This window comes from Devosia sp. MC1541 (assembly GCF_012847305.1).
Taxonomy (GTDB): domain Bacteria; phylum Pseudomonadota; class Alphaproteobacteria; order Rhizobiales; family Devosiaceae; genus Devosia.
Map to the genome: position 1 here is coordinate 1 of NZ_JABBDZ010000015.1, position 56,574 is coordinate 56,574.

Annotated in this window: 55 protein-coding genes; 36 read left to right on the forward strand and 19 right to left on the reverse strand. The window is 58.0% G+C overall.

From position 1 onward, the window contains the following. Positions 1-111: 111 nt before the first annotated feature. From HKD40_RS14055 to mnhG, 7 genes are all read left to right on the forward strand, one after another. Positions 112-813, forward strand: a complete 702-nt coding sequence (locus HKD40_RS14055) for an EAL domain-containing protein (protein WP_282567899.1) — start codon at positions 112-114, stop codon at positions 811-813. Between the two features lie 186 nt (positions 814-999). Continuing rightward, a complete protein-coding gene (locus HKD40_RS14060) occupies positions 1,000-3,906 on the forward strand; it encodes a monovalent cation/H+ antiporter subunit A (RefSeq protein WP_169196417.1) in 2,907 nt (968 codons plus the stop codon). Next, positions 3,897-4,235 (forward strand): Na+/H+ antiporter subunit C, encoded by a 339-nt coding sequence (locus HKD40_RS14065; RefSeq protein WP_169196418.1) that lies wholly within the window; start codon positions 3,897-3,899, stop codon positions 4,233-4,235. Before HKD40_RS14060 ends, HKD40_RS14065 begins: the two co-directional genes overlap by 10 nt. A gap of 2 nt (positions 4,236-4,237) precedes the next feature. Further along, positions 4,238-5,821 (forward strand): monovalent cation/H+ antiporter subunit D, encoded by a 1,584-nt coding sequence (locus HKD40_RS14070; protein ID WP_169196419.1) that lies wholly within the window; start codon positions 4,238-4,240, stop codon positions 5,819-5,821. Next, positions 5,818-6,303, forward strand: coding sequence for a Na+/H+ antiporter subunit E (locus HKD40_RS14075; RefSeq protein ID WP_169196420.1), 486 nt, complete (start codon positions 5,818-5,820; stop codon positions 6,301-6,303). The genes HKD40_RS14070 and HKD40_RS14075 overlap by 4 nt, the downstream gene beginning before the upstream one ends. Beyond that, a complete protein-coding gene (locus HKD40_RS14080) occupies positions 6,300-6,581 on the forward strand; it encodes a K+/H+ antiporter subunit F (RefSeq protein ID WP_169196421.1) in 282 nt (93 codons plus the stop codon). The genes HKD40_RS14075 and HKD40_RS14080 overlap by 4 nt, the downstream gene beginning before the upstream one ends. Further along, positions 6,578-6,949, forward strand: coding sequence for a monovalent cation/H(+) antiporter subunit G (gene mnhG / locus HKD40_RS14085; protein WP_169196422.1), 372 nt, complete (start codon positions 6,578-6,580; stop codon positions 6,947-6,949). The genes HKD40_RS14080 and mnhG overlap by 4 nt, the downstream gene beginning before the upstream one ends. On the opposite strand, the gene HKD40_RS14090 is transcribed toward mnhG, so the two are convergent. Beyond that, entirely contained in the window at positions 6,946-7,254 is a 309-nt protein-coding gene (locus HKD40_RS14090) for a TM2 domain-containing protein (RefSeq protein WP_169196423.1), read from the reverse strand. The genes mnhG and HKD40_RS14090 overlap by 4 nt on opposite strands. A 108-nt stretch (positions 7,255-7,362) precedes the next feature. Here HKD40_RS14090 and HKD40_RS14095 point away from each other — a divergent pair, with 108 nt between their 5' ends. From HKD40_RS14095 to HKD40_RS14140, 10 genes are all read left to right on the forward strand, one after another. After that, entirely contained in the window at positions 7,363-8,118 is a 756-nt protein-coding gene (locus tag HKD40_RS14095) for an IclR family transcriptional regulator (RefSeq protein WP_169196424.1), read from the forward strand. Positions 8,119-8,335: 217 nt separating this feature from the next. Continuing rightward, a complete protein-coding gene (locus tag HKD40_RS14100; protein ID WP_169196425.1) occupies positions 8,336-9,346 on the forward strand; it encodes a substrate-binding domain-containing protein in 1,011 nt (336 codons plus the stop codon). Positions 9,347-9,413: 67 nt separating this feature from the next. After that, on the forward strand, positions 9,414-10,793 hold the full coding sequence (gene pstC, locus HKD40_RS14105) for a phosphate ABC transporter permease subunit PstC (RefSeq protein ID WP_169196426.1): 1,380 nt from the start codon (positions 9,414-9,416) through the stop codon (positions 10,791-10,793). Then, on the forward strand, positions 10,790-12,145 hold the full coding sequence (pstA, locus tag HKD40_RS14110; protein WP_169196427.1) for a phosphate ABC transporter permease PstA: 1,356 nt from the start codon (positions 10,790-10,792) through the stop codon (positions 12,143-12,145). Before pstC ends, pstA begins: the two co-directional genes overlap by 4 nt. A gap of 79 nt (positions 12,146-12,224) precedes the next feature. Continuing rightward, a complete protein-coding gene (gene pstB, locus HKD40_RS14115) occupies positions 12,225-12,992 on the forward strand; it encodes a phosphate ABC transporter ATP-binding protein PstB (RefSeq protein ID WP_216860349.1) in 768 nt (255 codons plus the stop codon). 20 nt (positions 12,993-13,012) lie between these two features. Beyond that, on the forward strand, positions 13,013-13,726 hold the full coding sequence (gene phoU / locus HKD40_RS14120; RefSeq protein WP_169196429.1) for a phosphate signaling complex protein PhoU: 714 nt from the start codon (positions 13,013-13,015) through the stop codon (positions 13,724-13,726). Positions 13,727-13,825: 99 nt separating this feature from the next. Further along, a complete protein-coding gene (gene phoB / locus HKD40_RS14125; protein ID WP_169196430.1) occupies positions 13,826-14,527 on the forward strand; it encodes a phosphate regulon transcriptional regulator PhoB in 702 nt (233 codons plus the stop codon). A 268-nt stretch (positions 14,528-14,795) separates the two neighbouring features. After that, positions 14,796-16,823: an autotransporter outer membrane beta-barrel domain-containing protein gene (locus tag HKD40_RS14130; protein ID WP_169196431.1), complete on the forward strand. Its 2,028-nt coding sequence runs from the start codon at positions 14,796-14,798 to the stop codon at positions 16,821-16,823. Positions 16,824-16,954: 131 nt separating this feature from the next. Further along, entirely contained in the window at positions 16,955-17,452 is a 498-nt protein-coding gene (locus tag HKD40_RS14135; RefSeq protein ID WP_169196432.1) for a DMT family transporter, read from the forward strand. Further along, complete coding sequence (locus tag HKD40_RS14140) at positions 17,449-17,886, forward strand: DMT family transporter (protein ID WP_169196433.1); 438 nt, start codon at positions 17,449-17,451, stop codon at positions 17,884-17,886. Before HKD40_RS14135 ends, HKD40_RS14140 begins: the two co-directional genes overlap by 4 nt. A gap of 37 nt (positions 17,887-17,923) precedes the next feature. On the opposite strand, the gene HKD40_RS14145 is transcribed toward HKD40_RS14140, so the two are convergent. After that, a complete protein-coding gene (locus HKD40_RS14145) occupies positions 17,924-19,363 on the reverse strand; it encodes an aldehyde dehydrogenase family protein (RefSeq protein WP_169196434.1) in 1,440 nt (479 codons plus the stop codon). A 22-nt stretch (positions 19,364-19,385) separates the two neighbouring features. After that, on the reverse strand, positions 19,386-20,531 hold the full coding sequence (locus HKD40_RS14150) for a fumarylacetoacetate hydrolase family protein (protein WP_248306081.1): 1,146 nt from the start codon (positions 20,529-20,531) through the stop codon (positions 19,386-19,388). 313 nt (positions 20,532-20,844) lie between these two features. Here HKD40_RS14150 and HKD40_RS14155 point away from each other — a divergent pair, with 313 nt between their 5' ends. Further along, on the forward strand, positions 20,845-21,555 hold the full coding sequence (locus HKD40_RS14155) for an SIMPL domain-containing protein (protein ID WP_169196435.1): 711 nt from the start codon (positions 20,845-20,847) through the stop codon (positions 21,553-21,555). Between the two features lie 277 nt (positions 21,556-21,832). On the opposite strand, the gene HKD40_RS14160 is transcribed toward HKD40_RS14155, so the two are convergent. Together HKD40_RS14160 and HKD40_RS14165 are read right to left on the reverse strand one after the other, a co-directional pair. Then, the gene (locus HKD40_RS14160; protein WP_169196436.1) at positions 21,833-22,663 is read right to left on the reverse strand and encodes a sulfite exporter TauE/SafE family protein; all 831 of its coding nucleotides are present in this window, start codon (positions 22,661-22,663) and stop codon (positions 21,833-21,835) included. Positions 22,664-22,666: 3 nt separating this feature from the next. After that, entirely contained in the window at positions 22,667-23,086 is a 420-nt protein-coding gene (locus HKD40_RS14165; protein WP_169196437.1) for a secondary thiamine-phosphate synthase enzyme YjbQ, read from the reverse strand. A gap of 255 nt (positions 23,087-23,341) precedes the next feature. Here HKD40_RS14165 and HKD40_RS14170 point away from each other — a divergent pair, with 255 nt between their 5' ends. The 7 genes from HKD40_RS14170 (at position 23,342) to HKD40_RS14200 (ending at position 31,003) form a co-directional block, all read left to right on the forward strand. Beyond that, a complete protein-coding gene (locus HKD40_RS14170; protein ID WP_169196438.1) occupies positions 23,342-25,780 on the forward strand; it encodes an OmpA family protein in 2,439 nt (812 codons plus the stop codon). Between the two features lie 113 nt (positions 25,781-25,893). Further along, the gene (locus HKD40_RS14175) at positions 25,894-26,409 is read left to right on the forward strand and encodes a TIGR00645 family protein (RefSeq protein ID WP_169196439.1); all 516 of its coding nucleotides are present in this window, start codon (positions 25,894-25,896) and stop codon (positions 26,407-26,409) included. A gap of 132 nt (positions 26,410-26,541) precedes the next feature. After that, positions 26,542-26,895, forward strand: a complete 354-nt coding sequence (locus HKD40_RS14180; RefSeq protein ID WP_169196440.1) for a hypothetical protein — start codon at positions 26,542-26,544, stop codon at positions 26,893-26,895. Positions 26,896-27,028: 133 nt separating this feature from the next. After that, complete coding sequence (locus HKD40_RS14185) at positions 27,029-27,709, forward strand: tellurite resistance TerB family protein (RefSeq protein WP_169196441.1); 681 nt, start codon at positions 27,029-27,031, stop codon at positions 27,707-27,709. Positions 27,710-27,845: 136 nt separating this feature from the next. Further along, a complete protein-coding gene (locus HKD40_RS14190; RefSeq protein WP_169196442.1) occupies positions 27,846-28,883 on the forward strand; it encodes an LLM class flavin-dependent oxidoreductase in 1,038 nt (345 codons plus the stop codon). Positions 28,884-28,950: 67 nt separating this feature from the next. Further along, positions 28,951-29,304: a hypothetical protein gene (locus tag HKD40_RS14195; RefSeq protein ID WP_169196443.1), complete on the forward strand. Its 354-nt coding sequence runs from the start codon at positions 28,951-28,953 to the stop codon at positions 29,302-29,304. Positions 29,305-29,314: 10 nt separating this feature from the next. Next, on the forward strand, positions 29,315-31,003 hold the full coding sequence (locus tag HKD40_RS14200; protein WP_169196444.1) for a methyl-accepting chemotaxis protein: 1,689 nt from the start codon (positions 29,315-29,317) through the stop codon (positions 31,001-31,003). A 71-nt stretch (positions 31,004-31,074) separates the two neighbouring features. Here the strand turns inward: HKD40_RS14200 and HKD40_RS14205 are convergent, their stop codons facing one another. From HKD40_RS14205 to HKD40_RS14230, 6 genes are all read right to left on the reverse strand, one after another. Then, positions 31,075-31,296 carry a hypothetical protein gene (locus tag HKD40_RS14205; protein WP_169196445.1) on the reverse strand — a complete coding sequence of 74 codons (222 nt, stop codon included), beginning with the start codon at positions 31,294-31,296 and terminating at the stop codon, positions 31,075-31,077. Between the two features lie 72 nt (positions 31,297-31,368). Beyond that, complete coding sequence (locus tag HKD40_RS14210; protein ID WP_169196446.1) at positions 31,369-31,659, reverse strand: HlyU family transcriptional regulator; 291 nt, start codon at positions 31,657-31,659, stop codon at positions 31,369-31,371. Positions 31,660-31,675: 16 nt separating this feature from the next. Next, entirely contained in the window at positions 31,676-31,942 is a 267-nt protein-coding gene (locus HKD40_RS14215; protein WP_169196447.1) for a DUF2442 domain-containing protein, read from the reverse strand. A 31-nt stretch (positions 31,943-31,973) separates the two neighbouring features. Further along, a complete protein-coding gene (rpoD, locus tag HKD40_RS14220; protein WP_169196448.1) occupies positions 31,974-34,028 on the reverse strand; it encodes an RNA polymerase sigma factor RpoD in 2,055 nt (684 codons plus the stop codon). A 192-nt stretch (positions 34,029-34,220) separates the two neighbouring features. Beyond that, positions 34,221-36,167, reverse strand: a complete 1,947-nt coding sequence (dnaG, locus tag HKD40_RS14225) for a DNA primase (protein WP_169196449.1) — start codon at positions 36,165-36,167, stop codon at positions 34,221-34,223. 191 nt (positions 36,168-36,358) lie between these two features. Then, entirely contained in the window at positions 36,359-36,919 is a 561-nt protein-coding gene (locus tag HKD40_RS14230) for a DUF308 domain-containing protein (RefSeq protein ID WP_169196450.1), read from the reverse strand. A 189-nt stretch (positions 36,920-37,108) separates the two neighbouring features. Between HKD40_RS14230 and HKD40_RS14235 the strand changes: the two genes are divergently transcribed. Both HKD40_RS14235 and HKD40_RS14240 read left to right on the forward strand, forming a co-directional pair. Next, positions 37,109-38,308: an MFS transporter gene (locus HKD40_RS14235; protein WP_169196451.1), complete on the forward strand. Its 1,200-nt coding sequence runs from the start codon at positions 37,109-37,111 to the stop codon at positions 38,306-38,308. Between the two features lie 92 nt (positions 38,309-38,400). Next, entirely contained in the window at positions 38,401-39,546 is a 1,146-nt protein-coding gene (locus HKD40_RS14240) for a GGDEF domain-containing protein (RefSeq protein WP_169196452.1), read from the forward strand. Here the strand turns inward: HKD40_RS14240 and HKD40_RS14245 are convergent, their stop codons facing one another. After that, positions 39,547-39,999, reverse strand: coding sequence for a GatB/YqeY domain-containing protein (locus HKD40_RS14245; RefSeq protein ID WP_169196453.1), 453 nt, complete (start codon positions 39,997-39,999; stop codon positions 39,547-39,549). Between the two features lie 190 nt (positions 40,000-40,189). On the opposite strand from HKD40_RS14245, the gene carA reads away from it, so the two are divergent. Beyond that, positions 40,190-41,401: a glutamine-hydrolyzing carbamoyl-phosphate synthase small subunit gene (gene carA, locus HKD40_RS14250; RefSeq protein WP_169196454.1), complete on the forward strand. Its 1,212-nt coding sequence runs from the start codon at positions 40,190-40,192 to the stop codon at positions 41,399-41,401. A 128-nt stretch (positions 41,402-41,529) separates the two neighbouring features. Here the strand turns inward: carA and HKD40_RS14255 are convergent, their stop codons facing one another. From HKD40_RS14255 to HKD40_RS14265, 3 genes are all read right to left on the reverse strand, one after another. After that, positions 41,530-43,056: a glycosyltransferase gene (locus tag HKD40_RS14255; RefSeq protein ID WP_169196455.1), complete on the reverse strand. Its 1,527-nt coding sequence runs from the start codon at positions 43,054-43,056 to the stop codon at positions 41,530-41,532. A gap of 50 nt (positions 43,057-43,106) precedes the next feature. After that, the gene (locus HKD40_RS14260; protein WP_169196456.1) at positions 43,107-44,045 is read right to left on the reverse strand and encodes a neutral zinc metallopeptidase; all 939 of its coding nucleotides are present in this window, start codon (positions 44,043-44,045) and stop codon (positions 43,107-43,109) included. Between the two features lie 93 nt (positions 44,046-44,138). After that, positions 44,139-45,623, reverse strand: coding sequence for a mannitol dehydrogenase family protein (locus HKD40_RS14265; RefSeq protein ID WP_169196457.1), 1,485 nt, complete (start codon positions 45,621-45,623; stop codon positions 44,139-44,141). Positions 45,624-45,754: 131 nt separating this feature from the next. On the opposite strand from HKD40_RS14265, the gene HKD40_RS14270 reads away from it, so the two are divergent. The 5 genes from HKD40_RS14270 to HKD40_RS14290 all read left to right on the forward strand — a co-directional run bounded on the left by HKD40_RS14270 (position 45,755) and on the right by HKD40_RS14290 (position 50,910). After that, positions 45,755-46,663: a sugar kinase gene (locus tag HKD40_RS14270; RefSeq protein WP_349236815.1), complete on the forward strand. Its 909-nt coding sequence runs from the start codon at positions 45,755-45,757 to the stop codon at positions 46,661-46,663. Positions 46,664-46,737: 74 nt separating this feature from the next. Continuing rightward, the gene (locus HKD40_RS14275; RefSeq protein WP_169196459.1) at positions 46,738-47,070 is read left to right on the forward strand and encodes a type II toxin-antitoxin system PrlF family antitoxin; all 333 of its coding nucleotides are present in this window, start codon (positions 46,738-46,740) and stop codon (positions 47,068-47,070) included. Position 47,071: 1 nt separating this feature from the next. Next, positions 47,072-47,536, forward strand: coding sequence for a type II toxin-antitoxin system YhaV family toxin (locus HKD40_RS14280; RefSeq protein ID WP_169196460.1), 465 nt, complete (start codon positions 47,072-47,074; stop codon positions 47,534-47,536). A gap of 62 nt (positions 47,537-47,598) precedes the next feature. Then, the gene (locus HKD40_RS14285; protein ID WP_169196461.1) at positions 47,599-48,579 is read left to right on the forward strand and encodes a ribonuclease; all 981 of its coding nucleotides are present in this window, start codon (positions 47,599-47,601) and stop codon (positions 48,577-48,579) included. A 345-nt stretch (positions 48,580-48,924) separates the two neighbouring features. After that, positions 48,925-50,910 carry a bifunctional 2',3'-cyclic-nucleotide 2'-phosphodiesterase/3'-nucleotidase gene (locus HKD40_RS14290; protein ID WP_169196462.1) on the forward strand — a complete coding sequence of 662 codons (1,986 nt, stop codon included), beginning with the start codon at positions 48,925-48,927 and terminating at the stop codon, positions 50,908-50,910. Positions 50,911-50,942: 32 nt separating this feature from the next. On the opposite strand, the gene HKD40_RS14295 is transcribed toward HKD40_RS14290, so the two are convergent. Continuing rightward, positions 50,943-51,392 (reverse strand): MarR family transcriptional regulator, encoded by a 450-nt coding sequence (locus HKD40_RS14295; RefSeq protein WP_169196463.1) that lies wholly within the window; start codon positions 51,390-51,392, stop codon positions 50,943-50,945. A 101-nt stretch (positions 51,393-51,493) separates the two neighbouring features. Here HKD40_RS14295 and HKD40_RS14300 point away from each other — a divergent pair, with 101 nt between their 5' ends. Continuing rightward, positions 51,494-51,925, forward strand: coding sequence for an organic hydroperoxide resistance protein (locus HKD40_RS14300; protein ID WP_169196464.1), 432 nt, complete (start codon positions 51,494-51,496; stop codon positions 51,923-51,925). Positions 51,926-51,962: 37 nt separating this feature from the next. Here the strand turns inward: HKD40_RS14300 and HKD40_RS14305 are convergent, their stop codons facing one another. The 3 genes from HKD40_RS14305 to yghU form a co-directional block, all read right to left on the reverse strand. Beyond that, positions 51,963-52,883 carry a flagellar motor protein MotB gene (locus HKD40_RS14305; protein ID WP_169196465.1) on the reverse strand — a complete coding sequence of 307 codons (921 nt, stop codon included), beginning with the start codon at positions 52,881-52,883 and terminating at the stop codon, positions 51,963-51,965. Between the two features lie 24 nt (positions 52,884-52,907). Continuing rightward, the gene (gene motA / locus HKD40_RS14310) at positions 52,908-53,771 is read right to left on the reverse strand and encodes a flagellar motor stator protein MotA (protein WP_169196466.1); all 864 of its coding nucleotides are present in this window, start codon (positions 53,769-53,771) and stop codon (positions 52,908-52,910) included. Between the two features lie 246 nt (positions 53,772-54,017). Beyond that, a complete protein-coding gene (yghU, locus tag HKD40_RS14315; protein ID WP_169196467.1) occupies positions 54,018-54,890 on the reverse strand; it encodes a glutathione-dependent disulfide-bond oxidoreductase in 873 nt (290 codons plus the stop codon). A 99-nt stretch (positions 54,891-54,989) separates the two neighbouring features. Here yghU and HKD40_RS14320 point away from each other — a divergent pair, with 99 nt between their 5' ends. Together HKD40_RS14320 and HKD40_RS14325 are read left to right on the forward strand one after the other, a co-directional pair. Next, positions 54,990-56,105, forward strand: a complete 1,116-nt coding sequence (locus HKD40_RS14320; RefSeq protein ID WP_169196468.1) for a class I SAM-dependent RNA methyltransferase — start codon at positions 54,990-54,992, stop codon at positions 56,103-56,105. Positions 56,106-56,183: 78 nt separating this feature from the next. Further along, entirely contained in the window at positions 56,184-56,381 is a 198-nt protein-coding gene (locus tag HKD40_RS14325; RefSeq protein WP_169196469.1) for a CsbD family protein, read from the forward strand. Positions 56,382-56,574: the final 193 nt, after the last annotated feature.

The window sequence follows — 56,574 nt, forward strand, 5'->3', positions numbered from 1 at the left end:
CAAGGCTTCGAGGTGATCGTTCAGGCTGAAAAGCGAATGCGGGTCCATGATGACGCTCCATGATCGGGCGACATCAATGAATCATGACTGCATCAAAGCCGCCAAGGGTTTTTGCGGACGTCCAGCTACGAAACCTTGGCGCGCTGGACGCATCCGGAGTTTGGCCCCATTCCCCCCGAGACCTTTATTGCGCTCGCCGAAGCGAACCAGACCATCTTCAGCATTGGCGACTGGGTGCTCAATCAAGCATGCGCCCAAGCGGCGACTTGGGAGGAAGACACCAGCGTGTCTGTTAATATATCCCCTGTCCAGTTCCGCGACCCTACGCTCGCTTCCAGAATATCGTCCACCCTCGAGCAAACTGGACTACCACCGTCGCGCCGTATTTTAGAAATCACCGAAACAGCATTTCTATCTGCGTCAGACACAACACTATCGACATTGAAACACTTCAAAGACTTGGGCGTTAAATTTTCAATTGACGATTTTGGCACGGGCTACTCATCACTTCAGAGCCTGCTGCGCTTTGAATTTGACAAGGTAAAGATCGACCAATCCTTCATCCGCGAACTTCCACACTCAACCCGTGCTCGCGCCGTTGTTGAGATGGTCACACAAATCACCAAGAAGATGAACATTACCAGCACGGCTGAAGGGGTCGAAACTGAAGAGCAACTTGCCTGCCTAGCTGAGCTTCTTTGCCCAGAAGTCCAAGGGTTCCTGATAAGCTCACCGTGTCCATTAAATGAGCTTCCGGCGGAACTTCAGCCCAGAATAGCCGGACCAACCGCCGACGCTTTACTGCGCGCATAAAACTCGCCCACTGTTCGCGGGCTGCCTGTCGAAAATTGTTCACAAAATTAATCAAATTGACCAGCTACGCTATTGCAATAGCGCCCCAAATTGCTGCCAAATAGGGCTGCACAGCGCTGCCAAGGGTAAAAGATTCTACTCATAGGTTAGCGGCCCCCTTACACTGGAGACCAACCGCGTGAACCGATGCCCGGCATAACTATCGCTTTCTTGTGTGTCGTGCCCTTCATCGCCAGTGCACTGGTGCTGAACTTTCCTGCTGCTGCTCGAAATGCCGTTGCCTGGGTGGCCGGTGCTGTTTGCGCTGCGGGTCTTGCGGCAACGATCAGCTTTTTCCCACAAATCGCAACTGGTGGGGCTGTTCAACACACGATCGAGTGGATGCCTTCGGCAGGACTCAACCTCACGTTCCGCATGGATGGCCTTGCTTGGCTCTTCAGCATTCTGATCACCTTTATCGGCGTTCTGGTTGTTCTTTACGCGCGCTACTACATGTCGCCGCGCGATCCCGTTCCGCGTTTTTACGCCCTTCTGCTCGCCTTCATGGGCGCCATGCTCGGCGTGGTGCTATCCGGTAATGTGATCCAACTCGCCATTTTCTGGGAAATGACCAGCTTGGTCTCGTTCCTGCTGATTGGCTATTGGTATCACCGTGGTGACGCCCGCGACGGCGCGCGCATGGCGCTCATTATTACCGGCACGGGTGGACTCGCCCTGTTTGTGGCGCTGCTGCTGATCGGTCACATTGTTGGTAGCTACGAGCTCAACGACATTCTCGCCTCTGGCGATCTGATCGTTTCGCACGAGCTCTATCCGGTCACGCTGATCCTCTTCCTGCTCGGCGCTTTCACCAAAAGCGCGCAGTTCCCCTTCCACTTCTGGCTGCCGAACGCGATGACCGCGCCGACCCCTGTGTCGGCCTATCTGCACTCCGCAACCATGGTGAAGGCGGGCGTATTCATGCTCGCCCGCTTCTGGCCGGTTCTGTCGCAATCTGACCTCTGGTTCTGGATTGTTACCTATTCCGGCCTCGCAACGCTTCTGCTCGGCTCTTACGTCGCGCTCTACCAGCGCGATCTGAAGGGCCTTTTGGCCTATTCGACCATCAGCCATCTGGGCCTGATCACCACACTTCTCGGCATGGGCACACCGCTCGCTGCGGTCGCTGCGATCTTCCACATTGCCAACCATGCGACCTTTAAGGCGTCGCTGTTCATGGCGGTGGGCATCATCGACCACGAAACCGGCACCCGAGACATCCGCAAACTGTCGGGCCTGCGCAAGGCCATGCCATTTACCGCGCTGTTCTCGATCATTGCCTGCGCGGCCATGGCCGGCGTTCCGCTGTTGAACGGTTTCCTCTCCAAGGAAATGTTCTTCACCGAAACCGCAGAGTTCAACGAGAACCCCTTCGTCAACATCTCGCTGCCACTCATCGCAACGATTGCGGGCGCCTTCTCGGTCGCCTACTCGCTGAAATTCGTCCACGGCGTCTTCTTCGGCCCGGAAAGCACCGAGCTCGAAAAGACCCCGCACGAGCCCCCAGCGCTTATGCGTCGCCCGATCGAGCTCTTGGTTATCATCTGTCTCGCCGTCGGCATTGTGCCCGGCTTGACTATCGGACCTTACCTCGCTGCCGCTGTAGCCTCAGTACTTGGCCAAGATGTGCCTTACTACAGCCTGTCGATCTGGCACGGCTTCAACCTGCCACTGATCATGAGCTTGATTGCCCTCGCGGGCGGCGTGCTCATCTACATGCTTTACAACCGCCAGCTGCGCGACACCGATCAGGCGCCACTGTTCCGCGGCATCATCGGCCAGCGTATTTTTGAGCGTCTCCTGCTGACGGCGACCAATCGTTGGGCCAAGAACACCGTCCAAAAGCTCGGCACCACCCGTCTGCAAACACAGCTGCTTATCGTGGTGCTCGCCTCCCTCTTCGCGGGCTTTGGCGCCGGTTGGGCACGCATGGGCAATCTGCCGCTGCCGGAGAGCTTCGATCCGATTTTGGCCATTGTCTGGCTCTTGGGCGGTTTCAGTGCTCTGGCCGCAGCACAGCAAGCCAAATTCCATCGCCTTGCCGCGCTCATTCTCATGGGCGGAGCGGGTCTTGCGACCTGCCTAACCTTTGCGTGGTTCTCCGCGCCAGATTTGGCGCTGACCCAACTTCTGGCCGAAATTGCCACGACCGTGCTGATCCTTCTTGGCCTGCGTTGGCTGCCAAAACGCAGTCCCGTTGCCGAAGACACCACTTGGGCCGTTCGCATTCGCCGTCACCGCGACTTCGCCATTGCCACCGCAGTTGGCCTCGGCGTTGGCCTGGCCGCCTATGCCATCATGACCCGCCCCGCCGTCGATGGCATCTCGCGCTACTTCGTCGAGAACGCCTACGCCAAGGGTGGTGGCACCAATATCGTCAACGTGATGCTGGTCGACTTCCGCGGTTTTGATACCTTGGGCGAAATCACTGTTCTCGGCGTTGTCGCGCTCACGGTCTTCGCCCTGCTGCGCCGCTTCCGTCCAGCCAGTGACTCTGTCTCTCGCCCTGAACAGCAGGTCGCGCAAGCCACCTTTGCCGAAACCGAAGAAGACGACCGCAAGGCGCTCAACGAGTTCATGCTCGTCCCAGCCCAAATCATGCGCTGGCTCTTCCCGGTCATTGTAACCATTGCGCTCTACATGCTGTTGCGTGGCCATGATCTACCAGGTGGTGGCTTTATTGCCGGCATCATCATGTCGCTGGCCTTCATTCTCCAGTACATGTCGAATGGCATTCGCTGGGTTGAAAGCCGCCTCCGTATCCGTCCGATCCTCTGGATTGGTTGGGGCCTAATGGCAGCCTTGGTCACGGGTTTGGCGTCTATGGCCCTCGGTTATCCGTTCCTCACGACGGCTTTCGCCTATCTCGACATACCGCTCATCGGCAAAGTGCCGCTAGCGAGCGCTCTCATTTTCGATATTGGCGTGTTCACACTCGTGGTCGGCGCAACTGTGCTCTTGCTCATTGCTCTCGCCCACCAGTCCATCCGTGGACCAAAGCCTGCCTCAGCGCCGCGCCGTAAGCCAACCAAGGGAGCTGATCAATGGAACTGACCCTTGCCATCGCCATTGGCGTTCTCACCGCGTCCGGCACCTATCTCGTCCTGCGTCCTCGCACCTTCCAGGTGATCATTGGTCTGTCGCTCATTTCCTATGGCGTGAACCTATTCATTCTCTCGATGGGCCGCCTGCGTACGGATGCCCCACCGATCATCACAGACAAAGCAAACATCGACCCATCTCAATATGCTGACCCGGTTCCGCAAGCGCTGGTTCTGACCGCAATCGTCATCGGCTTTGCGATGACTGCTCTTTTCCTCGTCGTCATGCTGGCCACCCGTGGCCTGTCGGGCAATGACCACGTCGACGGAAAGGGGAGCTAAGGATGGATCTCGCTCACGTCGCTATTCTACCGATCCTCATTCCGATGATCGCCGTCATCACCAATCTGCTGATTGGTGATGGTCGCAGCGATCGTTTCGTCGGATTGAACATCGCTTTCGCCGCAATGAGCGTACTGGTTGCAGTACTGCTCGTCGCTTCGATCATTCTAGCTGGCGATGCGGCAGTGGCCGTTTACCCGCTTGGCAATTGGCCCGTACCGTTCGGCATTGTGCTGGTTGCGGACCGACTGGCCGCAATCATGGTGCTGCTCACAGCGGTCCTCGCCTTTGCTGCCTTGGTGTTTGCATCGGCCCATTGGTATCGCAATGGCACGAACTTCTTCCCACTCTTCCACGCCCTGACCATCGGTCTTTATGGCGCGTTCCTGACTGGGGACTTGTTCAACCTTTTCGTCTTCTTCGAAATCCTGCTGGCCGCGTCCTATGGTCTGGTTTTACATGGTGGTGGTCGCAATCGCGTCCGCCCTGCCCTGCACTATATCGCCGTCAATCTGGTCGCCTCATCGCTCTTCCTCATCGGCGTAGCCTTGATCTATGGCACCACCGGCACCTTAAACATGGCCGATATCGCTCGCGTATCGGCGCAGTTGGGTGAAGAGAACCGCGGTCTTTTTGAAGCAGGCGCTGCTATTCTCGGCGTTGCTTTCCTCGTCAAGGCTGGCGCCTGGCCCCTGCACTTCTGGCTCCCGACCGCCTATTCGGCAGCAGTTCCGCCGGTCGCAGCCCTCTTTGCGATCATGACAAAGGTCGGCTTCTATGCCCTCTTGCGTCTCTGGACCCTCGTCTTTGGCGAAGGCAATGATTTCGGCCAGAACACGCTATTCGTGCTCGGCCTTCTCACCATTGCCTATGGCAGCTTGGGCGTACTGCAGTCCAAGGCTCTCGATCGCCTCGCCAGCTACTTGATCATCGTTTCTGCAGGCACGCTGCTGCTCAGCGTTGCCTATAACGACCCCGGCGTCACAGCTGGCGCGCTGTTCTACGTGATCGTCGCAACTCTCGCAGCGGGTGCCCTGTTCCTCCTCAAAGACATCATCGACCAAGGCTTGCCCGCGGAAGCGCAAGTTCTCGCCGTTTCGCTCGAATTCTACGGCGACGAAGAAGATGAAGAGATCGACGAAGATCAGGAAGTTAGCCCCACCATTCCCGCCGGAACGGCGCTGATCAGCTGCTGCTTCGCCATTATCGCCCTGTTGATGGCGGGCCTGCCGCCTTTTGCTGGCTTCTTGTCGAAGTTCATCATGCTGTCCTCAGCGTTCGACGCAAGCAATGCTCCAACTGCGGCGACCTGGTGGTACACTGCGGCAATGATCATTTCAGGGCTCTTGGTGCTCATCGCCATGGTGCGTAACGGCATCAACATCTTCTGGACCTCCATGCCTGAAGAAGGCATCCAGGTGCGGGTGGCCGAAATTCAGCCCATCATCGGCTTGATTGGCATCTGCGTGCTAATGACCTTGTTTGCCGGGCCCATCCTCGACATCCTCAACGACACGGCCGCCCTCTTGCATTCGCCTCAGGCCTATATCGACGCTGTCTTCACCAGCATGAGGAACACACAATGAGCAGGCTGTTCCCCTATCCTGTCCTCTCGCTCATGCTGCTGTTGTTGTGGCTCACGCTGCAGCAATCTGCCGGGCTCGGCCACATCATAATGGGCATCGCCATAGCGATTGCCGTGCCCCACTTCGCACTCCCCGTTCTGCCGGATCGTGTCCGCATCAAACGGGTCTTGCCCTTGGTCAAAATGACCTTTGTTGCAGGGCTCGACATTATCCGGTCGAATTTGGCCGTGTTCACTATTCTCATTCAGAGACGACCAAAGCCCACGGCCGAGTTCATCGAGATGGAACTCCAACTCACCAATGAGTTTGCCCTGGCCATCTTGGCCTGCATCGTCACCGCCACGCCGGGCAGTGCTTGGCTGCAATACGACAAAGAACGTAATGTCGTATTGCTCCACGTGTTCGATCTGATTGATGCCGATGAATGGATCAACACCGTCCGCAATCGCTACGAGAAACCGCTGTTGGAGGTATTCCAATGAGCCACGATATTCTGATGTGGAGCATTACCAGCGCACAGGTCATGCTTGCGGCCGCGATGCTCGCGACCCTCTATCGTATGTTCATGGGCCCGCGCGCCCAAGATCGCATCCTGGCGCTCGACGCTCTATACGTCGTCGCCATGCTCCAGCTGATCGCTTTGGGCATTCGCACGGCGAACCAAATTTACTTTGAACTGGCCATGCTGATCGGACTTTTGGGCTTTGTCGGCACCGTCGCCTTGGCAAAGTTCCTCATGCGTGGCGAGGTGGTGGAATGATCCCAGATCTTCCCCTCTGGCTCGCAATCATCGTTTCGGCATGCGTGGTTATTGGCTCTTTGCTTACTCTTGCAGGGTGCCTTGGCCTGGTACGGCTCAATGATTTTTATCTGCGCATTCATGCCCCCACGATGGGCACAAGCATGGGTGGCGGACTGATCCTCTTGGGCTCGGCAATCTATTTTACCGTCATCCAAGTGCGTCCTGTCTTCCATGAGATCGCGATTTTTGTCTTCATGACACTCACGACCCCGGTGACGCTGATGCTGCTCGCACGTGCGTCCTTGTTCCGGGATCGCTATGAAAAGGCATTGACGGAGGCCAATAAGGCCGAAGACGTCAAGATCGAGAACCAGCCTACAAACTAGTAGCGGCGTCCAAGAACGCGGTTCGCAACCTCATTATTTCGGCGTGAAATCATGCCGGGAATAAGCAAGGCATCAATGAGCCACCACGCGCCCATGATGAACCACAAAAATGCGAACAGTCCGAAGCTGACAAAAGTCAGCAGCGCAAAAAGCGCAGACATCGCCAGCATGATAAAGCCGCTTACCACACGCCCGAGGTAAAAGCGGTGTACACCGATATAGCCGAGGAAAAACCACAGCACATAGGCGATGATCGGGGACTTCTTTTCGATGTCATACTGCGCGTAAGCACGATCTTGCGTCATTTCTTCTCCTAGAAAATTGCGCCTTATGTGGTGGTGGACCCACCAAAATACAAGCGTATCAACGGAACCGCGCTTGACCTTGTTCCGAGACAAAGCGACAAAGCTCCCATGCGCGATGGCGATATCATTCACGGCCTGATTAGAGGCCTATCGGTTATCGAATGTTTCGATGAGGAACATTCACGGATGTCGATCACCGAAGTTTCTGCACGAACGGGCCTTGAGCGCGCCACGGCACGCCGATGCCTGCTCACGCTCGTGCATCAAGGCTATGCCACTTATGATGGTAAATTCTTCCAGCTCACGCCGCGCGTCCTAAAGCTGGGGCATTCCTACCTCGCCACCACGCCCCTACCCCGCCTGATCCAGCCATTTCTGGAAGAGCTATCGCGCGATACGCATGAGTCCACCTCGGCCGCCGTCTTGGATGGCACCGACATTCTCTATGTTGCACGCGTCTCCACCCGCCGTGTGATGTCCATCAACCTTGCCCAAGGCGCGCGCCTACCGGCATACTGCACCTCCATGGGACGCATATTGCTGGCCGCCCTGCCACAAGACCAAGCGCGCGACATTCTCGAACGCTCTGAGCTAATCGCCTACACAGAGCGCACCAAGGCAGATATGCCCTCAATTCTGACAGAGCTGGCCGTTGTCGCTGCTCAGGGCTTTGCGGTCATTGATCAAGAGCTCGAACTCGGTCTCTGCTCCATCGCTGTGCCGCTCTATAACACGTCCGGTAAGGTCGTCGCTGCGGTCAACATCGGCGCCCAGACAGCACGCGCTCCGACCTCGAAAATGATCGCGCATTTTCTACCGCTCATCCGCAAAATTCAGTCCGAGCTGCGCCCCCTCCTGCGCTAATCGTCTCAGATTCTCCGTGTCACACTCCGTCACATAAGCTGTCACACAGCGTATCATCTTTCATTTTGTCATTCTAAACCAGCATCTTAGTGCGTCACATACCTGTCACCGAACTGCAATAAATCTGTCGCCGTGCAGCAATATGGTCCTCCACGTTCAGGGCGGCCAGACAGATGGCTGGCCAAGACCTAAAACGAATTTCGAGAGGGAATTCCCTATGAAGATCGCACTCTACGCTAGCACCGCTGTTGTCGCTCTCGCCGCTTTTGGCACTGTCGCCACTCAGGCTCGCGACACCATCCAGATTGCTGGCTCCTCGACCGTTCTCCCATTCTCTTCCATCGTCGCTGAAGAGTTTGGCGCGACCTTCCCTGAATTCAACACACCAGTGGTCGGCTCGGGCGGCACCGGTGGTGGCCTCCGTCAGTTCTGCGAAGGCGTTGGTGAAAACACCATCGACATCGCCAATGCATCGCGTCCAATCCGTGACAGCGAGCGCGAAGCTTGCAACGCCGCTGGCGTGACCGACATCCGCGAAATCCAGTTCGGCTTTGACGGCATTGTTTTCGCATCGGCCGCGTCGGGCGCTGATTTCGCCCTGAAGCCAGAACACGTCTACAAGGCCATCGCGGCTAAGGTTCCTGTTGATGGTGCCCTTGTCGACAACCCATACACCACTTGGGACCAAGTCGACCCATCCCTGCCGAACCAGCCAATCGCCCTCGCGATCCCTGGCTCGAACCACGGCACGCGCGAGGTCTTCCAGGAGAAGGTTGTCGCTCTAGGTGCTGAAGCCGTCGGCCTGCCAGACGGCCTTTCGGAAGAAGAAGCCGAAGCCGCTGTCACCACCTTCCGTCAGGACGTCGTTGTCGAAATCGCCGGCGACTACACCGAAACTCTGGCTCGCCTGACCGCAGACAAGAACACCATCGGCGTGTTCGGCCTTTCGTTCTACGACCAGAACAAGGACACCCTCAAGGTCGCGACCATTGATGGCGTTGTTCCTTCGCTCGAAACCGTTGCTGCCGGCGAATACCCAGTTTCCCGTCCACTCTACTTCTACGTCAAGGGTCAGCACATCGGCACGATCCCGGGCCTAGCTGAATTCACTGAATACTTCATCTCTGAAGGTATGTCGGGTCAGGGTGGCACTCTCGAATCCGCGGGTCTGATCCCGCAGCCGGCAGAAGTCACTGCCGAAGTACTGGCTACCTTCCTGGGCCAGTAATTCTCCCAAACAGCGGGCCGCATCTGATGCGGCCCGCATCTCTTAGGGCCAGTAAGGACCCCACAAAGTGAACACAGCGATCGTTGCCGGATTACTCATCGTCCTGCTTGGTCTTGCTTACCAGCTCGGCTGGTCCAAGAGCCGCGCTCTCGCAACGCCAAACGGCGTTCGCGTCCATTCTCGTTCCCAATATCACGGCTCCCTCGCCGCGATTTGGACTCTGGTGCCTGCCGTTCTAGTGCTGGCCATCTGGGCCTTTTTCTCCCCCGGCGTCACCCATTGGTTCACGGTCTCGCAGATCCCAACGGATGTTCTCACGGGGCTCGACCAAATGGGCCTCAACGCCCAACTCAAGCGCATTCAGGATCTTGCCTCTGGCTTCGGTGTCACTGGCGAGCTTTTGCCGTTTGAACAAGCCGCAGGCGAAAATCTGGGACGTTTCCAGCTTCTCTCTTTCCTGATCATGCTGGCGTCGGCAGCCGGTCTGGGCATCCTCGGCCTAAACCTTGCCCGCCGCCGCATCAGCCCGCGCCTTCGCGCCCGAAACGAGGTTGAACGCGCCATTTCCTGGCTGCTGATCGCCTTCTCGGCGGTCGCAATCCTCACCACCGTAGGCATTGTTGCCTCGCTGGTCAGTGAAGCGCTGCGTTTCTTCACCTTCGTCAATCCGCTCGATTTCTTCTTCGGCACCGTCTGGGCGCCAAAGTTCTCCTCCACCGGGTCGGGTGATGCCGGGTCTTATGGCCTACTCCCTCTCCTGGGCGGTACGCTGATGATTTCAGCCATTGCCATGCTGGTTGCGGTACCGATCGGTCTGATGACCGCCATCTACCTCAACCAATACGCCCATAAAAAAGTCCGCGCAGTCATCAAGCCAGTGATCGAAATCCTCGCGGGTATTCCAACCATTGTTTATGGCTTCTTCGCACTCGTCACAGTCGGCCCCTTCCTACGCGACTTCGGCGCATCCATCGGCATCTCGATCAGCGCCACCAGCGCTCTGACTGCCGGCATCGTCATGGGCGTGATGATCATCCCGTTCATCTCCTCCCTGTCCGACGACATTCTCAATCAGGTTCCGCGTACGCTCCGTGACGGTGCCTACGGCCTCGGCGCCACCCAATCCGAAGCCATCCGTAATGTGCTTCTGCCAGCAGCTCTTCCGGGCATTGTCGGCGCATTCCTCTTGGCCGTGTCCCGCGCCATTGGCGAAACCATGATTGTGGTTCTCGCTGCCGGTAACGCTCCGATCCTGCGCGGCAATCCGCTAGAGCCTGTCTCCACCATCACCGTGTCGATTGTAAATCAGCTGACCGGCGACACCGACTTCACCGGCCCACAATCGCTGGTTGCCTTCGCCTTGGGCCTGACGCTCTTCGTCATGACTCTGTGCCTGAACATTGTCGCCCTCTACATTGTCCGCCGCTTCCGGGAGCAGTACGAATGACCAACACTGTCCTCGACACTGCCGCCGAACGCCGTAAACGCGTCCGCGATGGACTGGCGCGCCGTCACCGCACCGAAAAGCTCTTCCGGGGCTTTGGCATCGTCGCCATTGCGCTGGCTCTCGGCTTCGTCGCCATTCTGTTCACCGACGTTCTTCGGAAGGGCGTTCCAGCGTTCATGCAGTCAAACCTGCATCTGGAAATCACCTACGACCCTGAACTGATCAAGATCGAACCAGCGCCTGTCCGCATCGCCGGTCAGTCCGACGCTGAGTTCAACGCCGCCAATATGGCCTGGCAGCGTAAGCTCGCCATGCTCAACTGGAACAACGTCATTGAAGCCTCCCTGCGCAAAGCAGCGCCGGAAGGGTATGAGATCGACACCCGCCAGCTTCTGACCATTGCAGAGACCGCCGCCCGTCACGAAGTCCGTGAGCGTCTCGTCGCCGACCCATCCCTGATGGGCCAAACCGTGCAGATGGAGCTTCTCGCTTCGGCCAATGCCGATAACTGGATCAAGGGCAATATCGACCGCAGCTTGGGCGACGGTCAGCAACAGCTCTCGGCCCCTGCGCGTGCGCTCATCGACATTTTCGAAGAAGACGGCACCATCACGCAGGGCTTTGCCTGGACGCTTCTCTCCAGCGTTGATAGTCGCTCCGCTCCGGCGTCGGCTGGCCTCTTGGGCGCCTTCATGGGCTCGCTCTGGATGATGCTGATTGTGGTTGTTCTCGCCGTGCCAATTGGCGTCGGCAGCGCGATCTATCTGGAAGAGTTCGCTCCCAAGTCGCGCCTTACCGACTTGATCGAAGTGAACATCAACAACCTTGCGGCTGTTCCCTCGATCGTCTTCGGTCTTCTGGGCGCTGCAGTGTTCATCAACTGGTTCCGCCTCCCCATCTCTGCGCCCTTGGCCGGAGGTCTCGTCCTCACCTTGATGACGCTTCCGACCATCATCATTGCCACCCGCGCAGCATTGAAGGGCGTTTCCCCGGCCCTGCGCCAGGCCGCGCTCGGCATGGGTGCCTCCAAGACGCAGATGGTGTTCCACCACGTGCTGCCCGTGACCTTCCCGTCGATCCTGACCGCCACCATCATCGGCGTCGCCCAGGCGCTAGGCGAAACCGCGCCGCTCCTCTTGATCGGCATGAACGCATTCGTCGCGTCGGTCCCTGGTACCCCGCTCGATCAGGCAACCGCCCTCCCCGTTCAGATCTACCTCTGGCAGGGCAACGAAAACCGCAACTTCTTTGAAGCCCGCACCTCCGCCGCTATCATGGTCCTGCTGGCCTTCATGATCTCCCTCAACGCGATCGCGATCTTCCTCAGATCCCGCCTCGAAAAGCGCGCATAAGGATCACAAAATGGATATTCTTGCCTCCAAGGCCAAGACACCCCACACTGCCCTCGGCGCAAATACGGATCTGTCTGAAATGATCGCGCATCCCATTCGTCTGACTGCCCGCGATGTCACCGTGCACTATGGTGCCAAGCAAGCCTTGCACGGCATTTCCATTGACATCCCAGATCGCTCTGTCACCGCTTTCATCGGTCCATCGGGCTGCGGTAAGTCGACCTTCCTGCGCTGCATCAATCGCATGAACGACACCATTGAAGGCGCCAAGGTTGGCGGTAAAATCGAACTCGACGGTCAGGACATTTACGCGCCAGACCTTGACGTGGTTGAACTGCGCGCCCGCGTTGGCATGGTGTTCCAAAAGCCGAACCCGTTTCCGAAGTCGATTTACGACAACGTCGCCTACGGCCCACGCATTCACGGACTTGCCCGCAATAAGACCGATCTCGACGCTATCGTCACCTCCTCGCTGCAAAAGGCAGGTCTCTGGAACGAAGTGAAGGATCGCTTGCAGGAACCAGGCACCGGCCTGTCCGGCGGTCAGCAGCAACGTCTGTGCATTGCCCGCGCCATCGCCGTTGGCCCAGAAGTCATTCTCATGGACGAGCCCTGCTCGGCCCTCGACCCGATTGCAACCGCCATCATCGAAGAGCTCATTGACGAGCTGCGGACCAATTACACCATCGTCATCGTCACCCACTCGATGCAGCAGGCAGCCCGCGTCTCGCAAAAGACTGCCTTCTTCCACTTGGGTAATCTGATTGAACAGGGCGACACGGAAGACATCTTCACCAACCCTGTCCACAAGCAGACCCAAGACTACATCATGGGCCGTATCGGTTAATCTAAGGGGAGAGCACAGCCATGCCACACAATACCGGCACAGAGCACATCGTTACCTCGTATAACGAAGAACTTCTCGCCCTCGCGCAGGCCATCGCCGAAATGGGTGGTCAGGTGGAAACGGCTGTCGAAAACGGCACGCGCGCCCTGCTCAAGCTCGACCGCGAACTGGCTGACGTGACCATCATCGCCGACCAGCGCATTGACGACATGCAACGCAAAATCGACGAAATGGCCGTGTCCATGATCGCCCGTCGTCAGCCAATGGCGTCCGACCTGCGTTCGATCATCACCGCCATCCACGTGGCGTCGGATCTTGAGCGCGTTGGCGATATGGCCAAGCAATTGGCCCGCCGCTCGCTCAAGCTCGAAACGATCAACCTGCAGGCCTCGTTCTACAGCGGCGTCCGTAACATGACCGCTCTCGTGCTCGGTCAGCTCAAGGAGGCGCTCGACGCCTACGCCAATCGTGATGCGGAAGCTGCCGTTGACGTTTGCAATCGTGATGATGATGTCGACGCCATGCACACTTCCCTGTTCCGCGAACTCCTCACCTATATGATGGAAGATCCGCGCAACATCACTTCTTGCACCCAGCTTTTGTTCTGCGCCAAGAGCCTTGAACGTGTAGGCGACCACGCAACCAATATCGCTGAACGCGCTTACTATCTTTCGACTGGTAAGCAGCTCACCAGCGACGTCCAAGAACTCCAACGTCAGCAGATCAAAGCCTAAGCGCCAATTTCGTCACGTCGCCCAATCGGCGTGACGAACTCTTCGAAAATCCCCTATATTGAGTAACGGTCCCTACGGGCCGATTGACGGAGCACGCCCATGCCCGCGACGATCCTTGTTGTCGAAGACGAAGCCGACATCTCCCTGCTCCTGCAATACAATCTGCAGGCTGAAGGCTTTGATGTCGTCACAGCGGAAACCGGCGATGAAGCGCACCACGCCATCGCAGAACGCGTCCCTGACCTGATCTTGCTCGATTGGATGTTACCCGAAGTTTCCGGCATCGAAATCTGCCGTCGCCTGCGTGCGCGTGAAGAAACCGCCCGCGTTCCAATTATTATGCTCACGGCCCGCGGCGAAGAAGAAGAGCGCGTACGCGGTCTCACCACCGGCGCAGACGATTACATCGTCAAGCCATTCTCTGTCCCCGAACTCGTCGCCCGTATTCAAGCGCTGCTGCGCCGGGCGAGCCCAAGCCTTGTGACGAACGCGCTTAAGGTTGGTGAGCTTGAGCTAGACCGCACCACTCACCGCGTCAGCCGTGGGTCCCGAGACATTCACCTTGGGCCGACAGAATATCGCCTGCTCGAATACCTCATGACCCATCCGGGCCGCGTCTACACCCGCGAGCAGCTTCTCGACGGCGTTTGGGGCAATGACGTCTATGTCGACGAACGCACTGTGGACGTCCATATCGGCCGCCTCCGCCGCGCCATCAACCGTGGCAAGGAAGCCGACCCCATCCGCACGGTCCGCGGCGCCGGCTACTCCTTCGACGAACGCTTCTCGCAACTGGCTTAGATCGCGTGCCCTTAGGCACAACAAGGTCTGACACTCGGCACTGTTTTCTGGTCACCGCAAGTCGCCGCTGATCAGAAAAAAGCCAAAAAATCTCTCTGCGCGGGGCGCATCGAAACTGTTTTGCGTGTTCTACGAGGCCCAATAACGCAATCCACCAAATCAGACGCTTGACGTGTAAAGTCCTTTCATATCATAGAATTAACCATAATATTCTTCGTGTCTCCTGATTTGTTGAGCAGCGCCAAAAGCTGCAGATTGCCGCGCCACTATGTTGTCAAAGCCAATTGCCGTTGTACCGGCGATCGTCGCCCTACTTGCTGCTACCAATATCACCGCAGCGCAGGCCCGAGATATCACCATCAGTGAAGGTCAAACCGGAGGTGCTCAGAGCCTTTCCGGGATCGGGGACACGCTCTTTATCGCAAGTGGTGGCACCTTGGACTCCACAAGCAACGTGATTTCCATCACCGGCTTGGATACGGTGATCACGAACTACGGTACGATCGAAAATCGCGGAAGCGCCACCTACGCGCTGGAAACGCTGGCAGCTAACACGCGAGTGGTCAATCACGGCGGCATCTTCTCCTACGAAGACTGCTCCTATGGCGTCTACGCCACTGGTGATTATTTCACACTCACCAACACCGGAACGATTGAGACCAAGGGCAGCTGGGCGGGCACAGGTATCCAGGTCGAAAACAGCGCCAATAATGTGCTCAATGTGACGTTGGACAATAGTGGCAGCATCATCACCCACGGCACACAATCCCACGGTATTAGCCTTTACGGCACCAGTTCACGCATCACCAATACGGGCAACATTAGGACAGCGGACCACGGCAGCGCCGGTATCTATGTCTACTCCCCCACGACCCAAAGTGATATTGTCATCACCAACTCCGGGACCATCCATGCAAAGGGTGGAGAGTACCAAACCTCTTCTGGCGGCTACGTCCAGAGCCATGGCATCCAAACCAATGCCGCCAATGTTCACATCATCAACAGCGGCACCGTAATCAGCGAACAGTTCGACGCTTTCGCAATGGGCTTTGCCAATAGCAAACTTACGCTCTTGCCCGGCTCTGTGGTTTCTGGTGGCATTCGCTTCTCGCAGGCTGCAACGGGCTCTCTCGAAATCGGCAACGGCCTTGAAGGCGTTATCAAGATCACTGGAGAGTTGCGCGACGATCAGATCGAAACGCATGGCCAGGCCTATACCCGCGCTGTCACAACCGAAGCCACTGAGCACCGCCGCAATGGCGATGCCGCGACGAGCACCTACACAACCTTCACCGTTGTTTCCACCGCCTCCATCGAAGCGGCCAACACCGCGACTGTTCAAACTGCTAGCACTGTAATATCCAATATCGCCAACCATACTGGCGATCGCCGTCAAAGCCTGCCGCGCAGCACCTCGGCTCTGGGCTATGCTCCGTCCCCGGCGACACCAGACTTCCCTGATTTTGCCCCTAGCGACGATTTTGGCGCATGGGCCAGCGCTTATGGCGAACTCACTGCCCCAGCTTCGGGCAAGATCGGCTCCAAGTCCTTGCAAGGTGGTGCACTGGTTGGCTCAGACGTAAAACTCTCTGATGATAGCCTCGCGGGGCTTTTCGTTGGCCTCGGTCGTGGCCACGTCGAGACGGTTTCCAAGTCCGAACTCGATGTCACGTCTCTGCTCGGCGGCGGCTATGCCTCGCTGGCTGTTGGGTCCGTGTTCATCGACATCAACGCGACGCTTGGCGTTTCCGCCAATGACAGCGCGCGCCGCTTCGTCAACAACACGGTCGCAGCAGGGTATGAAACAGCCTATGCCAACTATGTTAGCATGTTCGCCAGTCCGTCGATCAAACTCGGCATGGACCAGGATCTCGGCTTCGCTCGCCTAACTCCGAGCGTCACCTTGACCTATGCTGGCATTCATCAGGCTGGTTATTCGGAATCAGGCTCCTCTGCCAATGTCACCATGGGTTCCAGCTTCTCGCACCTGCTCAATGCCCGTGCAGAACTTGAACTCGGCACTATCGACCTCGGCGAAGCGGGCAGTGGCTGGAGTGGCAGCGCCAAGATTGGTGCCGATGGCACATTGACCTATGGCGGCACGACCGATGCTCAAGTGCTCGGCACGACACTAAGCCTTGCGGGCAACTCGACCAATGCCGCGCGCGGCTTCATCGGTGCCAATGCCCAATACCAGTCCGGCACCTACAGTTTTACCGCCGGCACAGAACTCGGCCTCAACACCCAAGGCATGGTCTCGGCCAGCCTACGCGGCGGTGTCGGAATGCGTTTCTAAAGCCAGCAGTTGTCTCCAACTCAAATCGCTCGCCACTGGCGGGCGATATTGGTTTCGACGTGGTTCACGTTCTCGCTGTACGTTCCTCACAGCTCAGCTAGTCTCCTAGCAACCATTTGAGTCGGAACTTCATGACGTCCTTTTCAACGCAGCGGGTCAACCCGCTCTACCTGCTCGCTGCGTTCGCCAGTGGGTGCTTACTCACCCTCGCAGTTTTCTTTAACGGTGAGGCCGGTCGCTATGGCGGCGGCATCTTTTCATCGTGGCAGGCTCATGGTGTCGGCACGGTCGTTGCAATGCTGCTGCTCGCCATCATATGGCGCAAGGAACGCGCCAAAGCCGCCGCTGCCAAGGCCATTTATGGCAAGGCCCCCCTCTGGGCCTATCTCGGGGGCGTGTTTGGTGGTTTGACCGTTATTCTAACGTCCTACTCAGTCAATTCGCCCATCGCCTTGGGCGGCACTTTGGCGATTGGCCTCGTGGGTCAGTTCGCGCTTTCGCTTGCCGCTGATCACTGGGGGCTGCTGGGCTTGCCGAAGCGCAAGCTCGACCTGCGCGACGGCGCCGCCGTACTACTGATTTCCGCTGGTAGCATGATCATCATTCTCTTCGGCGTCGGTGCAGCATGATCGGCCCCATTATCTCTGCCTTCGTGATCGGCCTGCTGATCATCCTCAGCCGTCAGGTCAATGGGCGCGTCTCCGTCTCCACTACCCCACTCATTTCGTCCTTTTGGAACCATATCGTCGGCTTCGTGTTCATGACCATCCTCGGTCTTGCCGTGGGTGGGCTCATTCCAGAAAACATCGGCGATATTCCGCTCTGGGTATATTCGGGCGGCGCAATCGGCGTGATCTTTGTCGCCGCAGGCTCTTTCCTCATCACCAAGATTGGCGCGACCAATACAACCCTATTACTCATTGCTGGTCAGATGATTTCGAGTGTCGTTCTCGACATGCTGCGCGGCGTACCCCTGACCATGTGGGCGAGCGTCCTGGGCATTGTGCTAATCCTTGCAGGCATGGCGCTGACCCAACGTCCCGCTAAAGACCAAGCCGAATAAAAAAACGGGGCCCGAAGGCCCCGTTCGCATTTCCTATTTAGCCGGCAGCTGTGTAAGCCGTCTTCACCACGGTGAAGAATTCTGCCGCATAACGGCCCTGCTCGCGGGGGCCGTAGCTCGATCCCTTGCGACCACCAAACGGCACGTGGAAGTCCACCCCGGCCGTCGGCACATTGACCATCACCATGCCCGCTTCGACATTGCGCTTAAAGTGCGTCGAGTATTTGAGCGAGGTGGTGACAATGCCTGCCGACAGACCGAACTCGGTGTCGTTACAGATCGCCAGACCTTCTTCGTAATCCTTGACCTTGATCACCGCTGCAACCGGCCCGAATATCTCTTCGCGCGCGATGCGCATGGAATTGGTCGCTTCAGTGAACAGCGCGGGCTGCAGGAAGTAGCCCTCTGTATCCTTCTGCACACGACCACCACCCGCGACGAGTTTCGCGCCCTCGGCCTGACCAATTGCGATGTAATCGGTGTCCTGCTTGAGCTGGCTCGGATCGACGACTGGCCCGATTTCGGTATCCTTGTCGAGCGCCGCGCCAACACGCAGATTGCGCGTGCGCTCAGCCAAATCTTCGACGAACTTGTCGTGAATACCTTCCGTGACAATCACGCGGCTGGATGCCGTGCACCGCTGGCCGGTCGAGAAGAAGGCCGACTGCGCCACGCTCTCGACGGCGACTTTGAGGTCCGCATCATCGAGCACCAAAACCGGGTTCTTGCCGCCCATTTCCAGCTGGAACTTACGATTGTGCTTGATCGAGGCTTCCGCCACGCGACGGCCAGTGCCAACCGAACCGGTAAAGCTAAGCGCCGCGACATCAGGGCTATCCAGCAGTGTCTGCCCGACGACAGAGCCCTTGCCCATGACCAGATTAAGAACACCCTTCGGCAGGCCCGCGCGCTGCAGAATGTCGACAATTGCCCAGGTGGAAGCTGGCACCAAATCCGCGGGCTTGATGACAACCGTGTTGCCATAAGCGAGCGCTGGAGCAATCTTCCATGCCGGGATCGCAATGGGGAAGTTCCAAGGCGTGATAATCCCCACGACGCCAATTGGCTCGCGGGTGATTTCAACGCCAACGCCCGGACGAACCGAAGCCATAACTTCGCCTGTCAGACGCAGCACTTCGCCCGAGAAAAAGTCAAAGATCTGCGCAGCGCGGGTCACTTCGCCAATTGCTTCTGGCAGTGTCTTGCCTTCTTCGCGCGCCAACAGCTCGCCCAGTTCGGCCTTGCGCGCCAAAATCTCGTCGGACGCTTTGCGCAGAATGCCATGACGCTCAAGCAGCCCTGAACGCGACCATGCTGGGAATGCGGCCTTAGCTGCCGCGATCGCCGCTGTTGTGTCGTCAACTGATGCGCGCGCATAGACGCCCACAACATCCGAAAGGTTGGATGGGTTGATGTTTTCTACGCCGTCAGAGCCGACCCACTCGCCGTCGATAAGGTTCTTAAACAGTTCAGTCATGAATGTGCCTTTCAGCAATGGGTCACAAGAGGTCCGCGCGAGCAAGATCGCGCAGCAAATGGCTCGCGCCATAGATCCAGGGTGGACAAACAGTTGAGAGATTAACCCGGTTGCGCAGTGTGCCAAGGCTTGGCGTCGAAACAGAGACAACGTCCCCAAGTTTATGGGTAAAGCCCATGCCCTGCCCGCCGCGATCCTTCACCGGGGCAAACATCGTCCCCAGATAAAGCACAAGACCGTCTGGATATTGGTGATGTTCGCCAATCGTGGCGGCAACCAGCGATTCAGGCGTGCGCGAGATTTGCGCCATGTTGGAATGGCCATCGAGTTCAAAGCCGTCTTCGCCTGCAACCCGTAAGGCGATCTCAGCGTTTTTGACGGTGTCGAGAGTGAACTCGCCATCGAACAGGCGCACGAATGGGCCGAGCGCGGCCGAAGCATTATTGTCCTTCGCCTTGCCCAAGAGCAGCGCCGAACGTCCTTCAACGTCACGCAGATTGACGTCATTGCCCAAGGTCGCGCCGATAATCGCGCCCTTGCTGGTCACCAGCAGAGCCACTTCCGGCTCAGGATTGTTCCAGCTCGAAATCGGGTGCAGGCCAACTTCGGCACCAAAGCCAACAGCGCTCATCGGCTGGGACTTGGTGAAAATCTCGGCATCCGGTCCAATCCCAACTTCGAGATATTGGCTCCACACGCCCTTGGCGATCAGCGCGGCCTTGACCTTCATGGCGCTGTCCGATCCCGGAACCAGTTCGCTGAGGTCTGTACCAATCAAGTCGAGAATTTCGCTACGTAGAGCATCTGCACGGCTCTTGTCGCCGCGTGCTTGCTCCTCAATCACGCGCTCAAGGAGCGACACCACAAAGGTCACCCCCGAAGCTTTCACCGACTGCAAATCAATTGGCGCGAGAAGCCGGGCGACATCATCGCGTGGGGAAGCCGCCTCCGAATTCGCGAGCACGGCCTCGACAGCACCGACAGCAGTGCCCGCCACAGTGCGCACATGCTCGGTGGCTCGCCCGCTTTCGGCAATATCGCGAACCGTAGCAAATCCCTTGGCGGTGATGTCGACGAGTTGCCCGTCCCTAACGGTCACAATGCGCGGATATGCATATCCCGGCACCATTGCACGTCCCAACAACACTCCACCCGGAACCAAGCCCATATTCGCAACCTCTTTTGCCTCTGGCCGCGACTGCACCGCAGCCCGCGCCCTCCCATGACGCAAGGGTATAAGTCATACTTTTCTGGAAAGGAAGGGAAAGTGGGCAACATCGCTTTGTCCAAATCGGAACAAATCCAACCCGCTTGCACCAGCGTAATCATACGCAAGACTCTTGCAAGCCTGCGCTCCTAAACCCTCGCCCCAAACGCCTATTCCTTGGCGTTAAAGTGAAACGTTCAGGCACAGTTCATCTCTGCCGCAATACTGACGCATAGACAGGGGATTCTCCCCTGACCTCATCTAGGAGTATGACATGCGTGCATTAAGCCTGATCGTTCCCTTCGCTTTGCTTGCTAGTGTTGCGCCTGCTTTTGCCGGTACCATTGCGATTGAGGGCAGCGGCCAAGTCCGCGCAGCGCCTGACATGGCAACAGTGTCGTCTGGCGTGACCACACAGGGCGCGACAGCCAAGGAAGCGCTCGACGCGAACAGCACTGCCATGACGGCGCTGATTGAAGCCCTCAAAGGCTCGGGTATCGAGGCACGCGATATTCAGACCTCAGGCTTCTCGGTCAGCCCCAACTATGTCTATTCGGAAGAGCGTGACGCGAGCGGCTATAGTCTGCCGCCCAAGATCAATGGCTATCAGGTGGCCAACAGCGTTTCCGTCGTCGTTCGCGACCTCGAAAAGCTTGGCTCGATTCTCGATCAATCGGTCACCGTAGGCGCCAACACCGTCAATGGGATCGAGTTTTCGGTCACCGACCCATCGGAATTGCTCGATGAAGCGCGCAAGGCCGCTTTCGCCGATGCCCGCGCCAAGGCTGAGCTTTACGCACTAGCCTCTGGCACAACCCTTGGCGATATTGAGAAGATCAGCGAAAGCCGAGATTACGCCGTACCAGTCGCTTACGCCATGGCAGAACGCGCAGTCGCCGCCGACAAGGTCCCGGTTGAGGCCGGCGAGCTGAGCTTCTCCATCACCGTCAATGTCGAATGGGACCTTGAGAACACCAAAAAGTAATCGGTGGAACTCTGTCGCACCTGCCTTGTTTTGAACAAACGGGACCCGACATAGGCACAGTTACATTCCGGCAGACATGTCTGCCGCGAGAACCCGGATCCCCTCCTTAGAGGGGGCTTGGGCGGTGGGGACGGAACCACCGTAGTCACTCCGTCCCCACCAACCCCTCCGAACCGGCTGGCCGGAGGCCAGCAAAAAGGCGCCAGTGGCGCCTCTTTAGGAGAGGAGGCCATGAGAGCTAAGCTCGAATGGCCCGGCTCATCAAAAGCCCCCCTCCCTACCCCGCCAGCACCTTCCAAAGCATATTGAGCCCCACCAGCACCAGGAACACGGCGAACACGCGCTTGAGCGTCTTCTGGTCGAGCTTATGCGCCAACGTCGCGCCAAGCGGCGCACAAACGGCCCCCAAAACGCCCACCAGCACCAGCGCTACGATATTGATGTAGCCAATGCTCAGCGGCGGCAGGTTCGGCACGCCCCAGCCTGAAATCAAAAAGCCCGCGGTCCCGGACAGCGCAATCGCAACGCCGATCGCAGCCGACGTCCCGACGGCCTTGTGCATGCTGTCCCCAAAAGCCACCAGTGTCGGCACAGTCAGCGAGCCACCGCCAATACCCATTAACGACGAAATATAGCCGACGACAAACGCCGAAATTCGGTGTGTCAGCGACGAGCCTTTTAAGTGCCCCATAACCTTGGTTTGCAAACCAAAGATAATGTTTGCCGCGATGAGGAAGGCCATTACCGCAAAAACAATGCGCAGCACATTGGCCGAGAACAAGCCAGCCATAAGCCCACCGATGAACGTGCCAACCACGATAAACGGAGCCCAGAGCTTGAACACATTCATATCGACCGCGCCGCGCTTATGATGCGAGCGCGCACTCATGATCCCTGTCGGTATGATAATGGCGAGCGAGGTCCCAACAGCGACGTGTTGAACGATCTCACTATCGTAACCCATCAGCAGCAGCGCGTTGGACAGCGCAGGCACGATGACCGCGCCCCCGCCAATCCCAAGCAGACCAGCGGCAATTCCGGACACAATACCGGTGGCGAGCAACCCGACAACGAACGGCCAATAGCCGATAAGTTCGCCCCAATTCATGTGTTATTCTCCGATGAGGTGGAGCACGATCTCGCGCCGATGCGGTCGGCGGCGGTGCTCAAAAAGATAAATACCCTGCCAGCTTCCGAACACGGGACGCCCCTCGCTCACCGGCACGCCGATTGAGGTCTGCGTCAGCGCGGCCTTTATGTGCGCCGGCATATCATCAGGCCCTTCAAGCGTATGGGCCAGCCAATCCATAGTCTCCGGCACGAGGCGTTTGAAGAAACCATCAAGGTCCACTTGCACGTCCGGATCGGCATTTTCCTGGATGAGCAGAGAGCAACTGGTGTGCCGGACAAAAACTGTCAGCAGCCCCGTCGACATGCCAGTTTGCGCAACGAAACTGTTCACTGCACGAGAAAATTCGTAAAGCCCCGGCCCTTGCGTCTGAATGCTGTGACTGTGTATCGCTTGCTGCATCGCACATGCCTATCACGACGGGTTGGACTGGAGGAGCCTGACCACTGCGAAATCGTCCAGCGCCCCAATCCCGCCGCATTGTCGGATTGCTTGTGTTATCCAGAATGTCTTGAGGAACTGCCCCAACAGCCCGGCGTTAGGGGATTATTACAAGATCTCCACCTGCTCCTGGCGACTGACACTTCGTTCAGACTGGGTTCAGGCAAATAAATCGATCTTCCCGTCATAGTGTTACACACTCGAAGGAATTGACATATGAGTTTCAAGACCTGGCTCCTCACCGGGACCAGCATCGGCCTCTTGGCCGTCGCGCCGCTTCCCGCCAATGCACAGGGTGCAGAACTCCAATCTGCAATCCAGTCCTACCTGCAAGCGCAGGCATCGGGCGATGCCGCCGCTCTTGAAGCTGCACAGTCGACGTTGACCAATGAGTGTATCGTCGCGGGCTTCTCTAGCGTCGAAGAATGCTTAGCATCGGGTGGTAGCGCTCCTGCGGCCCCCGCCGTCGATAATGCCGCCGCCGAAGCTGAAGCGGCCGCTGCTGCCGAAGCAGAAGCTCAGGCTGCTGCGGAAGCAGAGGCTGCCGCCGCTCAGGCCGCAGCTGACGAGCAAGCGCGCCAGGCAGCGGAAGCCGCTGCCAATGAAGCAGCAGCACAAGCTGCTGCCGAGGCCGAAGCACGTGCCGCTGCTGAACAGCAGGCTGCCGACGAAGCCGCTGCCGCTGCAGCGCGTGAGCAGGAAGAAGCCGCAGCCCGCGCTGAAGCTGAGGCTGCCGCACAGGCTCAGGCCGAAGCTGACGCCGCCGCTGCAGCTCAGGCAGAACAGGCCGCTCCTGTTGAACAGCCTGCCGTAGAGCAACCCGCCCCAGCCCCTGAGGCAACCCCTGAGGCTGCACCCGCTCCAGAGCCAACCCCTGCCCCTGAGGCACAGGTAGCCCCAGAAGCCGCACCAGCTCCAGCACCAGAAGCTGCGCCAGCACCAGAAGTCGCGCCTGCGCCTGCTCCAGAAGCGGTGCCAGTAGCACCGGGCGTTGACTATCAGGCAGAGTTGACCCGTCTCGTCACCGACTACGAAACAGCTATTTCCGATCTACTGAACGGCGCCAATGCAGACGAAGTGAACCAGCGTCTCGCAGCCATCCGTGCAGAAATCTCCGACCTCTGCGCCGCTCAGGGCAATGGTGATGTCACCTCCTGCCTCGCCGCCTTTGGCTTGGCACTGCCAGAAGTGCCTGGAATTGCCGCTCAACCTCCAGTGGAACAGCCTGTCGAACAGCCTGTCGAACAGCCTGTAGTCGCGCCAGAAGTGCCAGTTGAACAGCCTACGCCTGTCGAGGAAACCACCTCTGATGGTCAGACTGCAGAACCGATCACGGAACTGCCAGCTGGCATCGAAGCCGAGCAAATCGCTCCGCTGCTCGATAGTGCCAAGGATGAGCCAATGGTGGCAGCGCCAGCCCCTGTTGACGGCCAACCAGCTGTGATTGCACCAGTCGAAATTGCTCCGGCAATCGTGACGGTCGAAACCCTGCCACAGACGGATGAAGCGGCACAGTCCGAAGAAATCCGCGCCATGGTCGAGGCGCCTCTCGCGAACGCAGAGGCAGGCACCGAAGTCGCTGCGACGAACAACACAACGGTCAACCAGACCGTGGTCAACAACTACGTGACCAATATCGTCAACAACGTCTCGAACGTCAACAACAGCGTCACCAACAACACCACCGTGAACGACACGGTGACGAATAACAACACCAACATCACGAACAATCAGAACACCACCAATATCGGGCAGCAGAACAACTACGTTCAGATCATTGAGGCCCCGGTACTGCAGCAAACCTCAACTGGCGATGCCATCGCACAGGTGATCCTGCAGGTTGGTACACAGCTGATTGTGAACTCCATCGGTCAGGACACCAACCGCTTCTACAATCCGCAGCAGGACGAGATTTACTACGAAAATCTCTCCAACGGCCGCACGCGTGAAGTGATTGTCCGTCCTGATGGCACGCAGGTCATCACCGTGCGCAACCGCAATGGCGACATCCTGCGTCGCACGCGCATCACCCCAGATGGTCAGGAATATATCCTCGCCTATTTCGATGATCGCTATGAGGAAAACCTCAACAACTGGCGCGATCCGGGTCTGGACCTGCCTCCGCTGCAGCTCAACATTCCAGCACGCGACTACGTTCTGGATGCCCGTTACGCCGATGACCGTCAGCTGACGACCTTCTTTGCTCAGCCTCCGGTTGAACAGGTTGCCCGTCTCTATTCGATCGACGAAGTGAAGCGCTCGGCTCGTGTTCGTGACAGTGTGCGTAAGCTCGAAGTGGGTAACCTCACTTTCGATACGGGTGCTGCCACCATCGGCCGTGATCAGGTCGGTTCGCTCCAGAGCGTTGCCAACGCAATGCTGGCTCTGCTGCGCACCAATCCGAATGAAACCTTCCTTATCGAAGGTCACACGGACGCGGTCGGTTCGGACATTTCCAATCTCCGCCTCTCGGATTCTCGTGCCGCCACAGTCGCCCGCGTTCTCTCGGACTTCTATGGCGTACCGCCTGAAAACCTTGCCACCCAGGGTTACGGCGAACGCTATCTCAAGATCCGCACCGAAGCTGGCGAACGTGAAAATCGTCGCGTCACCATCCGCCGCATTACGCCGCTGGTAACAGTGGCAAACCGCTAAAACCACCCTCAAGGTCGGCCTTCGGGCCGACCTTACTTTTTACCCTGCGGCGCAGAGACACTTGCGCGCCACAATCGTCTTGATAAGCCGGAGGCAATTGCCTTGGAGTTATCATGAAAAAACTCGAACTCTTTGTTGAAAGCATTATCCTGGCGTCGCGCTGGCTGCTGGTCGCTTTCTACATCGGCCTGGCCGCCGCGCTTGGCCTCTACGCCCTCTCCTTCTTCGGCAAGCTCTTTGACTTTGCCACGAAGTTCATGGAGCTGAGCGAAAACGACACCATCCTCAAGCTGCTCAGCCTGATTGATGCAGCCCTCATCGCCAGCCTAGTGGTTATGGTGATCATCTCGGGCTACGAAAACTTTGTCTCGCGTTTTGACGACGACAAGGACGTTCACTGGCTCGGCAAAATCGACGCAGGCTCGCTAAAAGTTAAGGTCGCTTCGACCATTGTCGCGATCTCTTCAATTCACTTGCTGCAGATTTTCCTTAACATCCCGAAGTACGAAAACAACGAGATCATGTGGTACACAATTCTGCATGTGACCTTCATTTTCTCGGCGCTCTTCTTGGCCTACATCGATAAAATTACAAAAAAAACGGGCAAGGACGACACCCCGGGGCTCTAACCCACAGAGCAAACTACTGTCAGTAGGGCGGAAATCGGCAAGATTTCCGCCCTCTTCACGTCTTTCGTCGTTTTGGAACCAGCGAATTAAAAACGCGTTGAATCGGGGACGTTGAAACAAAGGAAACCTAAAATGGCGACCCCAGAACGTGATCCAGTCTACACCCGCGACGAAAGCCGCACCGTTTACACTCGTGAGAGCAATGGTACCGGTTGGTTCGTCGGCATCATCGTAGCCCTAGCACTCCTCGCAATTGGCTATCTGGTTTTCTCCGCCAATACCGGGCCAGCGACCGTTGATACCACTGCGCCAGCGCCAGCTATCGAAAGCACCGCTCCAATGACTGAAGCGCCTGCGACAGACGTTGCGCCTCCAGCTGCGCCAGCAGCACCAGAAGCGACTACCCCAGCTCCAGCAGCTCCGGCCGCTCCAGTGCCCCCAGCTGCTCCGGCTACTCCGGCTACTCCGGTTGTGCCAGCCAACTAATTGATTGCACAGCCACATTAAGCGCGTTTAGCAGACCCCGGCTTGCCGGGGTCTTGCTATTTTGACTTCATAGGACCGCTCCTATTGTAATCCCCGACCGCGCGCACCATGTGCAGTTTTTCACGGAGACGACATGTTCAACATCGACCAAATTCTAAAGACGCTGCAGTCCGACCCGAACCTCAAGAGCAAGGCTCTGACCGGTGCAGCTGGCATGGCTGCTGGTATGTTGCTCTCTGGCGGTAAGCCGCACAAACTTTTGGAAACCGGCCTCAAGGCTGGGGCTATCGCAGCCGTTGGTGGCCTTGCGTATAAGGCTTGGCAGAACCATCAGGCCAATCAGGCCGGTCAGGCCGCGCCAGTGCGCGAAGATGCCTTCATCCCACAGCCGAACACGCCAGCGCAGGAAGATTTGGGCAAAACCCTCGTCCGCGCCATGATCGCCGCATCCAAGGCCGATGGTCGCATCGACGCCGACGAAAAAGAAGCAATCTTCGCCAAGCTCAACACCATGCAGCTGTCCGGCGAGGAAAAGGCTTGGGTGTTTGACGAGCTCTCGTCCCCACTCGATATCAATGCTGTTGTCGCCCGCGCGGACACGCCTGAGCACGCCGCCGAAATCTATGCGGCCTCACTCGTCGCGATCACCGCTGATACCGCCGCAGAACAGGCTTATCTCGAAGCGCTGGCGGTCAAACTCAAGCTTGACCCAGCCCTCGTTGCTGAAATCCATCGTCAGGCCGGCGAAAAGCTGCCTCAGCCGAGCCAGCAGCCAATCGCCCCGCTCGCCTACACCCCACAGTGGCAGCGCTAATATCTCCGATCCAAGAAGGCCCTCTTCCCGAGGGCCTTTTCATTTCTGGCAACAAAAACCTACCGTAGTTACATTCATGTGCGCTCTTGCGTCATGCACCGGCTGCCTCCACTTCACGCGCTAAGGAGATACACCCATGGAACTCGGCCTATATTCCTTCGCGGAAAACACCCCAGACTTGCTCAACAATGGGCATTTGCAATCCCCGGCAGAACGCTTGCGGGATTTGATTGAAGAGATTGAGCTTGCCGATCAGCTCGGCCTTGCGTTCTACGGCTTGGGCGAACATCACCGCTCCGACTATGTCGCCTCGTCTCCGGTCACCATTCTGGCCTCCGCCGCCGCGCGCACCAAACAGATCAAGCTTTCGACCGCCGTCACCGTCCTCTCCTCAGAAGACCCTGTGCGCGTCTGGCAGCAGTTTTCAACGCTCGATCTTCTGTCCAATGGCCGCGCCGAAATCATGGCCGGTCGCGGCTCCTTCATCGAAAGCTTCCCGCTCTTCGGGCTCGATCTCAACGACTATGATGATCTCTTCGAGGAAAAGCTCGACATGCTCCTCGCTATCCGCAAGGGCGGGAAGGTCGCTTGGCCGGGCAGCCAGCATACAACCCCCATTCCGGGTCTGGAAATCTACCCCAAGCCCGCTCAGGAGCAGTTGCCGCTCTGGATCGCCGTTGGCGGCACCCCCAATTCCGTCGCGCGCGCCGCCTATCACGGCCTCAACCTGATGATTGCGATCATTGGTGGTCGTCCCCGTCAGTTCCAGCCGCTGACCGAGCTCTATCGCCAGACCGCCGAAAAGGTTGGCCATGATGTGACCAAGCTCAAACTCGGGGTCTCCGGCCATGGCTTCATCGCTGAAAACAGCCAAGATGCCCGCGACATAGCGTACCCGGCCCATAGCGCTGCCATGAATAAGATCGGCGCCGAACGCGGCTGGGGCCCAAGTTCACGCGCCCAGTTTGATGCCAACACCACGCTTGAAGGGGCCTATTACATGGGCTCGCCGCAAGAAGTGATCGACAAGATTTTGGCTCAGCACGAATGGTTTAAACATGACCGTTTTGGTCTGCAGCTCAGCGTTGGTACGCTTCCTCATGACAAGGTCATGAAGGCAATTGAGCTTTACGGCACGGTCGTAAAACCGGCGATTGATAAGGCATTAGCATAAGTGAGTACGTCTTAAGCGCAGGCCCGACTTAACCATCGGTTAAGCGGGCCACGCCTAGCTCACGCGCATGTGTTTTTCTTATCTCGTGCCTGAAAACTCAGCGAGCCGATCCAAGACGTCTCTCCTGAAAAACGCTGTCACTTGGCTCCCCGCAGTCGCTTTTGCGCTAGTCGGCGCCGGACTTCTTGCTGCCCCACAAGCGGCAGCAGACACCGGCGAGATGGCGGTGATCTTCCCCCCCTTCACCTCAGAAGCCACTGCTTGGGAACGCATCCACGAGGCTGGCGGCTTTGTTGTCGGTCCGACCCGCTTTTCCAACATTGTCGTCGTCTACGCCGACGATCCAGATTTCAAGTACCGCGCCAGCCAATTTGGCGCCCTTTGGTTCACCGCTGCCACTGGCCTATGTGCCGAGGCCTAAAGCTAGTTCAATGACACTTAACAATATTCGTTCTGTCGCGACCATTATGGTCACGGCCCTGACCCTGTTTATGGCGGCGACTGCTATCGTCGTAGAGCTGCTCATGCAGGGCAATTTTGGCACCACAGCGCTCATCGGCGCTGCCGGCATCGCAACTGTAGTAACCGGATTCTTGACCACAAGATCGAGCGCCGGCTTCCGTTATCTGCTGGTGACAGTGCTGATGGTCTCCATCTCTGCCATCATCGCTGCAACCAAGGGCACGCCTTGGCAGACCGACTTGCACATGGCTTTCTTCGCCTCGCTCGCTTTGAGCTCTTTGCTCTACGACGCGCGCGTCATTCTGGTGGGCACCATCGTTATCGCCATCCACCACCTTCTTCTGGGCATGACCCTGCCCGATCTGGTGTTTTATGGCGGCGGCGGCTTGCCCCGCATCGTACTGCACGCTGTCATTCTGCTGGTCGAGGCCGCAGGCCTGATTTGGCTGCTCCGCAATACTTTCGCTTTCGTCTCGCTCGCTGATCAGAACGCAAATGATGCAAACGCCAATGCCGAGCGTGCCATTTCGCTCGCTCGTGACGTCGAGGAAAGCGAAGAAACACGCGTTGAAGACCGTCAGCGCACCCTGCAAGAGCTGCGCGATCAGTTCGGCACAGTCATCACGGCTACGCTCAATGGCGAATTTGGCCGCCGTGTGCCCGAGACCTTTGCAGAGCCCGACCTCAACAATCTGGCGCATGCCGTCAACGATCTCATTGCCAACCTTGAGACCGGGCTTGCGGAAACGTCATCCGTCATGGCGGCACTGTCGCAGAAGGACTTGAGCGCGCGCGTTACCGGCACCTATGCCCCCGTGTTTTCTGGCCTCAAGACCGACACAAACCTCGTTGCCGACCGCATGAGTGACGTCATCACCACGATCCGGACCGCCACAACCACGCTGGCGCACGCAACGGGCGAACTCCTCGACGGCGCGGAAGCGCTCGCCCGCCGCACCAACGAGCAGTCAGAGGCCGTGCGTGAAACCGCCGTCGCCCTGGAGCAGCTGAGCCGCAATGTGGACGAGACCGCCGAGCGTGCTTCCAAAGCCCGCGCAGCCACGGAGTCCGTTGCCACCACGGCCGATCGCGGTACCACGGTCATGACCAATGCAACCGCCGCCATGGAGCGGATTGCCGCCTCCTCCCAGCAGATCGCTGGCATTATCACCATGATCGACGACATCGCCTTCCAGACCAACCTGCTGGCGCTCAACGCCTCAGTTGAAGCGGCCCGTGCAGGCGATGCCGGTCGCGGCTTTGCTGTGGTCGCGGTCGAAGTGCGCCGTCTCGCGCAATCTGCCGCCTCCTCATCCGCTCAGATCAAAACCCTGATCGAACAGGCCACCAGCCAAGTTGGACAAGGTACGGTTCTGGTCAAGGATGCAGCGAGCGCCCTGAGCGAGATCACCCAGGCAGCCCATGTGAGCGACAGGCTCATGCATGACATTGCCGAGGCCACGTCCGAGCAGAACCACGCCTTGCGCGCGATCGACGAAGCAGTGCAGCACATCGACGTGCTCACCCAGCACAATGCGCAACTGGTTGAAACAACCCACAGTGCGGTTGCAGAAGCTCAGGGCGAAGCTGGAGCGCTCAATACGCTCGTCGGTGAGTTCCAGCTCGAAACCCGAGTTCCACTCGCCAAGAGCGCTTAAAAAAGAAATGGCGCCATCGCGGGATGGCGCCATTCATAGCAGCTTACGCTCGCACTGTTCCAAGATAGACCTTACTTACCCGAACGGCTCAGCGACTTGATAGCGAGTGGTGGCATGCCGGACTTTTCAGAAATCGCACGGTCCTGAGCTTCAATCTCAGCACGTGCAGGCTCATCGCCATCGAGGCCGCCGAGCAGGCCTGCATCAACCTTACGGTTCGAGCGCTGGGAGCCGTCTTCGTACACAACGTCAAACATCACGAATTCAGTGCGGGCAGTTGGCTTACGGGCCATCAGAGTTCTCCTTGCAAAAAACAACCGCGGGCCGATCGGCCCGCGGTCGTCAAAAAGTCAGTTATTCTGGGCTTAGCGGAAGATGTGCTCGCCCTGCTCATCGATGATCTGCCGACCCTTGCTCAGAGCTAGCATAACCAGATCTTCGCGCGAGCTCATGCGGTCGGCGCGAATAAAGCGGTAGGTTTTCACCTCGCCGCCAATTTCTTTTTCGATGGTGCCAGCGAGCTGGAGCTCTGAGCCGACCTTCATCTCAATGGCCTTGATCTTGAAGCCCTTGTAGTCTTCTTCGCCCAGCGACTTATCGCCAGCAGGCGCGGCTTCCGATTTCCCGCCACCAAATAGCTTCTTCAAGAACGACATGGGAGCTCCCCTCAATCTACCGTCGCCGCAGTGGTCTCGGATGTTCGAGTTCACCGCGTTTCTCCATCTCCTCCTGCAACCACGCAGGCGAGATATCAAAATAGTTGGGCCAGATCGGCTTGCCGTTGACCAGCTCGACCTTAGCGAAGAAATTCCGATCCCGCAGAGGCTCAGTCCCCTCCCCCCGCTCAGAGAGCATGGGGGCCGCGTTGAACGTACCATAAGTGGCGTCCGAGAACGTCACCACCAGCTTGAACGGCACAACGGCCTTCAAGCTGGTCACCTTCAGCCGAACCGGCTTTAGCGGAATGATCTCAGTTATCGAGGAAGCTCCGCAGCTTGCGCGAACGGCTCGGATGCTTGAGCTTACGCAGTGCCTTGGCCTCAATCTGACGAATACGTTCACGCGTAACCGAGAACTGCTGACCGACTTCTTCGAGCGTGTGGTCGGTGTTCATACCGATACCAAAACGCATACGCAGAACGCGTTCTTCACGCGGGGTGAGCGAAGCCAGAACGCGGGTGGTGGTTTCACGCAGGTTCGACTGGATCGCCGCATCAATCGGCTGGATCGCATTCGAGTCCTGGATGAAATCGCCCAGGTTCGAGTCTTCTTCGTCACCGATTGGCGTTTCGAGCGAGATTGGTTCCTTCGCGATCTTGAGGACCTTGCGGACCTTGTCGAGCGGCATCTGGAGCTTTTCGCTGAGCTCTTCCGGTGTCGGTTCGCGACCGATTTCGTGGAGCATCTGACGGCTGGTGCGAACGATCTTGTTGATCGTTTCGATCATGTGAACCGGAATACGGATCGTACGGGCCTGATCCGCGATCGAACGCGTGATCGCCTGACGGATCCACCAGGTCGCATAGGTCGAGAACTTGTAGCCGCGACGGTATTCGAACTTATCAACGGCCTTCATCAGACCGATGTTGCCTTCCTGAATAAGATCGAGGAACTGCAGACCGCGGTTGGTGTACTTCTTGGCAATCGAGATCACGAGGCGAAGGTTGGCTTCCACCATTTCCTTCTTGGCGATAGCCGCTTCGCGCTCACCCTTCTGAACCTTGTGCACGATACGGCGGTATTCAGCGATATCGAGACCGGTTTCAGTGGCCAGCGTAGCAATTTCCGTACGGATGTCGCCAATGGTACCAGCTTCACGGCGAGCGAACTCACCCCAGCCCTTACCGTCAAAGTTTTCGAGTTCCCATTCCCAGCTCGGATCGACTTCACGACCGTAGTACTTGTCGAGGAACTTCTCGCGCTTAACGCCATAGCTTTCAGCCAGACGCAGCAGGCGACCTTCCAAACGCACGAGACGCTTGTTGATGTCGTAAAGCTGTTCAACCAGGCTTTCGATACGGCTCGCGTTCAGCGACAGCGACTTAACGTCGGCAATCACTTCGCCGCGCAGCACGCCCAGCTTGGTGTTTTCGTCAGCGGAAACAGCAATGTTGCGGTCTTCGGCGTGCCGATCCTGCATCTCACGCATCGCGCCATAGGCTTCGGCGATACGGTTGAAGGTTTCCACGACCTGCGGCTTGAGTTCCGCTTCCATCGCCGAGAGCGACAGTGCGTTATCAAACTCATCGTCGTCGTCTTCGACTGGGTCCTGCGGAGCTTCTGGCTCTTCTGGCACGTAATCGTCGTCTTCGCCCGAACCGGCCGAGCGACGTGGCGCAGGCTTAGCAGCAGGCTTAGGAGCCTCAACCACAGGCTTAGCAACAATCTGCACTTCCGGTGCAGCCTGCTTGGCGTCTGGGCCAGCATAGGTGGCTTCCAGATCGATAATGTCGCGCAGCAGAATTTCGCCCTGAGCGAGCTGATCGCGCCAAATAATAATCGCCTGGAAAGTCAGCGGGCTTTCGCAAAGCCCTTCGATCATGGTTTCGCGGCCAGCTTCAATGCGCTTGGCGATGGCGATTTCGCCCTCGCGGCTCAGAAGCTCAACCGAACCCATTTCGCGCAGATACATACGCACCGGATCATCGGTGCGGTCAGAACCGGCCTTGGCGTTGGACGTGTTGGCAACAGCGGTGCCAGCAGATGTGGCGACTTCCGTGCCGGTGTCGTCTTCGTCCTTCTCCACCTCGGTTTCTTCAACTTCGTCTTCGTCGACGACGTTGATGCCCATTTCCGAGAACATGGACATGAAATCTTCGATCTGCTCCGAGCTGACTTCTTCCGAAGGCAGTACGGCATTCAGCTCTTCATACGTGACGTAGCCACGCTTCTTGGCGACCTTGATCAGCTTTTTAACAGCTGCATCGTTTTGATCGATTAGCGGGCTGTCGTTGGATGTTTCCGGAGCCGCGCCTTCGGGCTTCTCGGTATCCTTAGTATTTTTGTTCGCTGCCTTGGTGGCCATCTGCTACTCCTCGGGACCGTTGGGCACGGAGGTCCCGGCTTTGTCTTAGGTGGTGACAACTCAAGACAAGGTAAAGGTTTGGTCACCAGACCGTTAACGGGGTGCCATACGCTGGTCCGCTATGGAGCATAGCAACGAGTGATTCGCCACAACGCAAAATCGCGCAATTCGCCCGTAATTAGAGAATGACCTCTAAAAACTGCGACTTGCGCGTCCAGATAGCGAACCAAACCCTTCAATCAATGCTTCAGTGCCATCGACAGTGGTAATCTGGTTCTTGATGTCCCGCAGCCGTTCAAAGGTTTCTTCGCTCGGGTCTTCGCCCAGCGCCGCTTCTGCTGCTTTGAGCTCTCTATTTAGCTCAACTTTCTTTTTATGCAAGGCCAAGGCGTGACTCAAACCGATTTCCGCGTCCGTTTCCGCGACCTCGGTATCGACTTGCCAGACCCCCTGAATTTTTAAAATCTCATTCATCCGGTACAGTGCCGGACCATGACCACGCACACCCAAAGCGGCCCGCAAATCTTCTGCAGAAATGTCATGGTGGCGCACGACTAGCGCCAAAATGTCGCTCAAAACTTTCTGTGCAATAGTCGTCTCACAGTCGAATGCACCCAGCGCATCGAACTTATCCTCGACCAGCGAGGGGTGATTGACCAGCGTCAGAATAATAGTGGCTTCACGCGGAGTAGCATCGACAGCGGTCGCACCACTACGCACGAGGCGTGAATTGCGCAGCGTATCAGAGACCACGAGCTTAGGCGTACCGCGTGAGGGGAAACCATAGCCCCCGCTCTGACCATAGGCCGGCTTGCCACCGCCACTCCAATTTCCCTGCCGTCCCTGCTGCCGGATTGGCGCAAAGAACGCTTTCAGCTTTTCCTCAAACGCCTGCGCGTAGTGGAAGCTGACATTGGAGTCCTGAATGGATTTCGCCCGATCACGAAGTCGTGCCTGCAAGGCCGCGCGCTCTTCGGGCGCCTCTGGCACAATCCCGCCAGTCTCAATGCTCCAGATCGTGTCCGAAAGGCTGCGTGCCTTGTCGATCACTTCAGCAAAAGCACCCCGCCCCTGCGCCTTGATCAAATCGTCCGGGTCTTGCCCTTCAGGCAAGGTCGCGATTTTGACCGTTTTTCCGGGCTGCAAATGCGGCAGAACGATTTCGGCAGCGCGCTGCGCCGCCTTTTGCCCAGCCTTATCGCCGTCAAAGCACAAAACCGGCGCATCGCTCATGCGCCAGAGCAATTGCACATGCTCTTCGGTCAGCGCCGTACCGAGCGGCGCAACCGTGCCCTCAAAACCCGCAGACACCGCTGCGATAACGTCGAGATACCCCTCAACCACCACGACGGTCGCGCCTTCATAGGCCGCGCGCTTTGCCGTCTGGCCGTTGTAGAGCGTTTGCCGCTTGGAAAAGAGCTGGGTTTCCGGCGAGTTGAGATATTTCGCTGGCACATCCGCGCTCATCGCTCGACCACCAAAGGCGATCACCCGCCCTTTGAAGTCGGTGATCGGGAACATCACGCGGTTGCGGAACCGGTCATAGGTCAGTGGATCGCCATCACGACTTGTCACCAAGCCCGTGTCGATCATCGCCTGCGCCGAAACCCCGTTCGCCGCCAGATGCTCTTTCAAGCCGTTGCGACTGTCAGGGGCAAAGCCAATACGAAACCGGCTCTGGCTCGCGGCCGACACACCGCGCTCAAACAGATAGCCCCGCGCTCGCGCACCAATATTATGCGCCAGCGCCGCCTCAAAGTACCGGGTCGCCAGCTCCATCACATCGATCAGCGACCGCTGTGCTGCCTCGCGACGCTCCGTGCGCTCGTCGCGCGCCGGCATCGCAACACCAGCCATGCTCGCCAGCTTTTCGACAGCCTCGGGGAAGCTCATCCCGGTCTTTTCAGTGAGGAACCGGAAGTGGTCCCCACTCACGCCACAGCCAAAGCAGTGATAGATCCCGCGACGATCGTCAGCGTGAAAACTTGGGCTCTTTTCGCCGTGGAACGGACAACACGCCCACATGTCGCCCTTGCCGGGCTGCGATTTCCGCTTATCCCAAAGCACGTGCTCGCCCACCACCTGCGTTATCGGCAGGCGCTGACGAATTTCATCCAAGAAATGATCGGAAAAGCGCATATAGAGTACTTAGGGTCTAACCCTCCGAAAGTCACGGCTCAGGATTTTGATTATACATGCGACCAAACCGCAAAACGCCAAAGCCCATGCTTGCCGCTTTAATCATCGGCCCCGTGCTGTGTGTCGTGCTGACGCTGTGGTTCGTCTGGACGCTCATCCCGGCCTAGCGGGACAAGCGCCCATTGCGTCGCTTAGGCCTTGCTCGCCTTATAGAGCCGCCAAGCCCAGCCAAATAGGCCAATAGCGAAGGCGATCAACAAAACACCGCCCAGCATAACGCTCACCACTGCCGTCAGCATCGGGAACAGCAGGAAGACGAGCCCGAGAAGCACATAGGAAATCCCGGCCAACACCACAGGCCAAATTCGTGCGTAGCTATCGCGCTCGCGCACCACGACGACAATCTGCATCACCCCGACCACAATGGCGACCAATCCCACCATGGTGGACATGAATGTCACGGTCAAAACTGTCGCCAGCAGCGGGCTGATCAGAATGACAATGCCCAGCACCAGCGACGCCGCATTGGCCACAACGTCAAACCAATAATTGCCGCTCTTGCCGCCCCCGAAGGTTAGGCTCCACAGGCCAAGCGCACCGTCGATCAACAACAGCGCCCCCCCAAACAGCACCAAAACAGTCAGCGCTTCGGCAGGCACCAGCAGGGCATAAACGCCCCCAACAAACATCAAGAGACCCCGCAGCGCTGTAATCAAAGCGAAGCGGCGTTTGGTTTCGGACGACACAGGCATCGACATTCCCCTCTTTGACGGCTCTCCTACCGTCACCCTAACTTCGTCGCCCACGTTACGCCCATTGTGCAAGGGCGCAAGTGCGCAAGCATCAGGGGTCACGGTCCGCACCAGCGGCGATTTAGCCGTTGCCCTTTGCCCCCGCACATGGGATGCAGCACCCGCCCCTCCCAAACCGGTCGCCCTTTTATGTCTGTGCCTCTCCTCGCGCTTTTCCTGACTGCTTTTGCTTTCGGCACAGCTGAATTCGTTATTGCCGGCCTTCTTCCTGAAGTTGCCCTCGGCCTGAGCGTCTCCGTACCCGTCGCGGGCTATCTCATTTCCGGTTACGCCATCGGCATTGCCGTCCTTGGTCCGCTGCTGACGCTGGCGACCAAGAAGTTCAATCGCAAGACCACAGTTGTTGTGCTCGGCGCACTCTTTGCCGTGGGTCAGGCGCTCTGCGCCATCGCGCCCAATTTTGAACTGCTCATGGCGGCCCGCGTCTTCGTCTCGGCGCTACACGGCGCATTCTTCGGCATGGCTTTTGTAATTTCCACCGGTCTGGTGCCGCCCGAGCGTCGCGGCTTTGCCGTTGCGCTGGTTCTCTCTGGCCTCACCGTTTCCAATGTCATCGGCGTGCCGCTGGGCACGGCCATTGGTCAGCTGTTCGATTGGCGCGCGACGTTCTGGGCTGTGGGTGCTCTCGGCCTTATCGCTTCAATCGTCATCGCCGTTTTCCTACCCAAGACTGCGGGTTCTGAATCAACCCAGTCTAGTTTTGCCCGCGAATTCAAGGCGCTCGGCCGTCAGCAGGTCTATCTGGGCCTCGCCATCGCGACCTTTGTGATGCTGGCACAATACGCCGTCTTCACCTACATCGCCCCGCTTTATCTCGAAGTGACGCGCCTCGAGGAAGAAATGGTTCCGATCATGCTGCTGATCTACGGTGTCGGGGCCACCATCGGCGTGTTTCTGGGCGGGCGTTTGGCCGATTGGAACCTCGGCAAGTCCATTGTCCTCGTTCTTGCCGGCCAAGTCCTGCTGTTCGCGTCGCTCTATTTTGTGGCGCCCTACCCGCTCGCCATGGGCATAACCACCTTCATTTGGGGCGGCGTCAACTTTGCCTTTGGCTCGCCCTTGCAGTCGCGCATGCTCCTCTGGGCCAATGACGCGCCAAACCTGACCTCGTCGCTGATCCCAACCGGCTTTAACGTCGGCATTGCCGTGGGCGCGATCTTATCCGCCAATCTGCTTGAGCAAGGCATGGGCTATCACAACCTGCCTTGGGTCGGCACGGTCGTCATCACCGTCGCGCTTCTGCTCGCCGTCATTTCGGTGGTCTGGGAAGCCAAGAGCACCAATCGCCCCCCTACTGGCGATGCCGACACCATAATTGTTGCGCACTAACCACAAACACCGACGAGCAAACAATTTGTCAGTTTAAATTAACACATCGTACGGACTTCCTTCCTATCTAGCTTCCCTAGGGGGGCCGTACGATGATCGACTTAGAGACGCTGCGCGTAGCGGTGGCCATTTCTAGCGCCTCATTGGCGATAGCTCTGGGAATTGGCTGGCACTACTCAAGAACGCAGACGTTCCTCGCCCATGGCGCACTCGGTGTCGCTGTCGTCGTCATCGGACTTACGGCTATGACGCTCATGGGTGGTCTCTACACCCCTTGGTACAATTTAACGCCCTTTTGCATCGTGCTTGTCGGCCTCAGCGGCATCTATTCGGCAACACGGCGTTTCCGCTCCGAGTCATCGAGCATCTTGCGACCCGTCGTAGCCGCAGTCAGCTCTGTGGCCCTCGCGCTCGCCCCTGCCATTGTGAACTTGTCAGGCGTCAGCGCCCTCATGCTCAACGGGGCTTCAGGGGTCATTCTTTTGCTCTGCGCATTTGAGAGTTGGCGCGCCCGCAAAGAATCAAGACTAGCGATCACCGCCAACGCCTTTATCTACACTCTCACCGGCATTTCGTTCCTCAGCTGCTCCTACGTAATTCTGATAGAGCAGAGCTGGTATCTAACCACTATCCCCAAAAACTGGGCAGAAGACTTCAACACGGTCATGTCGCTGATCGGGGCGACGACCATTGGCGCCCTTACTCTGACCCTGCACCATGCGCGTTCCGCTGCACTGCACAAGGACGAAGCGAATACCGATCCACTAACGGGTGTCCTCAATCGACGCGCCCTCTTTAGTCGCCTAGAGGCTGTGCCGTCCTGCGAAGGTCATGCGGTCATCATGTTTGACCTCGACCATTTTAAGCAGGTCAACGACCAATTCGGCCACGAATATGGTGACAGCGTCCTGCGCCAGTTCGCGCTCGTCCTCAAACAGCACCTTCGCAATGAAGACCCCATCGCGCGATTGGGTGGTGAAGAGTTCTGCGTCGTCGTCAAAATTGAGGGCAGAGATAACGTTCAGCAAATTGCCGACCGCATTCGGCGCGCATTCGTTGCGCTGCGCATTCCCGGTGGGCCACAAGGCAATTTCGCGACGGTCAGTATTGGCTTGGCGCTCGGTTCCCCAGAGGAAACTTTCCCTGCCGCCCTACGCCGCGCCGATGCAGCGCTATACGAAGCAAAGCGATCCGGACGCAATCAGGTCCAGATCGCTTCACTCAGATTGGTGGCGTGATTAAGCCGAAAGAGTCGAGCGAACCTGGCCGCTCACCTTACCAAAATCGATTCGGCCCGGGTAATCGGCGCGCAACTGGGCGATAACCTTGCCCATGTCCTTTGGCCCTTCGGCCCCTACGGCAGAAATTGCTGCTGTAATTGCCGCAGCGACTTCTTCTTCGGTCAAAGGCTTAGGCAGGAACTCATTGAGAATATCAATTTCTTCTTTCTCGACGGTGGCGAGATCGGCGCGACCGGCACCAACATAGATCGCAAAGCTCTCTTCGCGCTGCTTCACCATCTTCTGAATAATGCCCAAAACCTCGTCATTCGTGGCTGGACCTTTGCCATCACCGCGATTTGCAATGTCACGGTCTTGCACCGCCGCATTGATTGCGCGCAATGTTGCTGTGCGGCGCTGATCACGGGCTTTAAGAGCCTGTTTCAGACCCTCGCTGATGTCTTCGCGCATGTGGTTTTGGCTCCTTGCTATGCAAAATCTTGCCCCCATATAGGCATTAAAGCGCAGCTACGCCACTTGCGTTGATCGCTTTGGCCTTCTAAGGAAAGGCCTCAACCGACATCTTCACTGCGCGACCCGCTAGGCCCCAAGCTTAGGTCCTTGTCGCGCGACCGTATAAACCGAGCCTTGGAGACCCAAAGTGACCGGCTGGCAAAACACACCCGCGACCGCAGTTCTAATTCTGGCTGATGGCACGCGACTTGAAGGCCAGGGCATCGGCGCCGTCGGTCATTCGGCAGGCGAAGTTTGCTTCAACACCGCTATGACTGGCTATCAGGAAGTCCTCACCGACCCCTCCTACGCTGGCCAGATCATCACCTTCACCTTCCCGCACATCGGCAATGTCGGCACCAATGACGAAGACATTGAAACCGTTAACATGGCTGCCCTCTCCGGCATCCGTGGCGTTGTGCTCAAGGCTGACATCACCAATCCTTCGAACTATCGCGCCGCTGAAAAGCTCGACGCATGGCTCAAGAAGCGCAACATCGTCGGCATCACCGGCATCGACACCCGCGCCCTCACTGCGTTGATCCGTGAAAACGGCATGCCGAACGGCGTGATCGCGCACGAACCATCGGGCATTTTCGACGAAGCCTCGATCAAGGCTGAACTCAACGCCTTCCCGGGTCTTGAAGGTCTCGACCTTGCCAAGGAAGTCACCACGGCTCAGACCTATCACTGGGACGAAGCCAGCTGGGAATGGAACAAGGGTTATAGCGCCCTCGAAAACCCAGACTTCCACGTTGTCGCCATCGACTTCGGCGCCAAGCGCAACATCCTGCGCTGCCTCGTTGATCAGGGGGCCAAGGTCACTGTTGTTCCGGCCACTGCAACCGCAGCGGACGTGCTCGCGCACAATCCAGACGCAGTGTTCCTGTCCAACGGCCCCGGCGATCCGGCAGCGACTGGCGTTTACGCTGTTCCAACCATTCAGAAGCTGATGGAATCCGGCAAGCCAATGTTCGGCATCTGCCTAGGTCACCAGCTGCTCGGTCTGGCTCTTGGCGGCACCACATCCAAGATGCATCAGGGCCACCACGGCGCGAACCATCCTGTGAAGGATCTCACCACTGGTAAGGTCGAAATCACCTCTATGAACCACGGCTTTGCTGTGGACGCCGAAAGCCTGCCTGCTGGCGTCACCCAGACCCACATCTCGCTGTTCGACAACACCAATGCTGGCCTTGCGGTTGATGGTAAGCCGATCTTCTCGGTTCAGTACCACCCAGAAGCCTCCCCGGGCCCACAGGACAGCCATTACCTCTTCACGCGCTTCCTCAACCATGTCCGCAAGCAAAAGGGCATGGCCGAGTTCCCAGAGCACCAAGCTCCCGGCGCAGCAGCGTAAGACACGAAAAAAGAAAAACCCGGCTCCGGCCGGGTTTTTTGTATCAATCTTCAGGTGCCGCCAAGAACTCGAACCAGTCCCTCCCCCTACCAGGGGGAGGTTAGGTGGGGGTATTCGCGTAACCCTGATTACCGCCCCGTCACCGCCGTAACATTGGGCAGTGCTGCAACATCAAAGCCCGCATCACGCGCCGCAATCGCCAGCCCTGCCGCATCGCGATGGAACTTCACCGGCTCCACCGCAAACCGAACACCGGCTGCAATCACCTCGGCGCGCACGAACACGACATCAGCGCCAACAATCGTCACCGGCGCGATCTGGAGGGGACGCAAATCGACCAGCGGCAGACCTGAAGGAGAGGCCACGCGCGAGACGACGCCCCCCAATGCCCCGGCCCGATACAATCCCTTAAAGATCAAATCTGAATACAACAGCGTATCCTCATTGCGGCTCTCACCCGTCGGCGAAACCACATCGAGCGTCACAACGCCCTTATCCGCGCCCACAAGCGCCTCCACAGTGCCCGCAGCCAATTCCACCAGCCTGCCATCAAGGATCAGGCACTGCTTATTTCCCGCAGAGACCAACATCGCATTGTGCTGTTGAGCAGCGCCCTCGATTGCCGGGAACACTTCAAAGCCAAATCCGGCCGCTGCCAGCTTGGCGCTCACCGCGCCGATAACCTCTGGCGTGCCGCCAAACAGCCCAAAGCTCAGCTTTGCCCGATCATAAGTAATGGACGTCAAGACCGCCCCAATAGCGTCCCCGCCCTGCCCCAGATCGACCGCCACGAAAACCTCAGGCCAGTCGGTAAACCGAGCAAACTCTTGCTTATGGAAAATCCGACGCGCCGCCGTAAACTTCGTCTGTGCAATCTGCGGATTGGTCTGACGGCGCCACCACCATTGGATCTTGTTTGGCACCTTCCAGAATTCTGGGCCCTTATAGAAAAAGGGCATGAACCAGCTGTTGCGCCAGAGGTGCGAGACGAGCGTCGGCATACCCCGACCGATCACGGTGAACTCAGCTTCCACAGCGTCCGCATAAGCGTCCGACATTGGCGCGAACGTGCCATGCCCCGATTGGGGGCTCCACCGATCCGGCAGCAGCACATCTGGCCGCTCGTCCTTGGGCGCTCGCAGCGCCACGCCATTGACGAGACGCGGCCCCGTCGCATCCACCACGTCATTGCTGGCCGCGCAGCGCGCCATCGCGTCCATGCAGCGTTCCCAGAACTTGTGCCCCGGCACCGAGCCCATAAACGCATTGCACAGCACAAACGGCATGCCGCGATACAGCCCGTCGTTCTCTTCGACATGGCGTTCCGGCTCCGCGCCGACGAAACACTCTGTCTCCTCGATCAGCTCATCAATCCGCGCCTTGGGCAGCACATCGAGATCGGCATAGATCCCGCCCTCATGATGCAGCACGAAAAAGCGCCACGCATCGGCGCGGAAAATCCCCGAGCGATAGCCATCATAAGTGGAGAGGTGTTCCGGATAATGCTCGGCAATCAGCGCCCGGCAATCCGCATCGTCCCAGAGCTTTAGCTCAAAATCGGGGTGCGTTCGCTGCCATTCATCCCAAGTGCGCTGCGCAAACTTCGTCAGAGTTTTGGTCTTCCACGTAAAGTGTACGACTTTAGGGATGCTCATAAGAAAAAGGCCCGGGCAATAAACTATGCCCGGACCTATAAATCACAAACTTAGACGTTGCCAGTAAACGTATCGCAGGCGCCGGGATCGCCGGTTTCATATCCACGCTGGAACCAGTCTTTACGCTGCGCCGACGTGCCGTGGTTAAACGTCTTAGGCACGGCAAAGCCCTGCATGCGCTTCTGCAGCGTATCATCGCCAATCTGATTGGCCGCGTTCAGTGCTTCGTCAATGTCCCCGCCCTCGAGCAGGTTCTGCTGCCCAGCGTGGTTCGCCCAAACACCTGCATAGCAGTCTGCCTGCAACTCAACGCGCACCGAATAGGCATTGGCCTGTTCCTGGCTCATCGAGGCACGGCGCTGGTTAAACTGCGGCAGAACGCCGGTTAGGTTCTGAACGTGGTGCCCCACTTCATGCGCCAACACATAGGCCTGCGCAAAGTCGCCGGGCGCACCGAACTTGCGGTGCAGCTCGTCATAAAAACTGAGGTCAATGTAAACCTTGCTATCCGCCGGGCAATAGAACGGCCCAACCGAGGAGTCCGCTGCGCCACAGCCCGTGCTCACCGCATTGGTGAACAGCACGACATTAGGCTCAGGATAATCCTCGCCGATTTTGGCGAATTCTGCGTTCCAGAGGTCCTCGGTTTCCCGAACCACAACAGCGACGAAATCGGCAAGTTCATCTTCGCCCTCAGCCGGCAATTGGCGAGAACTCGATGCCGAAGGCGCAAAATTCGAACCTGCCCCGCTGCCGCCTGCGAGCATATCCAGCGGGTTCTGCCCCGTCGCAAACCAGATAATACCCAGCACGACGACAATGCCGATCAGACCGGAAATCCCGCCCTTACCACCACCGCCGCCGCCACCCATAGGGATGCGAAAGCCGCCGCGCTGGCCTTGTCCAAAGCCACCGCCCAGTCCACCGCCGCCACGTTGACCGCGTAGGTCCTGCACATTGGAGCTGCGCTCCCTCCCACGCCACTTCATGTCGCGCCTCTCAAAAATTCTTTCAACACAGATGAAAAGTAAAAAAGCGCGGGTGAAGTTCCCGCGCCTTTCGCATTCGCTCTGCTTCTGTCGCTATTCCTGCGCCGACAGTTGATAATTGGCAACGGTTTCATGCGCCCCGTCTTGCCAGAAGCTCCACAATTGCTCGAGCACTGCGTTGCGGAACACCTCATTGTCGATGAGATCGGTGCCGAAGATCGACTGGATGGACACCAGCCCGTTGAAATAGGCTTCCGGGTCTTCGCCTGCGTCTGCCGCAATGGCGAGCAGTTTCAGCGCCAACGGATCCCGCACGTCGATCTCATTGCCCTCTTCGTCGATCGCCATCACATAGCGCATCCACGCCGCGACACCCAAAGCCAGACGATCAATGCTCTGCCCCGCCGCAAGGCGATCCCGGATCGTCCCCAGCAAGCGCTGCGGCAGCTTCTGCGAGCCATCCATGGCAATCTGCCAAGTGCGATGCTTCAGCGCCGGATTGGCAAAACGCGCGAGCAACTGATCGCGATAGGCTTCCAGATCAACACCGGGCATGTCGAGGGTCGGAATGACTTCTTCCGTCATCAACCCATGCACCAGCTCGCGGTAGTCTTCGTCGCCAACCACTTCAGCGATATACTCATAGCCACCGAGATAACCGGCATAGGCCATGGTCGAGTGCGAGCCATTGAGCATGCGCAGCTTCATATGCTCGAACGGCTCAACGTCCTGCACCAGCTGCGCCCCGACCTCTTCAAATGCCGGACGCCCACTTGGGAAATTGTCTTCAATCACCCATTGGGTAAACGGCTCGGTCATGATCGGCCACGCGTCTTCCGCCCCGATCAGGCTCGCCACCTCTTCGCGATCGGCATCGGTGGTGGACGGCACAATGCGATCCACCATGGTCGATGGGAAAGCAACGCCCTTCACCCATTCGCCTAAGTCCGCATCGCGCTTGGCCGCAAATGCAGTGACGATGCGTTTGGCCGTTTGCCCATTGTTCGGCAGATTATCGCAGCTCATCACGGTAAATGGGGCGATCCCTGCCGCCTTACGACGCGCCAGCGCTTCCACCAGCATCCCCGGCGCCGATTTCGGCGCACTCGGGTTGCTCAGATCGTGCTGAATATCGGCGTGGTTCAGGTCCAGCTCACCCGTCGAAGGCTCGTAGCAATAGCCCTTTTCCGTCACCGTCAGCGACACAATGCGAACCTCAGGGCTCGCCATTAAGTCGAGCAGCGCGTCGCGCTCAGTATTGGCGTCCATCACCTTAAGAATCGAGCCGATCACGCGCGGATGTGTCCCCGCAGCGTCGCGCACAGCAATCGTATAGAGCCCGTCTTGCGGCTCCAAAGCGTCCTTGGTGTCAGGGCGACGCAAGCTCGCGCCAACAATGCCCCAACTCGGGTCCTTGCTCAGCAGATCGTCGACATAGACCGCCATATGCGCGCGATGGAACGCACCAATGCCCAGATGCACGATCCCTGCCGTCACCGCGCTGCGGTCATAATTCGGAACAGTAATGCCTGCCGCCAAAGTCGACACGGTCTTTAGATTGAGGCGTTGCTTGCTCAAATCGATCTCCTCATATCCACACCATCTTGTATGGAAGTTTGACGCAGGTTAGGAGCCTGTTTAATGATCCCATCTTGCTCGCGCAAGACCGCACCTGCATAAGCGAGCAAAGACATTTGGAGGGAATGGCAGTGTCGCAGCGTATCGTATCCATCGGTGAGTGCATGATCGAGATGAGCGGCGGCGAAGATCGCAGCTATCGCCTTGGCTATGCTGGCGACACACTCAACTCCGCTTGGTACCTGCGCGCCCTCCTCCCCGACGCTTGGAAGGTCGATTATGTCACCGCTCTGGGGGCTGACAAATACTCCGGCGACATTCGTAACTTCCTCCAAACCAACAACATCGGCACCGATCATATCCAGACCATCCCGGCCCGCCGCCCCGGTCTCTATATGATCCACCAGGAAGCAGGCGATCGTCACTTCACCTATTGGCGCGACATGTCTGCGGCCAAACTCCTTGCCGACGACAAATCCGCCCTCGCCGCCGCCGTTGAAGGCGTAGACCTCGTCTATTTCTCTGGTATCACCCTCGCCATCCTGGCCCCCAAGGCTCGCGGCCGCCTCCTCGGCGCGATTGTAAAAGCGCGCGACAATGGCGCCAAAATCGCCTTCGACACCAATCTGCGCCCCGCTCTCTGGTCGTCGCCCCGCGTCATGGCCTCCGTGCTCACTGCTGCCGCCAGCCTTTGCGATATTGTCCTGCCCACCCACACCGACGAAGCCCCCCTCTTCGGCGACGCGACAGTGGACGACACCGCCAATCGCTATCTCGAACTCGGCGTTGAAGAAGTTGTCGTCAAAGACGGCTCCAAAGAAGCCCTCATCGCTACGGCCACCGAGCGCGTCCGCATGGCCCCGCCCCCTGCCGCATCCGTGGTCGACGCCACCGGCGCTGGCGACAGTTTCAACGGCGCCTATCTCGCCGCGCGCCTGCAAGGCAAATCCATCACCGAAGCCGCTCAGGCCGCCCACCGCACCGCAGGCATCGTCATCGGCCACAAAGGCGCCCTCGTCGATCCAGCTTTAGTGCGCTGACGAACCCATGCGATAGCAACCTTGCAAAGGTAAGGAATTTTCATTACATTTTGCATTCCATGAGAGGTTGCGTGATGACATCGGTTCTCAAAGAAGAAAGCACCATCACCGCCAAGGGCCAAACCACGGTACCAAAATCGGTGCGTCAGGCCTTGGGCGTCGATTACGGTGGCCGCATCACCTTCACCGTTGATGCGCAGCGCCGTGTCATTGTCGAAAAAGTTGAGGACGAGGCTGCAGACCCGGTCGTCGGCAGCTTCCTCAATTTCCTCGCTCAAGACATGGCGGCCAATCCCCAACGATCCATCGTCCCACTGACGCCAGAGCTGCGCTCTCGGGTTGCCGCGCTGGTAGAAGACCTTGAAAGCGATCCAGGCGAGACAATCGACGGCGAGACGGTGCTTTAGCATGCTCACCGTCAACGGTTGGACCCTGCTTGCCCATCCGCTGTTTGTTCGACAACTCGAAAAACTCACCGCGGCCGTTCAGGTCCTGAAGGCCAAAAAGCCCGACACCTACGCGCAAAACGCCAATACCAAGCTTCTCGCGGCGCTCTATCGGTTAGCCTTCGAAATCATTCCTTCTGATCCGACCGCCACCGTCTACAGGCAAGGGGCAACACTGGGACCGGACTACAAGCATTGGTTCCGCGCCAAGTTAGGTGGCGGACGGTTCCGACTGTTCTTCCGCTACGATACCGCGTCCAAGATAATCATCTACGCTTGGGTGAATGACGAGAATTTCTTGCGCACATACGGGTCCAAGACCGACGCCTATCACGTCTTTAAATCCATGCTAGACGGTGGCACCCCGCCCGATGATTGGCCCGCGCTTCTTTCTCAGGCGCAGCCAATTGACGTCGCCGAAGCCTAGTCCAACTTTGCATTTCCGCGACAATTTCCGTTAGACTGACCAAGTACTATCCGAGGACCACCATGCTGCGCAGATTGACCACTCTTGCCTTTGCCTTGATCTGCGCTCCAGCCTACGCGGAAGTCCCTCTCTCGGGCACATTCACCGCCGCGGAAGCCTGCCCAGCATTGCAATCAATCAGCCGCGAAACCAATCCCGGCAACATCACCACTCAGGCTGGCACGCAGTATGAGCTGCTCGCAGGCAACCGCACCCCGCCGACCCATGTGCGTGTTCGCGTCCCCGGAGCGCAGCCCGATTTGCGCTGGGTGAGCATCGCATGCGGCTCCTCTCCTGCCCTCACAGGCGAGGCCCCCAGTCAGCCAACGCGCAATGCCGCGTCAGCGCCCAAGCAACACTATATTCTCGCCGCCAACTGGCAGCCGGCCTTCTGCGAAACCGCACCGCGCAAAACCGAATGCCGCAATCAGCGACCCAATAGCTTTGAGGCAACAAACTTCACCCTGCACGGCCTCTGGCCACAGCCCAAAGATGCCGAATACTGCGACGTCTCCAATCGCGACCGCTATGCCAGCCAGGACGGTCGTTGGCGCGATCTGCCGCAACTTGACCTCACCATCGCCCAACGTCGGGAACTCGACGTCGTCATGCCCGGCAGTGCCTCAGGGCTAGATCGCCACGAATGGATCAAACACGGCACCTGCTATGATGGCACCCAGCGCGACTATATCGACGCCTCGCTCTTTCTTATGCAGGCCCTCAACGACTCCGAAGTCGCGCACCTCTTTTCGGAAAGCATTGGCCGCCGCGTCGCCATTGATCAGGTCCGTGCCGCATTTGATGCCAGCTTTGGCCGTGGTGCGGGCGACCGTGTCGCTATGGATTGCGAGACCGATGGCAACCGCACCATCATCACCGAACTGCGCATCGCGCTTGCGGGCGAGATCACCTCACCAGACGATTTCGCCGATCTCGTGCGCGCAGGCACGCCGCAACGCCACACCTGCCGCTCTGGCCACGTCGACGCGGTCGGACTGCAATAAGCACAGACCCGAGATTTGTGATCGCGCCGCCCCGTGGCGCGATCCAACCTGCTCTCCCGACGCCTCAACCCCCTGTCAGACCTTAGTTTTTTTCTCCATAGACGTGTATTAGGGCGTGTAGCAGACACACACTAAGGCATTGATTTTTCGCGCCAATTTTATCTCCTCATTTGCTTTGACCAAGCGATCAAAACCGTCCTACGCTCCTCACGTCGTCGTCATTGCCGTGTCACAGCACGCCGCCATGAAGAGACCACGCTAGGAAAACTGGCGCACAATGACCGGTCGAAAAGCCGGGTTCGGGAGCACGCCCCCGCACAAGCATTGGTCAGAGGAGAGGTAAGCATGAATTTCTTCCCGAGCATTTCCCGCCGTGCGTTTCTCGCCGGCTCCGCCAGTGTCGGGGCCGCAGTCGCCCTGCATCCCTTCGCGGTCTTTGCGCAAGCCAATCAGGCCCATCTGCGCATCATCGAAACCACCGATATTCACGTCGCCATCCTGCCCTATGACTATTACGCCGATGGGGCCAATGACACGATGGGCCTCGCTCGCACCGCGACAATCATCGAGAACATCCGCGCCGAAGCGGGCAATGCCGTGCTCTTTGACAATGGCGATCTGATCCAGGGCAATCCGATGGGCGATTACATGGCCTATGAAAAGGGCCTCAATCAGGGGGATATCCACCCCGCCATCAATGCCCTCAACACCTTGGGCTATGACGCTGCCACTCTGGGCAATCACGAATTCAATTACGGCCTCGAATACATGGACCGCGCTCTGGCGGGCGCAAAATTCCCCTTTGTTTCGGCCAATGTCGTGCGTGGCGTTGATCTGGGCGAAGACCCGACCGACGACGACACCTATATCGCGCCCTATAAAATCATCGAGAAAACTCTCCTTGATGGCTCGGGCGCTGAACACACGATCAAAATCGGCGTCATCGGCTTCGTCCCCCCGCAAATCCTCACATGGGATTCAACCCATTTGACCGACAAAGTTGTCGTCCGCGACATGGTCGAAACCGCCCAAGCTTGGGTGCCAAAAATCCGCGAAGAAGGCGCTGACATTGTCGTCGCTCTCGCCCACACTGGCATCGAAGCTGGCCCCCATGTCCCCGGCATGGAAAACGCCGCGCTCCAACTGGCCGCCGTTGACGGCATCGACGTTGTCCTCACTGGCCACCACCACCGTGTCTTCCCCGGCAAGGACTATGAAGGCATCGAGGGCGTCGACACCGTGGCAGGCACGCTCAACGGCAAGCCAGCCGTTATGCCGGGCTTCTGGGGCAGCCACATGGGTCTGCTTGATCTGCTGCTCGAAGTGGATGCGAGTGGCAAATGGACCATCGCCTCGCACACCTCCGAAGCCCGCCCGATTGTCGAACGCATCGACAATAAAAACGTCCCAACAGTCGAGTCTCTCCCGGCCGTTGAAGCTGCCGTCGCCACCGAACATCAGGAAACGCTGGACTATATCCGTCGTCCGGTTGGCGAAACCTCGGCCCCGCTCCATTCCTATTTCGCCCTCGTCGCCGACGACCCATCCATTCAAATCGTCACTCAGGCTCAGTCTTGGTATCTGACGCAAATGATGATTGGCACCGAATGGGAAATGCTGCCCATCCTCTCCGCCGGTGCGCCGTTTAAGGCTGGCGGCCGTGGCGGCCCGGACTACTACACCGACGTGCCCGTCGGCCCGGTTGCGATCAAAAACGTCGCCGACCTTTACCTCTATCCCAACACCATCCAAGCCGTGTTGATCACCGGTGCGGACGTGAAAAACTGGCTTGAACGCTCAGCGGGCATATTCAACCAGATCGAGAAAGGCGCGACCGACGCCCAACTGATCAACCCCGCCTTCCCGTCCTATAATTATGACGTTATCGACGGGGTCACCTATAAGATCGATCTCACCCAGCCGTCGAAATATGCCGCTGATGGCGGTGCGCTCGAAAACCCCGACGCCAACCGTATCGTTGATCTGCAATTTGACGGTCAGCCCATCGATCCGGCGCAGCAATTCATCGTCGTCACCAATAATTATCGTGCTGGCGGCGGCGGCGGCTTCCCCGGCATTGGCCCGGACAAGATCATCTTCATCGGCCCCGATACCAATCGCGACATCATCGTGCGCTACATTATCGAGCAGGGCACCATCGACCCCAAGGCCGACAGCAATTGGTCCCTCGCCCCAATCGGCGACACCACTGTGCTCTTTGCCACCGGCCCAAAAGCCGCCGACAAAGTGGCCGATGTCACTGCCGTAAAAATCGAAGCAACCGGCGATACCGATGAGGCCGGTTTCGGCATCTATCGCATCGCGCTCTAAACGGTTCTGGGGGAGAGGCTCCGGCCTCTCTCCTACTTTTCTGCCAGCGCCGCATCCAAGCGCTCGCGCAAGGCCAGTAGCTCAGCCCGCATCGCCGAAATATCGTCCATCGCAAGTCCTGTGCCCTTGGCAACGGCCAGCGGCACCGCCAAAGCCTTAGCTTTCAGCCCCTGCCCCGCCTCGGTCAGCCCTATCCGCACCTGCCGCTCGTCGCCCGCATCACGCTTTCGCGTCACCAGCCCCCGCGCTTCGAGCCGCTTTAACAAGGGCGTTATTGTGCCACTATCGAGGAACAATCTCTCCCCGAGCGCTTTGACCGTGATGTCATCCCTTTCCCAAAGCACCAGCAAAGCGAGGTACTGCGGATAGGTCAGCTCCAAGGCATCCAGCCTCGGCTTGTAAAACCGCGTAAAGGCATGCCCCGCCGCATAGACGGCGAAACACAACATATTGTCGATCGTCTGCATGGTCTCGTCAGCCATCGCCCTACCCTCGCTAAGTTCCAAAAACAGCCTACATAAAAAATAGATTGCGCGCAATTTAATTGCGCACTATGAATTAGCCATCTTCAAGGAGAACTGTCATGAGCATCAAATCTGCAGTCTACACCGCCCACGCCCACACCACTGGCGGCCGCACTGGCACCAGCAAGACCGACGATGGCCGCCTAGAAGTTACTCTCGATACGCCCAAGGCCATGGGCGGCAATGACGGCCCGGGCACCAATCCCGAACAGCTGTTCGCCGCTGGCTACTCCGCCTGCTTCCTCGGCGCGCTCAAGGCTGTTGCCCGCGCTGAAAAGGTGAAAATCCCAGACGAAACCACCATCGACGCGTCCGTCTCCTTCGGCGAAAATGCCAAGGGCATTGGCTACAATATCGCCGTCGCGCTCAAGGTCAGCATTCCCGGCTTTGATCACGCCGAGGCCGAAGCTCTCGTGGAAAAGGCCCACCAGGTCTGCCCTTATTCCAATGCCACCCGTGGCAATATCGACGTCACTCTGACGGTCGCCTAAAACAAAAAAGGCGGTGTCCACAGACACCGCCTTTTCTTTATGGCGTGAGGCCTACCGGAACCGGTGGCGCTTGGTGCAGTACGGTAATTCTCACCCGTTCATTGGCAGCCATATAAGGGTCATTGGGGAAGAATGGATCGTCCGTCGACCGGCCGATCACCGACTTCACCCGATCATCGCTCAAACCAAACTCGCTCAAGATCGAGCGCGTGACATTGGCGCGATCCGCCGACAATTCCCAAGGTCCATAGCGCGGGTTATCAAAACGACCACCAGCCGCCGTATGGCCGGACACAGACACCTGCGCATTGAGCCCCTGCAAAATCGGCGCCATCACCGAGATAGCCAGACGTGTTGGCTCCACCGGATACTTCGAGCCTTCCGGGAACATGCGCGCCCCCTGCTGCTCGACGATCTGGATGTCCAAGCCCTCTTCGGTCTCTTCAACCAGCAGATTGTCTGCAAATGGGGTCAGCTCCGGCAGAGACTGCCAGGCCTGCTTAATGCTCGCCGCAGCACTGTGGAACGAACGATCTTCCGTCGCCCGCATCGATTCCGCGCTTTCAGCAGTTTCGGCGTTTTCTTCGCCCTGGCTCCGATCGGGACCACCAGAATTCACGTCAGCGGTGTTCTGCGCCGAACCCGTTGGGCTCGACAGCGAACTCAGCGACACTTCTTCAACCGAACCCGACATCATATTGCCGTCGCGTGCCATCGCCGTGCCGCCCAGCACACCGCCGGCCCCGCTCATGGTTTCGCTGACAGAAGCGGGCGCGAAATAATTCGCCAGCCCTTCTTTCTGCTCAGGCGTAGTCATGCTGATCAGCCACATCAACAGGAAGAAGGCCATCATCGCCGTCACGAAGTCGGCATAAGCAATCTTCCAAGCGCCACCATGGTGGGCGTGTTTGTGTTTCTTGACCTTCTTAATGATGATCGGTCGTTCTAAGTCCGCCATTCTGGCTTCTCCTTTCCGCCGACCTTAGCTGGTCGCCGGCAGGTTAGCTGTGGACGCTTCAACTTCGTTGAAGGTCGGACGAACTTCACTCATCAGCGCCTTACGGGCAAATTCAATCGCCATCACTGGCGGCTGACCATTGATATGAGCCAGCATACCAACCTTGAGCGACAGGAAGTACTTGCCTTCCGACTCATAGGTCGCGCGCAGGGACTGGGTGAACGGTGCAAAGAAGCCATAAGCAACGAACACGCCGAAGAAGGTACCAACCAGCGCGCCGCCGATCAGGTGACCCAAAACTTCTGGCGGCTCGGTAATCGCGCCCATGGTCTTGATCACGCCCAAAACGGCCGCAACGATCCCGAGAGCTGGTGTACCATCGGCCAATGCCTGCATCGCAGTCACATTGCGCTCTTGTTCCTGATGGTGGGTTTCCAGTTCCTCATCCATCAACGCTTCAATTTCGTGCACATTGTTTGCGCCCATCGTCACCATGCGCATGTAGTCACACACGAACTGCACTGCGTGATGGTTCTTGGCAAAAGTTGGGAACGCGTTGAAAAGCGTGGAATTGTGCGGGTCTTCAATATGGGACTCGATACCCAAGATGCCCTTCTGCTGGACGATCTTAAACATGGCATACTGCATGCCGAGCAGTTCCAGATATGCGGTCTTGTCGTATTTTGGGCCCTTAAACAGCGAGCCAAACATGCCCGGCACGGCCTTCAATACAGGCGCGCCGTTAGCAATGATGAAGGCACCAAGCGCAGCACCCAGAATGATCACGAATTCCCAAGGTTGCCACAGAACCTCGACATGTCCACCCATCATATAATAGCTGCCCAAAACGCAGGCAAAAACGACGATGGTTCCCAAGATAAGACGCATGGAGGTGACCGACCTAATACATTACGACACGAGCGACAAAAAACGGCGCAACCGCTTAGCGCGTAAGGATATTGCCTCGTATTGACTTAACGGGGGGTGTACTTCTCGCCGCAACACGCCGCTAACGCCGCGGCAAATTGCAAAAAAATTGGTGCAAAAACACAAACTCGGCGTACTGCGTAAACGCTGTGCAAACAAAAACCCCCGCCGAAGCGAGGGTTCGATGACCTTGATATTCCAGTCGCGTTAGATTGTGCCGCGCTCTTTGCGGATAGCCAAAACGCGGTCAATGTCCGCTGCAGAGTGGCGCTCGGCCAGCATTTCATCTTCCGGACCCCAAGCAGTGTTCACGCAGCGCCCGCGCTTGACCGGCTCGCGTGCATCGATCTCTTTGGCCCAGCGGATAACATTGGTGTAGATGCCCACATCCAAAAATTCGCCGGCATTGTAAGACCGGTTCAACACCATGCCGCCATACCAAGGGAAAATGGCGATGTCGGCGATCGAATAGTCCTCGCCCGCGATGAACTTGTTCTTGGCCAACTGCTTATCGAGCACGTCGAGCTGGCGCTTGGTTTCCATCGCATAGCGATTGATCGGATACTCAAGCTTTACCGGTGCATAGGCATAGAAATGCCCGAACCCGCCACCAACAAAAGGCGCACTGCCCATCTGCCACATCAGCCAGTTCATCACTTGCGCGCGTGTAGCTGGGTCCTTTGGGTAAAACGCCCCAAACTTTTCTGCCAGATGCACGAGGATAGACCCGCTCTCAAACAGAGCGATGGGCTCCGCGCCTGAGTAGTCCCACATCGCCGGGATCTTGCTGTTGGGGTTGACCTCAACAAAGCCCGAACCGAACTGATCACCCTTGCCGATATTAATCAGCCAGGCGTCATATTCCGCGTCATGCCCCGCCGCCAGCAGCTCTTCGAGCATGATAGAGACCTTCTGACCATTTGGCGTCGCGAGCGAGTGGAGCTGGAACTTGTGCTTCCCGCGCGGCAAGACAGCGTCATGGGTCGCGCCCGCCGTTGGGCGATTGGTGCTGGCAAAAGCCCCACCATTGCTTTGATCCCACTTCCAGACTTTTGGCGGCACATATTCTGCATCAGACATGGCGTAACTCGGCTAAAAGAACTGGCACAACTATATCGTCATTTGCCGATGAAGCAATGTCCCATTGCTCTTAGCCGCACTCCCCGGTAATTCACCAGCATGACCACCTCCCTCCTTGAAATCTATCTCGTCGCCACGCCGGGCCTTGAAGCCCCACTTGCTCAAGAAGCCGTGCAAGCGGGCTTTATTGACGCCAAAGTCACTGATGGCGGCGTTACTTTCATGGGGACGTGGGGCGATGTTTGGCGCGCCAATCTCACCCTGCGCGGCGCCACCCGCGTGCTGGTGCGCCTCACCAATTTCCGCGCCATGCACTTGGCGCAGCTCGATAAGCGTTCACGCAAACTCCCTTGGGCCGAATGGCTCCAGCCCAATGTTCCCATCACAGTTGAAGCCAGCTGCAAGCGTTCGCGGATTTATCACGCCGGGGCCGCCGCCCAACGCGTCGCCACCGCGATCACGGAAACCATCGGCACGCCCATCGCCGAAGAGGCAACTCTTCGCATCATGGTCCGCATCGAAGACGATCTTGTCACCATCAGCGTCGACACCACAGGCGAGTCCCTTCACAAGCGCGGCTTCAAGGAAGCGGTCAACAAAGCTCCTATGCGCGAAACCATGGCCGCCATGTTCCTGCGCCAATGTGGCTTCGACGGTTCCGAGCCAATCCTTGATCCCATGTGCGGCTCGGGCACCTTCCCGATTGAAGCCGCTGAAATCGCCGCTGGTCTCCTGCCCGGTCGCGCGCGTTCTTTCGCCTTCGAACAGCTCCCCGGTTTCAAGCCAAAGGCTTGGGCCGAGCTGCGCGCTGCCGTCCCGCCGAGCAAATCGACCGATATCCGCTTTTACGGCTCAGATCGTGATGCGGGCGCCATCCGTATGGCTGGGGAGAATGCGGAACGCTCCAGCGTTTCAGCCCTCACGATATTCGAGCAAAAGAACATCGAAGACCTCGCCCCACCGTGCGAGCAGCCAGGCCTCATCATCGTCAATCCGCCCTATGGCAGCCGCATTGGCCAAAAGGGCCCGCTGATCGCCGTCCACAAAACCCTCGGCACCGTGCTCAAGACCCGCTTCAAGGGCTGGCGCGTTGGCATTATCACCGCCGATAAGCAGCTCGCCCAGGCCACCGGTCTTAAATTTGAACCACAGTTGCCCACCGTGCTGCACGGCGGCATCCGCGTCGCCCTCTATCGCACCGCGCCACTAACATAAGCCAATACGCCGCCCCTACGGAACGCACGGCCCCCTCGTCCATTGGGCACCCATCGCAACTCTCTAAGGAGAATGAAGATGGACTGGAACCGTATCGAAGGTGGCTGGAAGCAGTTTGCTGGCAAGGCCAAGGAACAGTGGGGCAAGCTCACTGACGACGACATCGCCCAGATCAACGGCAACCGTGAACAGCTCGAAGGTAAGCTTCAAGAGCGTTACGGGAAAACCAAAGACGAACTCCGCAAGGAAGTCGATGATTGGTCCAGCCGCTTCTAAGCGCTCAAACCCCTCCCACCGGAGGGGTTTTCTTTTTGTGGGCAAGCACGGGGGTCAGCGAGCACCCCGCTCACTCCGTAAAATTTGAACCAAATGCTAACCATAATCGCAAGCTTGCCCGATCTCGGCGCAACCATCCTCCACCCAAGCCCTTGAATGCGCAGCGTCACCCTTCACCACCTAGGTCCTGACC

Excerpts from the sequence above, each read along its gene's own strand:
- phoB (WP_169196430.1), top strand. The coding sequence starts at position 13,826 with ATGCCCGCGACGATCCTTGTTGTCGAAGACGAAGCCGACATCTCCCTG.
- HKD40_RS14140 (WP_169196433.1), top strand. The coding sequence starts at position 17,449 with ATGATCGGCCCCATTATCTCTGCCTTCGTGATCGGCCTGCTGATCATC.
- HKD40_RS14150 (WP_248306081.1), bottom strand. The coding sequence starts at position 20,531 with ATGGGCTTGGTTCCGGGTGGAGTGTTGTTGGGACGTGCAATGGTGCCG.
- dnaG (WP_169196449.1), bottom strand. The coding sequence starts at position 36,167 with ATGCGCTTTTCCGATCATTTCTTGGATGAAATTCGTCAGCGCCTGCCG.
- rpoD (WP_169196448.1), bottom strand. The coding sequence starts at position 34,028 with ATGGCCACCAAGGCAGCGAACAAAAATACTAAGGATACCGAGAAGCCC.
- HKD40_RS14325 (WP_169196469.1), top strand. The coding sequence starts at position 56,184 with ATGGACTGGAACCGTATCGAAGGTGGCTGGAAGCAGTTTGCTGGCAAG.
- HKD40_RS14090 (WP_169196423.1), bottom strand. The coding sequence starts at position 7,254 with ATGACGCAAGATCGTGCTTACGCGCAGTATGACATCGAAAAGAAGTCC.
- HKD40_RS14160 (WP_169196436.1), bottom strand. The coding sequence starts at position 22,663 with ATGAATTGGGGCGAACTTATCGGCTATTGGCCGTTCGTTGTCGGGTTG.
- HKD40_RS14130 (WP_169196431.1), top strand. The coding sequence starts at position 14,796 with ATGTTGTCAAAGCCAATTGCCGTTGTACCGGCGATCGTCGCCCTACTT.
- yghU (WP_169196467.1), bottom strand. The coding sequence starts at position 54,890 with ATGTCTGATGCAGAATATGTGCCGCCAAAAGTCTGGAAGTGGGATCAA.
- HKD40_RS14185 (WP_169196441.1), top strand. The coding sequence starts at position 27,029 with ATGTTCAACATCGACCAAATTCTAAAGACGCTGCAGTCCGACCCGAAC.
- HKD40_RS14285 (WP_169196461.1), top strand. The coding sequence starts at position 47,599 with ATGCTGCGCAGATTGACCACTCTTGCCTTTGCCTTGATCTGCGCTCCA.
- HKD40_RS14195 (WP_169196443.1), top strand. The coding sequence starts at position 28,951 with ATGTGTTTTTCTTATCTCGTGCCTGAAAACTCAGCGAGCCGATCCAAG.
- HKD40_RS14245 (WP_169196453.1), bottom strand. The coding sequence starts at position 39,999 with ATGCGCGAAGACATCAGCGAGGGTCTGAAACAGGCTCTTAAAGCCCGT.
- HKD40_RS14190 (WP_169196442.1), top strand. The coding sequence starts at position 27,846 with ATGGAACTCGGCCTATATTCCTTCGCGGAAAACACCCCAGACTTGCTC.
- HKD40_RS14210 (WP_169196446.1), bottom strand. The coding sequence starts at position 31,659 with ATGTCGTTCTTGAAGAAGCTATTTGGTGGCGGGAAATCGGAAGCCGCG.
- HKD40_RS14300 (WP_169196464.1), top strand. The coding sequence starts at position 51,494 with ATGAGCATCAAATCTGCAGTCTACACCGCCCACGCCCACACCACTGGC.
- pstA (WP_169196427.1), top strand. The coding sequence starts at position 10,790 with ATGACCAACACTGTCCTCGACACTGCCGCCGAACGCCGTAAACGCGTC.
- HKD40_RS14065 (WP_169196418.1), top strand. The coding sequence starts at position 3,897 with ATGGAACTGACCCTTGCCATCGCCATTGGCGTTCTCACCGCGTCCGGC.
- HKD40_RS14135 (WP_169196432.1), top strand. The coding sequence starts at position 16,955 with ATGACGTCCTTTTCAACGCAGCGGGTCAACCCGCTCTACCTGCTCGCT.
- mnhG (WP_169196422.1), top strand. The coding sequence starts at position 6,578 with ATGATCCCAGATCTTCCCCTCTGGCTCGCAATCATCGTTTCGGCATGC.
- HKD40_RS14145 (WP_169196434.1), bottom strand. The coding sequence starts at position 19,363 with ATGACTGAACTGTTTAAGAACCTTATCGACGGCGAGTGGGTCGGCTCT.
- HKD40_RS14100 (WP_169196425.1), top strand. The coding sequence starts at position 8,336 with ATGAAGATCGCACTCTACGCTAGCACCGCTGTTGTCGCTCTCGCCGCT.
- HKD40_RS14070 (WP_169196419.1), top strand. The coding sequence starts at position 4,238 with ATGGATCTCGCTCACGTCGCTATTCTACCGATCCTCATTCCGATGATC.
- HKD40_RS14205 (WP_169196445.1), bottom strand. The coding sequence starts at position 31,296 with ATGGCCCGTAAGCCAACTGCCCGCACTGAATTCGTGATGTTTGACGTT.
- HKD40_RS14320 (WP_169196468.1), top strand. The coding sequence starts at position 54,990 with ATGACCACCTCCCTCCTTGAAATCTATCTCGTCGCCACGCCGGGCCTT.
- phoU (WP_169196429.1), top strand. The coding sequence starts at position 13,013 with ATGCCACACAATACCGGCACAGAGCACATCGTTACCTCGTATAACGAA.
- HKD40_RS14240 (WP_169196452.1), top strand. The coding sequence starts at position 38,401 with ATGATCGACTTAGAGACGCTGCGCGTAGCGGTGGCCATTTCTAGCGCC.
- HKD40_RS14155 (WP_169196435.1), top strand. The coding sequence starts at position 20,845 with ATGCGTGCATTAAGCCTGATCGTTCCCTTCGCTTTGCTTGCTAGTGTT.
- HKD40_RS14275 (WP_169196459.1), top strand. The coding sequence starts at position 46,738 with ATGACATCGGTTCTCAAAGAAGAAAGCACCATCACCGCCAAGGGCCAA.
- HKD40_RS14180 (WP_169196440.1), top strand. The coding sequence starts at position 26,542 with ATGGCGACCCCAGAACGTGATCCAGTCTACACCCGCGACGAAAGCCGC.
- HKD40_RS14095 (WP_169196424.1), top strand. The coding sequence starts at position 7,363 with ATGCGCGATGGCGATATCATTCACGGCCTGATTAGAGGCCTATCGGTT.
- motA (WP_169196466.1), bottom strand. The coding sequence starts at position 53,771 with ATGCGTCTTATCTTGGGAACCATCGTCGTTTTTGCCTGCGTTTTGGGC.
- HKD40_RS14305 (WP_169196465.1), bottom strand. The coding sequence starts at position 52,883 with ATGGCGGACTTAGAACGACCGATCATCATTAAGAAGGTCAAGAAACAC.
- HKD40_RS14075 (WP_169196420.1), top strand. The coding sequence starts at position 5,818 with ATGAGCAGGCTGTTCCCCTATCCTGTCCTCTCGCTCATGCTGCTGTTG.
- HKD40_RS14260 (WP_169196456.1), bottom strand. The coding sequence starts at position 44,045 with ATGAAGTGGCGTGGGAGGGAGCGCAGCTCCAATGTGCAGGACCTACGC.
- HKD40_RS14080 (WP_169196421.1), top strand. The coding sequence starts at position 6,300 with ATGAGCCACGATATTCTGATGTGGAGCATTACCAGCGCACAGGTCATG.
- HKD40_RS14200 (WP_169196444.1), top strand. The coding sequence starts at position 29,315 with ATGACACTTAACAATATTCGTTCTGTCGCGACCATTATGGTCACGGCC.
- HKD40_RS14295 (WP_169196463.1), bottom strand. The coding sequence starts at position 51,392 with ATGGCTGACGAGACCATGCAGACGATCGACAATATGTTGTGTTTCGCC.
- HKD40_RS14235 (WP_169196451.1), top strand. The coding sequence starts at position 37,109 with ATGTCTGTGCCTCTCCTCGCGCTTTTCCTGACTGCTTTTGCTTTCGGC.
- HKD40_RS14290 (WP_169196462.1), top strand. The coding sequence starts at position 48,925 with ATGAATTTCTTCCCGAGCATTTCCCGCCGTGCGTTTCTCGCCGGCTCC.
- HKD40_RS14175 (WP_169196439.1), top strand. The coding sequence starts at position 25,894 with ATGAAAAAACTCGAACTCTTTGTTGAAAGCATTATCCTGGCGTCGCGC.
- HKD40_RS14170 (WP_169196438.1), top strand. The coding sequence starts at position 23,342 with ATGAGTTTCAAGACCTGGCTCCTCACCGGGACCAGCATCGGCCTCTTG.
- HKD40_RS14230 (WP_169196450.1), bottom strand. The coding sequence starts at position 36,919 with ATGCCTGTGTCGTCCGAAACCAAACGCCGCTTCGCTTTGATTACAGCG.
- HKD40_RS14060 (WP_169196417.1), top strand. The coding sequence starts at position 1,000 with ATGCCCGGCATAACTATCGCTTTCTTGTGTGTCGTGCCCTTCATCGCC.
- HKD40_RS14165 (WP_169196437.1), bottom strand. The coding sequence starts at position 23,086 with ATGCAGCAAGCGATACACAGTCACAGCATTCAGACGCAAGGGCCGGGG.
- HKD40_RS14255 (WP_169196455.1), bottom strand. The coding sequence starts at position 43,056 with ATGAGCATCCCTAAAGTCGTACACTTTACGTGGAAGACCAAAACTCTG.
- HKD40_RS14280 (WP_169196460.1), top strand. The coding sequence starts at position 47,072 with ATGCTCACCGTCAACGGTTGGACCCTGCTTGCCCATCCGCTGTTTGTT.
- pstB (WP_216860349.1), top strand. The coding sequence starts at position 12,225 with ATGATCGCGCATCCCATTCGTCTGACTGCCCGCGATGTCACCGTGCAC.